This is a genomic window from Pseudomonas sp. Sample_22 (genome assembly GCF_004307635.1).
Classification (GTDB): domain Bacteria; phylum Pseudomonadota; class Gammaproteobacteria; order Pseudomonadales; family Pseudomonadaceae; genus Aquipseudomonas.
This window is the reverse complement of the sequence record NZ_RCNY01000074.1, coordinates 1-56314: the sequence shown is the minus strand read 5'-3', so window position 1 is coordinate 56314 and position 56314 is coordinate 1. Positions and strand designations below refer to the sequence as shown.

The window sequence follows — 56314 nt, the reverse complement described above, 5'->3', positions numbered from 1 at the left end:
AAATGAAAGGCGGCTTTTAATCATGATCATTGCTCCTGTGGTTACAGCGTGCCAATCAGGGCCAGCTCTGCCTTGAGCTGTTCGGCACTCAGTTGGGAAAGCGGTAAAGCCAGGAAGGCTTGGATACGGGTTTTGATCTGCTCCAAGGTGGCTTCAAAAGCCGCCTCGATCTCTTCTTGCGTCCCTTGGTATTCCGAAGGGTCGGCCAGCCCCCAGTGCGCCTTGGTAGCTGGCCCGAAAAATACCGGACAGGCCTCACCGGCAGCCTTGTCACATACCGTGATGACGAAATCAGGAGCCAGGTTCACATGGACATCGCTGGACTTACTGGACAGCCCGAACGTCGAAATACCAGCATTCCCCAATGTTTTGAGGCTCAGCGGGTGCACTTCACCTTTGGGCTGACTGCCCGCGCTGTAGGCTTTCATGCCTTCCGGTGCCAAGTGATTGAAGATCGCTTCACAGAGGATGCTGCGGCAGCTATTAGCAGTGCAGAGAAACAGGATTTTCATCGAGCGGTCTCGTAGTCGAAGGCGGAATCAGGCGATTTTGCTTTCACAGCACACGGCTGCCCGTTCAGGACGGTCACCCATTTCATCAAGGCGTTTGGCATCAGGGCTTAACCAGTGCTTGTTGCTTTCGAGCGTAGTGGTCAGCACTTGATGAACCCAATTAGGGAGATTCGGGTGCAGTCGGTAATAAACCCATTGGCCTTGCCGACGGTCCGACAGCAAACCGCAAGTGCGCAACTGCGCCAGGTGCCTGGAGATTTTTGGCTGACTCTCGTTCAACGCGCAGGTCAGCTCGCAAACACATAGCTCTCCTTCACGGGTGATGAGCAGCATCGTGCGGACACGGGTGTCGTCAGCCAGGCATTTGAATACAGTGGTCGGTGTCAGATGGTCAGCCATATCGATTCTCAGCGTTTGCTTTTCACCAAGACGAACATCTTGATGCGCTCATGAATTTCGTGAAGGGTGTGACGGAATGCATCGGGTTTAGTGCTGGTGGCCGGATCTTCAAAATTCCAGGCCAATGCCTCGCCGGCTCCAGGTAGCGACTGGCATTCCGCTGCGGCTTTATCGCACAAGGTGATGACGTAATCGAAACGCTCACCTCGGAATTCTTCGATCGACTTACTACGCAATCCTTCGGTATTCACCCCAAGGTGGGAAAGTGCGTCAAAGGTGCGCGGATCGACCTGAGTTGGGACAGTGCCGGCGCTGAACGCCTCGAAATGCTCCGAATCGGTATGCCTCAGCAGCGCTTGGGCCAACTGTGAGCGGGCAGCGTTGGCGGTACAAACGAACAGAACACGGGCTTTGCTGGTCATTGTGAAGTCTCAGCTCATATACGGTTTATCGAATATATGTTTTTACGCATTCGAGGTAAAGCCCCTGCATCGGAAAAATTCGAAAAGGACCAGCTCCTGCCGAGCAAAATCCCCTAAAAGCCCTTGCTTATAGGACGTATGGGATACTCACGCAGCAGAGCGCTTCAGAAACATTTGGAAAAGTGTATATGTGAAAATTGTAATAAGTTTGTCATCCATTCGAGGATAGCCTCTGCTCCGATCCAACCAACCAGGAGCCTGGAAGATGAAAAAACTGACGATCACCGCCGCCTTGCTGACTAGCCTGTTTGCGAGCGTTAGCTTCGCGAGCCAGTACGACAAGCCCGGATTCTTTACCAAAGTAGAAGACGGCCGCCTTTGGGTCTTTCGTGAAGGTTCTGAACAACTGAAAGACTTCAAGGCACACGGCGAACCTGCCAAGCAATACACGGAAATTGGGACCGGTCCAGACGGGATGACCGTTAAGTCTGGTGACGAGAAGGCGCTCAAGGACTATCTGAGCACGCTTAAAAAGTAAAACAGTGAGATTTGATCCGCCCCTATCGCAGGGGCGGATATCGGTTGTTGGTACTAGCCTTTGCAACAACCTGGCGAGGTACGAGGTGCAACCTCAGGGATTGCGCCGCCAGCACCGCAACAAGACGCCTGACTGGTCGAAGCCTTAAAACGGTCATCGACTTCATCGAAATCCGAGTTGCATATGCCAGTCTCCGGGAGAACCAGTTCAACCCTTTTGGCCGCATCCCAATCGCCCGCCAATGCCGCGACAACAGACCGTACCTGCTCATACCCCGTCATCAACAAGAACGTAGGCGCCCGGCCATAGCTCTTCATCCCCACAATGAACAACCCCTCCTCAGGATGGGCCAGCTCTACCGCGCCATGGGGCCTGACCGTACCGCAGCTGTGCTCGTTGGGATCAATCATAGGAGCTAGTAACACTGCGCTTTGGGTAGCGGGATCAAGCGAGATACGCAGCTCAGCGAGCAAGCTCAGGTCTGGGCGGAATCCCGTCGCCACAATGAGTTCGTCCACTGGTGGGAGTATCTGCTCTCCCGCCTTCACGATCAGCCCTTGGCCATTGTCTGCAACCTGATCGATAGCGACGTTTTTGAACAGCTCGATCACGCCGTCATTCAGCAACTGGCGAATCTTCAGGCCAAGCTTTCCGCGCTCTTCCAACTGGTCATTCGTACCACCACCCAGAATGCGCTCAAGAGAATTGCCCCGGATCGCCCAGAGCACTTTGGTTTGCGGCGCCTCCTGAATCAGTCGCACCAGATCCTGGAGGGAGTTAAACGCGGAGTGACCACCACCCACCACCAGCACTCTTTTGTTGGCATAGCGATTCCGCGCACGACCCAGCACCTCCGGAATGCCGTAAGCAATGTGCGCTGCATGTTCGATCTCGCCCAAGGCAGGGATGCCATGGGCGCCCATCCAGTTTGGTGTCAGGTAGGTGCCCGAGGCATCAATGACAGCACTGGTCAGCACATCCTGTTCACCTGTTGGCCCCGCGACACGCAGTAAAAAAGGAGCTGCCGACCTGCCTTGGGTCTTCATCACATCCTGACCGACGCGAGTGGCTGCCAGAACACGGGTATTGAGCTGCAAGTGACGCTTGATCTGATCGAGGTCCGCGAGAGGTCGAACAAACCGGTCCAGCAGTTCACGACCCGTTGGATACTCGTTCTCCGGTGGTGGAGTCCAACCATCGGCCAGCAGAAGTTTGGCCGCCTCCTTGTCCACATTGAACTGCCACGGAGAGAACATCTTCACGTGCCCCCACTCTTCAATACTGGACCCAGCTTTCGGACCAGCTTCCAGAATCAGCGGAGTAATGCCTCTGGCCAGCAGATGGGCTGCGGCGGCGAGACCCACTGGACCTGCTCCAATGATGGCGACGGGAAGGTGAGTGTTTTCCATGTTCGATTCCTTCTTCAGACTGGCTGATTGACCGGAAACAGGCGCTCGACAATCGCGCAATCGAGCCAGCGTCCTTCCAGGCAGGCGTGTTTTTCATACACTCCCACTTGGCGGAAACCGCAGGATTCGCACAATGCGAGGCTGGCGTGATTGAAAGTAAAAATGCGTGACAGGACTTTCCAGAATCCGCGAGCTTGGGCTTCTTCCATCAGTGACTGAAGTAACTGCTTACCGAGTCCCTGACCGCGAACACTGCGATCCAGGTAGATGGAAAAATCCGCAATGCCGTCGTAACAGGCACGAGCGCGATAACTACTGAGTCCTGCCCAGCCAACAACCTGATCCGCTTCATCGACCATGACCAACACTGGATAACGCTCCATTGAGTTGATGCGATCAAGCATGTCTGCCGGGCTTCGAGGAATCGTTTCAAACGTAGAGCTACGTTCCTCGATCCCCTGGTTGTAGATGGCGGCTATTGAAACGGTGTCCTTGGGTTCAGCTAAACGAACTCGCATTGTTGGAGCCCCATTACGTTGGTAGTAACAACATTATTGGCAAAAAAAGGGAAACTCTTCCCTTTCATTCCTTGCTCTTCACGGCTGGGCAGCACTCACTCACGAGCCCGCAGCGAATCTCCGTGGCCCGCGTAATCTGCCTCAGCAAACTCAGCGCTCCCTGCCTAGCTTCAACTGATAGGTTCTCAATCATCGCTCGCTCCTCTGCAATCAGATCAGCTCTGATCTTCGCGTATAGCTCACGTCCAGCATCCGTTGCCTGAATTCGCACCGCACGCCGATCTTCATCATCCTCAACGCGGGACACATACCCTTTGCGCTCAAGGGTATCGATCACTCGACTCGCCGTGCTCTTGTCCAAGAACATTTCTTCCGCCAAGACCTGTAGGCGCAATGCGCCCCTTTTGACCAGCGTTTCGACGGCATAACACTGGGTTACAGACACGTCGTAACAGCAGATCCGATCTCGATCACGGAACTGATGGACGCGAACCAGCTGGTTCAACGCCTCATACAAATCCTCGGAATCCTGAGTCAACTGATCGTTTTTACCGTTCGTCATAACCGTCACAAATTAGTTGTTAGCTGCAACAGTAGTCCTGATTTCCCGAAATCGTCAACACCGATCTCTCGGTTGACTATGGCCAAAGAAAGGCGCTAGCTTGTTGTTACTGACAACAAAAAATGAGCATGCCGGTCGTGACACTTCCAGAGCAGATTCATCCCCCGATCAATCGCTCCAGGCTCGTATGGGCGATGGGTTTTACTCAGATTCTTGCTTGGGGTTCGACTTATTACTTGCCCGCAGTGCTTGCGACTCCGATAGCCAAAGAGACGGGGTGGTCCATCACCAGTGTGGTGGGTGGCTTATCCTGGGGGCTACTGGTCGCGGGAGCTTCCTCGCCGGCAGTTGGTCGTCAGATTGATCGCCATGGCGGACGCTCTGCCCTAGCCGCCAGTTCATTGCTGCTGGCTCTTGGCATGCTACTGATGGGGCTCGCGGGTAACGTTGCCACTTACTACGTCGCCTGGACTCTGATTGGCGTTGCCATGGCGGCGGGTTTGTACGACGCAGCCTTCTCAACCCTAGGACGTCTTCTCGGCGAGGGGGCTCGAACGTCAATTACCGGACTGACCCTGTTAGGCGGGTTCGCCAGCACCATAGGCTGGCCGGTGATAGCGGGACTGGAGAGTTGGATCGGCTGGAGAAACGCCTGCTTTACCATCGCCGCAGCTCATCTGCTAATCGGATTGCCCATTCATGCGCTGTTGATACCTGGAAGCACAAAACAACCGCCCCATCCCGTAATAGTAGAATCACCCACGGCATCCGAGCTTCGCCCTAGGGCCACCAACCAGCTGTTCTTGCTGATTGCCGCCATGCTGACGGTTCTGGCGTTGGTCGTATCAGGTATCTCAGTCCACCTGCTCAATGTCCTCAAGCAATTGGGAATCGCGACTGCCGTGGCCTTGGCCATCGGCATGGTGATTGGTCCTTCGCAAGTCCTGGCACGGGTGGCTGAGTTTTCCATAGGCAGGAACCTCCATCCAACTTGGTCCGCACGAGCCGGCGTGTTGCTGTGTTTGATCGGGCTTGGACTGCTGATCTCAGGCCTGCCTTGGCTGGCCTTCGTAGCGATTGCACTTTACGGAGCCGGTAACGGCATCCTCACCATCGCTCGCGGTACTCTTCCATTGGCGCTGTTCGGGTCACAAGGATATGGCGCACGAATGGGACTGCTCGCGAGGCCCGTCCTTGTCGCCCAAGCCTGCGGCCCCATCGCCGCCGCTTATGTTTTGGACAGCTTCGGAGCATCGGTACTGCTTAGCGTGATGTGTGGGTTACTGTTGCTGTGCTTCATCGCCACTTGGCGCTTGCCAAATACGCAAAAAGGCAAGTAAGTACGATGTTCCGGTAGACGTAGTGTTGATCAGAAAAAAATCGATACCCGGCATCAAGCGAACACTGGGTGGGATACATCGTGAATGAAGCGCATCAAGCTAGGAATGATGTGAGAAGCATCTGGCCCAACGCCTCTAAGGGTTGCCGAAGCAAAGTTGCGCTGCTTCGGTAATCCCACAAAATACAAACCCGGTACGTGCTCCGCCTTCCCGTTGCGTTGGGTCAGGCTTTCATTGCCCGCCACGTGCAGACCTGCCAAAAAACCAAGGTTCGGACGAAACGCGGTCGCGAAAACCAAACTGTCCACGTCAGTGTGCTGCCCATCAGCCCAGATCACGCCCGTCGACGTTACCTCCGTGAACATCGGCTTGCGCTCAAAAAGTCCCTGCTTGATGGCACGACGATAGGTGCCATCATCCAGCACGGGGGTACTTTGGTCATTCAGCCAACGAGTCTTCTCCATCCCTGTCCACTTGAGCCAAGCATGAAAATCCACACCGAGGATCTTTTGCGGAAAAAACCGAATCGATTCCCTTGTCGCCAATACGACGCTGCTGACTTGAGCCAACTCATGAGCAATTTGTACAGCTGAGTTGGCAGCACCTATGACCACTACTCGTTGATCAATGAAGCCGTCGACGTTTCGGTAATCAGCACTGTGTAAACGCTGCCCGCGAAAACTCTCCAGCCCCTGAATGTCAGGGATGAACGGCTGATTGAATCCGCCAGTGCAAACGATCAATGCTTTTGAGCAGAAACGCTGACCATCAGATGCCTGAAGCAAAAATAGTCCATCCTCCTTACACACTTTCTGGACTCGTATGTTCTGGCGAATGGGTAGCTGGAAAGCGTCCGCGTACTGCTCCAAATAACGTACGACTTCATCGCGTAGCGGATAGTGCTTAGCTTCAGCTGGAAAGGGCATCCCAGGTAACGATGAGTAAGCAGCAGGGGAAAAAAGTCTCAGGTTGTCGTAGTAGTTGCGCCAGTTTCCACCTGGCTGGCTCTCGGCTTCCAGAATGAGAAAACTGAGATTCTGCTGCCGCAGATGCCAACCGCACGCGAGCCCAGCTTGGCCCGCGCCAATAACGATGACATCCAAGGGCTTATTAATTATGTTCATGTATGCGCACTCATGCATATATAGAAATAACAAAAAAACTACTCTGGCACACCAGGGCAGCAAAACGGGGCCAGACTCTTCATGTGTTGGAGAATGGCTTCGAGCCGTGTCACCACTGCCGGTCCATCCACCTCGTAGAACATCTGCCTGCTGACCTTGGTAGCGCGGACAATACCGGCCTCTAATAGCACTTGCAGATGACGGGACACCACTGAACGCTCTTGAGGTAGCTCTTCGGCAATCTCACCGATATCTGCTCGCCCCAGTTGCATGACTCGCTTGAGCACAGCTACCCGCGACGGCTCGCACAGAGCTTTGAAGAAGGCTCCATCGAGAGAGTCGATTGCAGCATCAATTGCACGGGAACGTGTAGAGGTTCGGTTTGTCATGCGGATGACTATATGTGCATATCCGCACACACGTCAATTGTCCGAATGAACGTCAACAACAGATATCAATAGCGCCTGATCAATGCCTGCAAGATCCAGAATGATGAATTCGACCGTCAGTTTTGGGTCGTTTACAGCCCTTCACGACAGGCTGCAATCGCCAACAGCAGTAAGTAAAAGAATATTGTCTTTATGGCTATTTTCAGCACTTAAAGGAAAATTTACTTTTCTTTACTGCTGGTATTTTTGGACAAGGGTGAGGCGCGGAACAACAATCGCTGTGCGGCCATGCGGTAGAAACCGCGCCAAAGCCCCCTGCACCTTTTGTTTTTCGTCGCCCGGAAATGCCTCTAGACAAATTATGGATTTTTGCATAATTGTGCATAAAACTAGTTTTCTAAATTTATTTAGCCAATTACTGCGCGTTAATGGACAAAAAAACTAAAAGTTCTCTCCGCCAAACAATCTGAAATTCGTCGCTTTCTCTGGTCCGCGCGTTTTGGTTGCCGAAGCGACCAGCCACTACGGCATCAGCCCTTTCGAAATATCCAGAGCGTCGATCGTGGGTCAGCCCCTGCGCCTATTGAGCCCACTGGTTCTTCGCCTTATCTGCTCTTGGCTTTCGCTGGCATAGACTTGGTCTATATCGCGCAAAAGGTTTTCCAACGCAGACAGATCAATCGCAGCGCACCATCCAAAGTTCGTCCAGCTTGGTCGTATAAGATCGGCTCATCATCTCACGGCGCATCCCCCAGTCAGGTGATGCTGGAACACTGGCAGCCCGCAGTGTGCCCCGGCCCCATCTTCCGTTGATATTGTCCATGACCTGCATCAGCCGAACGCATTCTGCAGATTGCTTGGGCGCAAACAGATCTTCGGTGAACTCACCTGGCTGCCTCAGATCCATCAAAAGCACCTCAGCTTTGCTGTAACGGAAGCCCGGACGAAAGATTTTAGCCACTGCGTCGGTAGCCATTCGCGTCATGAGCAGGGTGTCACATGTCGGGTAAGGCAGTTCTACCATCACTCCCTGGGCGTAGTGGGCCTCGTCAGGATTGAACATACCAGTGCGGATGCTCACTCGCATGCGCTTGCACATCGAACCTTGAGCTCGGAGTTTTTCCGCTGCGCGTCCAACGTAAGTGGCCACTGCCTGCTTGATCGGCTCAATCTCTGTGAGGCGTTTGCCGAATGCCCGACTGCAGCAGATCTCTTGCTTTGGCTGCTCGACCTCTTCAACGTCCAAGCATGATATGCCCGCCAGTTCACGGGCGGTCTTCTCCACCACCACGCTGAATTTTTGCCGCAGCATCTTGGGATCAGCCATTGCCAAGTCCATAGCCCTCAGGACGCCCATGGATTCCAGGTGCGCTGTCATTCGCCTACCAATTCCCCAGACTTCCCTTACCGCGGTGTTACGCAAAACCCAGTCTCGCTTGAAAGGATCACGAATATCTACAACGCCTCCAGTTTGAGCCTGCAAGCGCTTAGCGGTGTGGTTGGCCAACTTGGCAAGGGTTTTAGTGGATGCTATTCCAACACCGACCGGGATGCTCGTGCACCGTAATACGCGGGACCGAAGATCACGGCCGAATGCCTCAAGGTTACCGGGCATCCCACCCATGCTTAGCCAGATTTCATCGATTGAGTACCGCTCCCATGAGTCGACCGTAGATTCCAGAATGGTCATGATGCGTTCGGACATGTCGCCGTACAGGGCATAATTGCTGGAAAACGGCACGATTCCATGCTGCCTCAGTTTGTCTCGAATCTGGAAATATGGTTCGCCCATTTTTACGAACGGTTTCGCATCGTAAGATCTAGCTATCACACACCCGTCGTTGTTGCTGAGTACTACGATTGGGGTCTTGGCCAGATCTGGTCTAAAGACGCGCTCACAGCTCGCATAGAATGAGTTGCAATCGACCAGCGCAAACACTTTTTCACTGTGCATGATCGCGCACACTGAAGCGGACCACCCCCCAAACTAGAAAGTCGTCACCTTCGAGAATGTATTTGGCGGGATAAGCTGGGTTTTCCGACTTGAGGATTACCACCCCGTCCCGGCGATGCAACCGCTTGCATACGGGCTCATTGTTCACTGCGGCAATGATGATATCGCCATGCTCAGCGTCACGGCCTCGATCCACGATGACGACGTCACCCGAGAAAATACCGGCGCCCTGCATGCTGTCGCCTTCCACTTTGACCAAATAGACATGGGGGGCTCGCAGATCGAACAGCTCATCAAGAGAGATAATTTTCTCTAAGTGATCGGATGCCGGGGATGGAAAGCCGGCCGGCACGCGAAAGGAGTAAGAAGGAACCATTGTAGCGCCGCCAGTCGGCGTGCCTAAGAAGGTGATGGTCATAATGTAAAGCTCAGAGAAAACTGTATATAAATACAGTTAACCCTTGATTTATCGGCCGGTCAATCCCGGCCAATGGCAATTCCGTCGGGTGGAATCAAAGTTTTCTGCGGCCCCGCGGATCTATAGGTAGGACATTTGAGGCAGGCAATTGCCGCTCCAGGTCGGCAATGCCAGGCGACTAGCTGCATGCGCGCTGTTATTTCAAAGCTTTTTCGGCCCGCGCGGATCCAACGAAATTAAATTTGACGCAGGCAACTGCCGCTCAAGCTCAGCGATACGGTCATACAACTCAATGATTTTCGCATCCGCTTCGCTCAATAAGCTTGCGAGTTGGTCGCGCTGCCGGGCAACTTGCTCCATCCGATCACGCAGGGCGCGGCTTTTCTGGCGGGCGAGAAGATTTACCTTGCTCAACGAAGGAGGTCGCTCCTCCGCATGTTGTTCCACGTAGGTTTTTATCTCTGCAATGAGACTCGGGAAACGAGATTTCTTAAGCGCCGACGGGTCGCTCCCGGCCTCTTTGGCCACGTTGTTCTGAGTGACCGGTGTCCCCTTTGGTAGAAGCTGTGGCCTATTGAGTTTCAGGCGCTCAAAAGCATCACGATATTGATCAGCCGCACTGCGGCGAGCAGGGAGTTCAACGTCCATTTGCGCTCCCTACGACACGAAGGAAGCTCTCTACGCTTCGCTGTTGAGCCATCAACGAATCCATTAGCGGACTCCCATCCTGAGCAGTAGCAAGCCGCTCTTTGAGTACATGTTCAAGATCATCTACCGCGCCCAATCGTTCTGAGTCATACAGCACATCAGGGCAAGGTTTTGCATCCACTGAATCACCGCCCCCGCAATGGGCAATGTTGTCAATTCCGCCGTACGGACAAGGCTCGCGACTCGAACAAACGCCAAGAATGATCGGGCGACAGGCGACCGCGCCTTTCTTTGCCAAACCAATCATCTTCTTCGCATCCTCTGGCGAAATCAGCCGAACAATCTCAGCCTTTCGTTTGTCTCCATGGGGACTGACAAAACGCTCACTCGTAAGCTGCTGTAACTCTCTACCAAGCGTCTCGTACATCGTGCGAACGTACAGCGTGTGAGCCTTTTCCTCTAGACGCATCTGCGAGTGATTTTGTCCATAGTAAAGACTCATCGCTCGAGTGACGTGCTTGAGCTGATACTGAAGCGAAGCATCACTTACAAGCCCGGAAGCTTGCATGTTTACTGCCCCAGTTCGACGCAACTGATGCCACGCCAACGGCCATACAGCGCCCACTTGATACTCCTCCGGCAACGTAGGGGTAGCTAGTCGGGCCAATTTCAGATCCTCGGGCGTGATACGCAAACGCTCTAAATCAAAGAGCTTGTCGAACTGCCCCAAAAGGTCGGCATATGGCGGAATGCTCGGTCTCAGTGAGTGATCATCTTTTTTGCGCACTGGGCTCCACGGCTCGCTATAAGAATCGCTCAAATAACGCCCAGCAAAGCCACTCGCTTCTGAGTGAGATGCGTGTAATGAGCGAAACAGAGAGATCACCTCCATCGCCCTCACGGCGACCGCCACAGAGGGGGATGTGACCCACAGGGCGTCGCTATCAGACAGCGTTTTTGTCGTCTGCCCACGTAACAAAAAAATGTCGCCGAAACTCTTGTCGTGCTCGACGTCAAGGCACCCGGCTCGAAGATTCCATGCTTCCTCGACCCGCATGAGACTGAAGTTAAGGATGTAAGCTAATCCCGCGCGGTTGACCAGTTTCAGATAGCTAGTCAGCGCTCTTACTTGCAAGTCGCGACCTCGACCCACCCAACGTTCAAGTAGCTCAAAGATGCCGAAGCGTTTCGCGGTATCTGCAAACGCGCCGAGAAAACGAAGCCCCGTTTTAGAGCCTGATAAATGCATTTTATGGCCACAAAAAGGCGGGGCGTTTACGCACGCCGTTCTCTCTGAAACCCTCTGGTTATGTTCGTAAGCCGCGAAGCAGAACCGGTAACAAGCTTCAACCTGTTCTCGATGGGATAGGAAGTCATCAAGGCACTCTCGCAGCCTAGTAACTTGATAGCGCCAAATACGTGGAGGGATGTACGGTGTTTGAGCTGTGTGGTGAGTTGGAAAAAGCGCAGCCAGACGGGTCAGGGAGCCTGAATCCAGCAACGTAAACCCTACCGCATCCCTGGACGCGTAAAGCTCATGCATTAACGTCAGAAACTCGGTTTTTCTCGAGGTATGAAGAAAGGCAGGGATCCGTTCGCATACGCGTGGAAAGTGGCTTAATTCGCTGGCAAGTATTCCTGCCTGTTCGCAAAGAACAAACAGCCGCCGCATCTGATCGAAACGCGTTTTAAGGGATCTGTAGCCACGAGCGCCGTACGGCCCGTATAGCCACCAGCCAGTGATGATTCGAAGTAAATTTGCGTTCTTTGAGCTAATTGGCGCCGCTGATTTTTTAACTGGCCCATCACCAAAATTCAGCGTCAGTGCCTTCTTGGCCCATGGATCAAGCCTCCAAATTGGATCGCCCCAACGGCTTATTACTTTACCCTGTGCATCAATTACGACCGGCCAATCAGGTGGCGGAGGCCAGCTCTCTGGACGGTAATTCGATGCCCCAGGAACGGAGAGAGGCGACTCGATAGAAAGCCCTAACGTCCTGAGCATATTCATAGGGAAGGCCCCGCTGTAACTTCCGCAAGCCGAATAAATCCGTCCCAAGCTGGGTGATAGTCCTCCTCAGCTATGCGAGCCAGTGCCTCTTCAACCCAAAGCCGACGCACCTCGCTACTTTCTTGAAAGAACCGTAACTTCGCACTCAGACGCTCGACCGCAAGCATCGATGGATGGTCTGCATCGTCAGATCTATCCGTGCAAGCTGGGCGATATCTAACTAGCTCCAAGGTCTTGAGCACTCGCAAACTACTCAGAGACCAGACGTGATCCTCGCTTTCAATATCCCGATGATTGACGCAGAAAAGGCAACCCGCTGCGTTAATACAATCGGGATCAGGAGCATTAGTCGGAGCATCCACGACGGATTCTGGTATCGGCGCCACACAAGTACCTGGAGCAGGTGAGCAAACGACGGGATCTGCTTGCCGGTGAAATCGAGTGATTTCAATCATCGCAATTTGCGGATTGGGCTCGGCGTACACACGGATCAAAGTTTCAGCAGTGTGCTGTGCGATTTCCGCCACCAGTTCGGGGCGTTGCGACTCACGTAAGAGCCAATTAATACGCGCCCCCCGGAGCTTACGAGGTCGAACGAATCGAACACTGGAAACGGTGCAGACGCGCGCAATAGCCGTGAACTGAGGCGCTTCTAAAACGAGACGTCCCCCAGGACGGACGAGAGGAAAAAGAAGTCCCTCTAGATCGTCTGGAAACCATTTGTTTCGCCACTCAATGTAGCGTTCAAACCACTGCTTATAGCTTGAGAAAACTTCAAACAGCACTTCACCCTGACGGCGATTTTTGTAAGACCTCACTTGGTAACCATCAAGATGACTCGTGTAATGGTATTGGTCGATTCGAAGCTGATGCGCCTGCGATAAATTCATGCCGGTTTGTGCGATGAACATAAGCAACTCGGCTTCGATTCGCAGATTCACTGCCGGGTATCGAGTCTCGATTGAAACGTCAGAATTCCGAAGTTCGCGGTTTCGAAGGATGTCCGCAATCTGGAATTTGGTTTGAGGTCGAATCCGTCGTGACGCTCCCTTCTCTGTATCACGCAGGCCGCACCAGATAGGCAGCGTCGAACCCGATCGCAACTCCACGTGGATGGGAAGTGGCCCCGTCACAGCTTCATAGGTAAGGGACGTACAGACGTCGGCAATGAACTGCCCGAATGAAAAGCTCTCTTCTAAACTTTGCTTATCAGCGCCCCCATTACTGGCCTTTCCGTTGCCTCTAGGCTTGCGAATTCGGGTGCTGTACAGAAGCGTCGAGCTTCGGCCTAGAACTCGGTCGAGCATCGTCGCGGTTAAACTTGCCGCGTCGTATAACGATCCGGCAGTTAGATATCCTTCCACGCGATGACGCTGTAGAAGATGTTCAGCCCACCCCAGGTATTCCTCCGCGACCGTATCAATGCTCAACGGATGCTCGCACTGATCCACCCACTGAAAAAACTTCCTCAACGCACCAATCTTGTTATTTGCCGAAAAGCGGCTCCCCCCGCCGACAAGGTCGTCGTTCAAACAGTCATGGAGCCCCTTCACAAGCTCTACCCGCTCCAGCAAAGGATCACCTAAAGCACCTGATGTGATTTCACTGCGTACAGTCTTCACTTTTGCCTTAGCACCACCGCTGTATAAAAGTGGTGCCAGATCCCAGGGCGTCTCATTTTTCGCGTACTCAAGCATTGGAAACGTTAGGTCTGAAAACGTCAGATTATTCATTGCTTGCTCCCTGCATCGAAGCAATCCCTGTAAACGCGGCCATGAAGCTGTTCGCAATGGCCTGCTTAGCGGGTGCGGCTTGCACAAATTTGATGTATTTGAAGGTGGTGGCCTCCGAATTTCGACCGTGAAGCAATGCATTGCTGACAGTCGCAATCACTATCGCCACATCAGTGCCATTTGCTAAAGCGAGCCTAGCTAGCTCAGTTCCAAAGGTGCATCGGGATTGGTGGAAGCGAAACTTCCTGAGCGCTTTGATGCCCGACGCGATGCCTAATTTTCTAAGCGATGACATCTCAACGTTTATGGCCGAAGACTGATCACTGTTGCGACGTCCGAAAGGGTTTCCGAAACGTGTCAAGAACACTAAGTCTTGATGGTCGCCAGCAGCAGATGCCTCGCGAGTCAACCTGCGAAGACCCTTGGCGTACTCCAAGACTTCTGAACACAAAGCTTCGGGAATCCATACCTGGCCAGTTACTCCAAATTTGGTATGCACGGGCGGGGACGCACCTGGCCCTACGGATATCAGAAGCAGACCTTTAGCAGACGGATCATGTAGGGCACGCTCCAACGTATCGATACGAAGGTCACAGATCGTTCCCAGTCGCATACCCGTAAAGAAACCTAGAGCCAACATCAGGTAAAGCTCGGATGAGGCGCTCTGTTTTGCGAAATCAAGAATGGCGTCTCGATCAACCGCAGACACTGGAAGTAGCCCACCTTCCAAAGTGACCCCAATGCGTTTTCGGTTTGGAATACCCAGATCGGTGCTGGTGCCAGCTAGCGTTCGCTCGAAGCCGACCTGGTCAAAGTATTTGATGAAATAGCGCTTGTCTTTCCACAGCGGCAATAGCGGGTTTAGAAGGCCACGCCTCCTAACCCACCTGTAGAAACTGATGCAGTTACGCATGTACTCGGAAGCCGTGGCAGGACTGATATGACCAGCATCACGAGCCTTGATAAGCGCCCCACGGTACTGAACAAGACATCGATCAGCCTTTCGAGACGGAAACTCAAACCACTGAAGCCCGCGACTCTCCAAAAACTTCGCGTAGTTCAACAGCCCGTTCAGGTTGCTAGAAACGGTCTTAAGGAGTGCCTCACCATTGGTGACTCTCTCCATAGCCCAGAGATTGGCTTCTCTCCAGGGCAAGCCGTCTTCCCAGAATATTTGTGGTAGTCCTTCGATCACTACACGGGAGCTATTCAGCGAGTAGGTAATCAGGCGATCTTTGACAGAAAGGTCATGCGGACTGAAGTGAATGTGTTCGACGGTAGGCAAGTGAAATCTCTGTAAGAACAAGCGTCAATGTCCATGGGGACACCATCTAACTTTGGGCGTCCACAGTATGCAACTTATTCTTATCGATGCTGTACACCTCAACCGCTGGCACCAGCGACTCGATCAACGTCATGACCCGTTCGCTCATATCGCCATAAAGTGCGTAGTTCGATGAAAAAGCGACGATGCCGTGCTGCTTGAGTTTGTGTTTGATCTGAAAATACGGCTCGCCCATTTTCACGAATGGCTTAGCGTCATAGCTGCGGGCGATAACGCAGCCATCGTTGTTAGACAGGACGACGATGGGGACCTTGGCCAGGTCCGGTCGAAACACTCGCTCGCATGACGCGTAGAAAGAGTTGCAGTCGATCAATCCGAAAACCGGTACCGGTTTAGACATGACTGCGCACCGTGCTGGTAATCACGCCCCAGATCGATAGCTCATCCCCCTCGAGGACGTAACGCGCTGGAAACTTCGGGTTTTCCGAGAGCAGGATCACTTCGTTTCCACGTTTGCACAACCGCTTGCAGACGGGATCATTGTTGAGCAACGCCACCACAATGTGGCCGTGCACCGGCTCGATCGAGCGATCGACGACGGCCAGGTCGCCTTCGAATATCCCCGCGCCCTGCATGCTCTCTCCGACAATGGCGACCAGGTAGACATGCGGCGCTCGGATGTTCAAAACCTCGTCCAGGGAAATGTGTTGCTCAATATGGTCTGCGGCCGGAGACGGAAAGCCTGCCGGAACCCGAAATGAGCACAGAGGCAGCTTCGCTCCGCCCTCGGCAATCGGACCTAGAATGGTAAAGCTCATGATCTGGCCTTCTACAAATACTGTATTTTTGTACAGTTAACTTTGTAAAAGGCGTGCGGTCAATTTTCTTACAGATCGTTTCGACAGGTGGAGATCAGCATATGTGCGGCAGACTTTCTCAATACACCGGCATCCATGACTTTGTCGCAGCGCTGAGCATGCCCAATGCTCTGATTAACACTACCGGTGATCAACCGTTTGTTCGGGGAGTATGCCCAGCAATGGCTGAACAGCCGGGAAGTGGTCGAAGGTACGCGCAAGAATTACCGCATTTCGCTCAACCTGTATTGGATGCCGGCGCTGGCCCTGCTCCCCCTCGACAACATCACTTCGGTGATGCTGCGTAAGATTGTCGGCAGCACGCCCTGGACTTCCCCAGGCGTAAAACGCTCCGCCATTCAGCGACTGATCACGCTGTTCGGCACCGCGGTGAAAGATGGGTTGATCATCCGAAACCCGGCCGAGGCAATCGAACTGCCGGCGAAAACTAAAAAGCCCATCGACCCCTTTACGGTGGCGGAGGCCAACGCGATCATCGCCCACCTCTATAGCAGCCTGACCCATTCGATGCGCATCTACGCGGCGTATTTTGAGTTCGCCTTTTATACCGGTATGCGCCCCAGTGAAATGGCGGCGCTGCGCTGGGAAGAGATCGATAAGGAAAACCGAGTCGTCAACGTGTGTCGAATCGTCGCGGACTACAAGATCGAGGAACGCACCAAAACCCGCAACAGCCGACAGGTCATGCTCAACAGCCGCGCCTTGCATGCGATAGAGCAAGCCGAGCGTGTGGCCAAGCAGCGTGCCAAGCCAAGCCGCCGCAAGCAGGCAGAGTCGCCGTTTGTCTTCCCACCAACCAAGAACTTTGAGTTCATCCAGCAGGCCAGCGTGACCGACAAACATTTCCAGGCGGCGCTGACCGCCCTGAACGTTCGCACGCGTCGGCAATACAACTGCCGGCACACATACGCAACGATATGCCTTATGTCGGGTATGAACCCCTCCTTTATTGCCAACCAACTTGGCCATAGCGTTCAGATGTTGCTATCGACCTATGCTCGATGGATCAACTCCAGTTCAGATTGGCATGAAATCAGAAAGCTCGAAAAGAACATGGCTTGTACGAACTTACCAGTCCATAGCGACTACCACTGACCGCTTCAGAAAGCATCTCTAGGCCCGACGGAGTGAAAACCTGACAATCCCGCGCAAAAAACTGATTCACGCTTAACCCTACCTCAAATATCGCAAATATTTGATGTGCAAAAAATCAGGGAGAATTACGATTGCATGACATCCCGTCCTTAGAAATGCGGCATGACGGATTGTTGGCCGAATAAACCGCCCAGGAGGCACCGTGGCTCACTTGACAGATATGGAAGAATTGCTAGCGACTATCCCCACCGCTGACATTCGAGACTATATGCGCGAAGCGATGAGTTGCTACATGGCAGGAGCATATCGAGGATCAGTCGTTCTTAGCTACATAGCCCTATTCGACGATCTACTAGCGAAACTGAGTGAGCTAGCCAGGGTAAATGCCGGTGCAAAGGTAGTATTCGATGAGGCTTCGAAAAAGAAATCCGATCAAGATGTATTCGAAAACTTTCTGATTGATCAGTTAACTTCAAAAGCGCTTCTATCCGGCCTTGATGGAGCTTTCTTAACAACGCTCCGTATTCTACGAAATAAATCCGCACACCCATCTGGGCACAAGCCTTCCGCTGAAGAAGCAAGATTCATTTTTTACGAAACAATCAATCGCTTCCTTTCTCGTCCAATTTTGTCTACGACTCAGCTTGTAGATGAAATAATTTCAAGACTCGCAAATTCGAACTTCTTCCCCAACCAAGATATTACAGAAATAAAAAACATTGTTGCGACAGAGACCGCGAATCTTCACGCCGAGGCTCTTCCGCAATTAGTAGCCAAACTAACAACATCGGTACTTTCAGCAGACAACAACATCGCCGCCAATGCTATCCGCTTCCTTCTCGGCTTAGCAAGAGATAGTGACGTTAATACAACTAAAGCGATCGCATCTAAAGTCATAGAATCAAAAGCAGACGATCCTGCGTATGGGGATCTTGTCGTTCAATTACTCTCAGCAAACGGAAAGCTTTTTATTAATTTGACTCCGGTCTGCGTTGGACGTGTACGAGCAATTATCTCATCTCGTATTGATTCAGTTACTTCAGCGGTAAGCGAATCAAAACTCATACATCCTGCAAATGCACTGGCTTCAATAGCAAGAGAGATTTCCGGAGAGGATCTTATAAAAAATTATGGAGCAGAGCTTGAGAAGCTCATAGAAAAAAGACCTTACTCGCAACATACAATCAAACTTGTTTCCGACAACAAAGACAAACTTATTCCTATTTATTTCCCAATCTTACTTGCCAACGCAGGCTCATCAACCTACGATACAGCAAACTCATTTGCCAACATTGTTGATTCACTTGATATCGGATTAAGCAAAGCACTTTCCCCAGAACAATGCTTTCAACTTATAACTGCAACTTCAAACGCTGCAAATTGGGGAGCATGGTCTTCAGCAGCACTCGAATCTGCGAAATATTCTTCCATACCTGGAATTCGAGCAAAGGCAATAGACCACATTAATTCAAACACTTCATCCACAGAAGCTTATTTGATCGAAAAACTCAACTTTCATGAATCGGCGGAAAAATTTATCGAATCATATCTCACTAACAAATAACAACTCGCGAATGACTTTAAAATTTAGCGAGCAGCCAATAAAACTGCTCGCCCTCAATGCTCAAAGCTTGAAGCACTTTTGAAAGCGCCCTTCATTCTTGAGATCAAATTTCTTTAATTACAAAGCGAGTGGTTGGCTTCACCAAAACGACGTCAACTCAAGACATCAGTTTCCGCAAGCGCAGGTATCACCTATCGACAATTTGCCTCCCCCTTGAAAGCTGTAGAAGGCACCATACAGCAACAAACACACTGGCCGTTTAGGGCATTCGCGCCCGCCGGCATACAACTGCCGGCACACTTACGCTACCATGTGCCTCATGGCGGGTATGAACCCTGCATTTATTGCCACTCAGCTCGGTCATAGCGTTCAGATGCTGCTATCGACCTACGCCCGATGGATTAGCTCCAGCACCGACTGGGGCGAACTCGGGAAGCTCGAAAACAGCCTGATTGGTACAAAATTGGTACAGACTGAAACAGTACCCCTCTGAAACCCTTATGGAATCAGCCCCTGTGACACTGGAACAGAACTACACCGCGATTCTCGGCCAATTGGGCGAGGACGTGTCCCGCGAAGGCCTGCTCGACACGCCAAAACGTGCCGCCAAAGCCATGCAGTACCTCTGCCGCGGTTATGAACAGACGCTCGAAGAAGTCACCAATGGTGCCTTGTTCAGCTCCGACAATAGCGAAATGGTGCTGGTCAAGGACATCGAGCTGTACTCGTTGTGCGAGCACCATTTGCTGCCGTTCATCGGCAAGGCGCATGTCGCCTACATCCCGAGCGGCAAGGTGTTGGGGCTTTCGAAAGTCGCGCGCATCGTCGATATGTACGCTCGCCGCCTGCAGATCCAGGAAAACCTCAGCCGCCAGATCGCCGACGCGGTCCAGCAGGTCACCGGCGCCCTGGGCGTTGCAGTGGTGATCGAGGCCAAGCACATGTGCATGATGATGCGTGGTGTGGAAAAGCAGAACTCGACGATGATCACCTCGGTGATGCTCGGGGAGTTCCGCGAGAACGCCGCCACCCGCAGCGAATTCCTCAGCCTCATCAAGTAATTCGCAACACAAGGAAAACCGGCATTCATCGCCGGTTTTTTTTCGCCTGTGAAAAATCAGGTAAGCTGCGCGCCTTTCTTCATTTGCCCCGTGAGGCTTTCAACGTGTTCGTAAAAGCGCTTCGTGTCGGCCTTGGCCAACTGATCATCTTCATCGACTTCATCAACCGCCCAAGCAAAAAGAAGCGCCCCGCCGCTGCTCAGGCGCAGGTCGAATCCGCCGCCAAGGGCCTGACCCTGTATCAATTCCACGCCTGCCCGTTCTGCGTGAAAACCCGCCGCACCTTGCATCGCTTGAATGTACCGGTGGCGTTGCGTGATGCGAAAAACAACGAGCAAGACCGCCAGGCCCTGCTGGAGCAAGGCGGCAAGATCAAAGTGCCGTGCCTGCGGATTGAAGAAAATGGGCAGACGACCTGGATGTATGAGTCCAAGGTGATTATTGATTATCTGGACAAGCGGTTTGCGGCAGCCTGAATGATTTGGATTGTTTGAGCCGGCGCCATCGCTGGCAAGCCAGCTCCCACAGGGTCTTGTGGTGCTCACATCACTTGTGGGAGCTGGCTCGCCAGCGATGAGGCCGGCACAAATGCTACAAATCCCGGACAAAAATAAACCGGCTCATCAGCCGGTTTATTCATTTCAGGCCGCTTTATCTATCTGCGCTTGCCGCACCACTGCCGCCAGACGCTTGAGCCCTTCATCCAGCCGCGCCGGTTCGATATGGCTGAAGTTGAGTCGCAAATAGCCGTGATGCTTGTCCGGTTCTGGAAAGAACGGCTCGCCCGGCATGAACGCCACATCATTGGCCAGTGCATCGTTGAGCAAGGTACGAGTGTCCAGCGGCTGCTTGAGCCGCAACCAGAAAAACAGCCCGCCCTGCGGCTCGTTCCAATCCGCCAGATCAGCGAAGTGCGTTTGCAGCGCGGCCTGGAACGCATCCCGACGCCCTCGGTAAAATTCGCGCAGTTCACTGCGATGCTGTCGATACCGCTCGTTGCCGATCCATTGCAAGGCTTGCCATTGGCCGACCCGATTGGTGTGCAAGTCCGCCGATTGCTTGAGCTTGAGCAAATGCGGGAACAGGTCGGGGCTGGCGATCAGGTAGCCGACGCGCAGACCGGGCATCAGGGTTTTCGACACGGTACCGGTGTAGATCCAGCTGGCTGTTTTCAAACGACTGACAATCGGGGTCGCGCTGCCGCCATCGAAGGTTAATTCGCGATAGGGCTCGTCTTCAATCAAGGTCACGCCGAATTCATCGAGCAAGGCTGCCACGGCGTCACGCTTGGCTTCGCTGTAACGCACCGCGGACGGGTTCTGGAAAGTCGGGATCAGGTAGATGAAGGCAGGACGATGCTGCGCCAGGCGAGTGCGCAATTGCACCAGGTCCGGGCCATCAGCCTCCAATGGGACAGTGATGCAGTCCGCGCCGAACAACTGAAAAATCTGCAGTGCCGCCAGGTAAGTCGGCGCCTCGAGAAAAACCTCGGTGCCTTTGTCGATGTAGAGCTTGGCGGCCAGATCGAGGGTCTGCTGGGAGCCGCTCACCACCAACACCTGGCTCGCCTCACACTGTAAGCCCAACTTCCCGGCCTCTGCCGCCAGAGCTTCACGCAATGCCGGCTCGCCTTCGCTCATGCCGTATTGGCCGATGGACAGCGGCATGTCGGTCCAATCGACCTTGGGCAACATGACCTCAGCCGGCAGACCTCCAGCGAACGACATCACCTGCGGGCGCTGAGCGGCGGCAAGGATTTCACGGATCAAAGAACTTTTAAGGCGTGAGACACGTTCGGAAAAAGCCATGGAAGTCACCCGGTAGCCTGGCATGAGGAAAATGAGTCAAACTTATTGACCGAAATTACGACAGCACAAGCGGATACGTCAACATGATTGACCTTAAAAACCCGATTTCCCAGCAACAGGCCATGGAAGCGTTTTTCTTCGGTTACCAGGCTTTCACGGCCAAGGCCGATGAAATGCTTGAACGCCGCGGCTTGAGCCGGGTGCATCAGCGCATCGTGTTTTTTATCGCCCGTTACCCGAACCTCAGCGTGAAAGAATTGCTGGCATTGCTCGGCGTGAGCAAACAGGCGCTGAACATGCCGCTACGACAGTTGGTGGAAATGCATTTGGTGAACAGCGTGGCGTCGCAGACGGACAAACGGAAACGGTTGTTGGAGCTGACCGATGACGGAGCACGGTTCGAGCAGTCGCTGCGTCGCGAGCAGGTGAAATTGCTGGAGCGGGTGTTTGCAGACGCTGGTGAGACGGCGGTGGATGGGTGGTTGGCGGTGAATCTCGCGCTGGGTAAAGCCCAGGTCTTTCCAAGCTGATCGTTCCCACGCTCTACGTGGGAACGATCGTCTAGAGCCGATATATCCCGATCAACAAACTTTTCGTCGACAAAATCAAAAACATTATTTGCTTTATTTGTATACAAAAGCATAATCCACTTCGTGCGAGTTCCTGACCAACCGGTCAACAAATTCGCAAGTGCCTCAAAGGGCCGCCGCCGCCCTCATGGGTCCGGCCCTGGAAATAAAAATAAAACTCTTGAGGAGTACTCGCTGTGGAAAGCCGCAAATCCGAAGCATCGACGCTGGATCTCTCGCCGCCACTACGCAATGGCTGGCTGGAACGTCTGTTCAAACTCAGCTTGCATGGCACCACGGTGAAGACCGAGTTGATTGCCGGTCTGACTACCTTCATCACGATGGCCTACATCATCTTCGTCAACCCGAACATCATGGCCGACGCCGGGATCGATCATGGCGCGGCGTTCGTCGCTACCTGCATCGCCGCCGCCCTGGGCTGCCTGCTGATGGGCCTTTACGCTAACTGGCCGGTCGGCCTGGCACCAGGCATGGGCCTGAATGCGTTCTTTACTTACACCGTCGTCGGCACCATGGGCTACAACTGGGAAACCGCCCTCGGTGCGGTGTTTGTTTCCGGTGTGTTGTTCATGATCCTGACCTTTTCCAGGATTCGTGAATGGCTGCTCAACAGCATTCCGGTAAGCCTGCGCTACGCCATGGGCGCGGGCGTTGGTCTATTTCTGGGGCTGATCGGCTTGAAAACCGCAGGTATCGTCGTCGATAGCCCGGCTACTCTGATCAAGCTTGGTTCCTTGCGCGAGCCTGGCCCGCTGTTGGCTGCCGTGTGCTTCCTGATGATCGCCATCCTCAGCTACCACCGAGTGTTCGGCGCGATCCTCATCAGTATCATCACCGTCACCCTCGCCGGCTGGGGCCTGGGCCTGGTGCATTACGAAGGGATCATGTCCGCACCGCCGAGCCTGGCTCCGACCTGGATGGCCATGAACGTCGCGGGCGTATTCAACGTCAGCATGATCAGTGTGGTTCTGGCGTTCCTTTTCGTGCACATGTTCGACACCGCCGGCACCCTGATGGGCGTGGCACAACGTGCCAATCTGGTGGCGCCTGACGGTCGCATCGAAAACCTCTCCCGCGCGATGAAAGCCGACAGCGCATCCAGCGTATTCGGTGCCGTGGTCGGCGTGCCACCGGTTACCAGTTACGTGGAAAGTGCCGCGGGCGTAGCCGCGGGTGGTCGCACTGGTCTTACCGCTGTCACCGTAGGCGTGTTATTTATCGCAGCGATGTTTTTCGCTCCGCTGGCCGGCATGATCCCCGCCTACGCCACCGCTGGCGCACTGATTTATGTCGCGATGCTGATGATGGGCGGCATGGCCCATATCGAATGGGATGAAGCGACCGACAGCATTCCGGCGATCGTTACCGCGATCATGATGCCGCTGACCTTCTCGGTCGCCGACGGTATCGCACTGGGCTTCATCACTTACGTGGCGTTGAAGGCCGGTACCGGCAAGTACAAGGAAATTTCCGTCAGCCTGTGGGTGCTCTGCGCGATCTTCATCGCCAAGTTCATCTTCTTGTAAGCCTTAACGCGGGACACGTTTCGAAACAGCCTCACCCCGTCGGGTGAGGCTTTTGTGCAAATGGAGGAAAGTGATGAGTCTGGAAACCTGGCTGCTGTTCAGCGGCGCGGCACTGGTAGTGATCCTGATCCCGGGGCCACTGTCACTGTTGATGATCAGCAACAGCCTGAATTACGGCCTGCGCCGTTCCTACCCGGCATTTCTCGGCGGGGTGATCGCTTCGATTTGCCTGTTGAGCGCCTCGGCACTGGGCCTGGGCGCTTTGTTGCTGGCCTCGGAACAGCTGTTCAGCGCCTTGAAGATCGTCGGCGCGCTGTATTTGTTCTACCTCGCCTGGCAGAGCTGGCAGCAATCGCGTCAACCGTCCCATGGCGCTGAAGTGCCACTGGCAGCGCCCGTGCCGCGCTTTCGCGCACTGTTCGGCCGTGCATTCATGCTCGGCGCCAGCAACCCGAAAGACATCCTGTTCTTCGCCGCGTTTCTGCCGCAGTTCCTCAGTGCCGAACAGCCGTTCCTGCCGCAGTTGCTGGTGATGATTGCGACCTGGACCGTGCTGGACCTGCTGTGCAAATTGGCCTACGGCCTCGGCGCCCATGGTGCGGCGCGCTATTTGCGCAGCGGCAAGGGGCAGAGCTGGTTCAACCGGGTGAGTGCCGGGTTGTTCAGTGGCGCGGGCGCGGCATCTTTGTTGAGTCGTTAAGCGAAAGCATCGCGAGCAAGCTTTGCTCCTACGGTCATTCGACACGAAACCTGTAGGAGCAAGGCTTGCCCGCGATGGCGTCAGCCCGGTCAGCACTTTTCCACAGACGAAAAAAAGCCCGCAGTGTGAGCGGGCGAAAGACCAAAGAAGCTATATGCGCAGTCGCTTCCAGGTGGTGGCAGCTGCTTGGGGGATCAGCTGCCGCGGTACGTGGAATAGCTGTAAGGCGAGATCAGCAGCGGAACATGGTAATGATCCTGCTCGGCGTTGATGCCAAAACGCAGCACCACCACATCCAGAAACGCCGGCTCCGGCAGCTGAACGCCGCGGGCGCGGTAGTAATCGCCTGCATGGAACTGAACCTGATAAACCCCGGTACGGTAATCGTCACCCTGCAGCAGCGGCGCATCGACACGACCGTCGCTGTTGGTTATCGCGCTGGCGACCAATTCCAGGTGCGAACCTTCAACGCGGTACAACTCGACCTTGATCGAGCTGCCCGGGCAACCATGTGCAGCGTCCAAAACGTGTGTAGTCAAACGTCCCATTGATTCTGCGCGCCTGCCTGCGTGGAGCAGTCAGACTTCGCGCCTCCCGAAGTCAGGTGAAAAGGAGACCGCACCGATTCGGAGCACGAAAAGCTGCGGCGAGCGATTGATTAAGACACTTTTCAGAAAAATTGTACACAATAAAAACGACATTTTAGCGACCGATAGCGCCATGACAGAAATTTCTGTCATTTTCCTGCGAAACCTCATGCCTTCTATACGCTGCAATCATTAACTGACCAGTCGGGCAGATTTCTTGCAGGTGCTTGTCAGTAGCACGTGAAGATGACCGTTAACGAAAAATGCAAAAAATCAGGCTTACAAAGTGAATATAAAGTTGTATACAATCAACCCATCGCTGTGACGCCAGCCAGTGATCCAACCTTTAGTCGCGTCACACCAACTGTCACCACGCATACAAGAAGGAAGACTGCAGTGAGCGCTGACTACCCTCGCGACCTGATCGGTTACGGCAGTAACCCTCCGCACCCACACTGGCCGGGCAACGCCCGCATTGCCCTGTCGTTCGTACTCAATTACGAAGAAGGCGGCGAGCGCAATATCCTGCACGGCGATAAAGAGTCCGAAGCGTTTCTCTCGGAAATGGTGTCCGCCCAGCCGCTGCAAGGCGCGCGCAACATGAGCATGGAATCGCTTTACGAGTATGGCAGCCGCGCCGGTGTCTGGCGGATTCTGAAACTGTTCAAGGAATTCGACATCCCGCTGACCATCTTCGCCGTGGCCATGGCTGCCCAGCGTCACCCGGATGTGATCCGCGCCATGGTCGATGCCGGCCACGAGATCTGCAGCCACGGCTACCGCTGGATCGACTACCAGTACATGGATGAAGCCCAGGAACGCGAGCACATGCTCGAAGCGATCCGCATCCTTACCGAAATCACCGGCGAGCGTCCGCTGGGCTGGTACACCGGCCGCACCGGCCCCAACACCCGCAAACTGGTGATGGAAGAAGGCGGTTTCCTCTACGACTGCGACACCTACGACGACGACCTGCCCTACTGGGAACCGAACAACCCGACCGGCAAGCCGCACCTGGTGATCCCCTACACCCTGGACACCAACGACATGCGCTTCACCCAGGTCCAGGGTTTCAACAAGGGCGACGACTTCTTCGAATACCTCAAGGATGCGTTCGACGTGCTCTACGCCGAAGGCGCCGAAGCCCCGAAAATGCTGTCGATCGGCCTGCACTGCCGGCTGATCGGCCGTCCGGCGCGTCTGGCTTCGCTCAAGCGCTTTATCGAATACGCTAAAAGTCATGAACAGGTGTGGTTCAGCCGCCGCGTCGACATCGCGCGTCACTGGCAAGCAACCCACCCGTACCAAGGGGCCGCGAAATGAGCGCCTTTCAAACAGTGAAACCATCGACCTTGAGCCGCGACGCCTTCGTCAAAGCCTTCGCCGACATCTACGAACATTCGCCATGGGTGGCCGAGAAGGCCTTCGACCTGGGCCAGGACGCCTCGATCGACGAGATCGAAACCCTGCACCAGCGCATGAGCGACATCCTGTTGAGTGCCGATCAGCAAAGCCAACTGGCCCTGATCAACGCTCACCCGGACCTGGCCGGCAAAGCCGCCGTCCAGGGCCAACTGACCGAAGCCAGCACCAATGAACAGGCTGGCGCCGGTATTCACCAATGCACGGCCGAAGAGTTCCAGCGCTTCACCGAGCTGAACGACGCCTACAAGGCCAAGTTCAAGTTTCCCTTCATCATGGCGGTAAAAGGCAGCAACCGGCATCAGATCCTCGCGGCGTTCGAAACGCGCATTCACAACTCGGCAGACACCGAATTCAAATGCGCGCTGGCGGAGATCAACAAGATCGCCCTGTTCCGATTACTGACCCTATAGCAAGCCTGGCCCGAGTACTTTCAAACGCAAACAGTACCCAGGGCCTTGCAAGCATCCCAAGCCAACTTATTAAAGGCAGACAAGAAGAATGAAAGCTTACGCCGTACCTTTCGAGAAGTTCGTCAACCTGGCCGACGCCCGCCTGGGCACCAAAATCATCTCGGTCACCGATGACTGGTTCGCAGACGCCAACCGTCTGTTCCAACCGACCCCGGCCGTTTGGAAGGAGGGCGTGTTCGATGACAACGGCAAGTGGATGGACGGCTGGGAGTCGCGCCGCAAGCGCTTTGAAGGCTACGACAGCGCTGTGATCCGCCTGGGCGTACCGGGATCGATCAAGGGCGTCGACATCGACACTTCATTCTTCACCGGCAACTTCCCGCCGTCGGCCTCCCTGGAAGCCTGCTTCCTGGCCGAAGGCGAGCCGAACGAAAACACCCAGTGGACCGAAGTGCTGTCCGCCGTCGAACTGCAAGGCAATAGCCACCACTACCACGAAATCAGCAACGACCAGGCGTTCAGCCACCTGCGCTTCAACATCTATCCGGATGGTGGTGTTGCCCGTCTGCGCGTGTACGGCATTCCGTTCCGCGACTGGTCCGCTGTCGGCGACAACGAGCAAGTCGACCTGGCCGCCGCCCTCAATGGTGGCCGCGCCCTCGCCTGCTCCGATGAACACTTCGGCCGCATGAGCAACATCCTCAACCCGGGCCGTGGCATCAACATGGGCGATGGCTGGGAAACCGCACGTCGTCGCACCCCGGGCAATGACTGGGTGATCGTCGCGCTGGGTCACCCGGGCGAGATCGAGAAAATCATCGTCGACACCCTGCACTTCAAAGGCAACTACCCGGACAGCTGCTCGATCCAGGGCGCGTTCGTCAAGGGCGGTACCGACAGCCAGATCGAAACCCAGTCGCTGTTCTGGCGCGAACTGCTGCCAAGCCAGAAGCTGGAAATGCACGCCGAACACACCTTCGCCGAGCAGATCAAGGCACTGGGCCCGATCACCCACATCCGCCTGAACGTGTTCCCGGACGGTGGCGTCAGCCGCCTGCGTGTATTGGGCAAGGTTGCGAAGTAAGCGCTGAACCTGTGGCGAGGGAGCTTGCTCCCGCTGGGCTGCGAAGCGGCCCCAAAAAAGGGACTGCTGCGCAGTCCAGCGGGAGCAAGCTCCCTCGCCACAATAATCAACACAGAATTCAAGGTAAGAAGACCAGCATGCGCACATTGACGATTGAACCGCTGACCAAAGAAGCCTTCGCCCCTTTCGGTGACGTGATCGAAACCGACGGCAGCGATCACTTCATGATCAACAACGGTTCGACCATGCGCTTCCATAAACTGGCGACGGTGGAAACCGCTACGCCGGAGGACAAAGCGATCATCAGCATTTTCCGCGCCGACGCGCAGGACATGCCGCTGACCGTCAGCATGCTGGAGCGCCATCCGCTGGGCAGCCAGGCTTTCATTCCGCTGCTCGGCAACCCCTTTCTGATCGTGGTCGCGCCAGTTGGCGATGAACCTGTATCAGGCTTGGTCCGCGCCTTCGTCACCAACGGCAGGCAGGGCATTAATTACCATCGCGGCGTCTGGCACCACCCGGTGCTGACGATCGAAAAGCGGGATGACTTCCTGGTGGTTGATCGCAGTGGCACAGGCAATAACTGCGATGAGCATTTTTTCAAAGAGGATGAGCGTTTGATCCTCGCCCCCCACCAATAAGAGAAGGTCTGATCACTCGACAACAAGAGTGACAGGCGAGAGGTAAAGACTGTGGAAGCACATCTGTTGGAATGGCTGAACCTGAGCGTGCGCTGGGTTCATATGATTACTGGTGTGGCCTGGATCGGCGCATCGTTCTACTTCGTCTGGCTGGAAAACAACCTCAATCGGGTCAACCCGAAAAGCGGTCTGGCCGGTGATTTGTGGGCGATCCACGGCGGCGGTATCTACCACCTGGAAAAATACAAACTGGCTCCACCGACCATGCCGGACAACCTGCACTGGTTCAAATGGGAAGCCTACTTCACCTGGATGTCGGGTATCGCGCTGCTGTGCGTGGTGTTCTACTCCAACCCGACGCTCTACCTGCTGGCTCCGGGCAGCACCCTGAGCGGTCCTGAAGGCGTGGCCATCGGCATCGGCTCGCTGTTCATCGGCTGGTTCGTCTACTCCTTCCTTTGCGACTCGGCCCTGGGCAAACGCCCTGCCCTGCTCGGCTTCATCCTGTTCGTCCTGATCATCGGCGCGGCCTATGGCTTCAGCAAGGTGTTCAGCGGTCGTGGTGCGTACCTGCACGTCGGCGCGATCATCGGCACCATCATGGTCGGCAACGTGTTCCGCATCATCATGCCGGCGCAACGCGCACTGGTGGCGGCCATCGCCGAGAATCGCACGCCGGACCCGGCGCTGCCAGCCAAAGGCTTGCTGCGTTCGCGCCACAACAACTACTTCACCTTGCCCGTGCTGTTCATCATGATCAGCAACCACTTCCCGAGCACCTACGGCAGCCAGTACAACTGGCTGATTCTGGCCGGGATCGCGGTGCTGGCGGTGTTGGTGCGTCACTACTTCAACACCCGTCACGACAGCCACAAATTTGCCTGGACCCTGCCGGTGGCAGCGGTGGGCATGATTTGCCTGGCGTACGTGTCCGGTCCGAAGCCGATGTCCAGCGCCCCCGAAGTAGCCAAGGCCCCTGCTGCCATCGAATACCAGCCATTGCCGGAAACTGCAGTGGGCGGTGGCTTGAAACCGGCCGAAGCCAAACCCGCAGAAACGCCTGCCGCCGCCCCGGCGCAAGCGACCAACGCCGGTCCGAGCTTTGACAAAGTGCACAGTGTGATTCAGGAACGCTGCTCGGTCTGCCACTCGGCCAAACCGACCAGCCCACTGTTCAGCGCAGCCCCAGGCGGAGTGATGTTCGACACCCCCGAGCAGATCCGCCAGAACGCCGCGCGGATCCAGGCTCAAGCCGTCGCCACTCAGATCATGCCACTGGGCAACATCACTCAGATGACTCAGCAGGAACGTGACCTGATCGGCGCCTGGATTGTGCAGGGAGCTCCGACCAACTAAGCAACACAAAAGCCTGTGACAAGCGGGCTTTTGTGGCAAGGGATGCTCCCGCTGGGCCGCGAAGCGGCCCCCTCTCTATCTGAAAAGAAGGGGACTGCTGCGCAGTCCAGCGGGAGCAAGCTCCCTCGCCACAGGTCTGCCTTACAAAAATCACAAGAATAAAAAAGATCCGAGGTGTTGCATGTCCGAGCTCTCCAAAGCACGCATCCCCGACGCACCCGCCATTCAGCGATTGCCCCTATTGCAACTGATTCTGGTCGGTCTGCAACATGTTCTGCTGATGTACGGTGGCGCCATCGCGGTGCCGCTGATCATCGGACAGGCCGCTGGCCTGAGTCGTGAAGAAATCGCCTTCCTTATCAACGCCGACCTGCTGGTCGCCGGCATCGCCACCATCGTTCAATCTCTTGGTATCGGCCCCATGGGCATCCGCATGCCGGTGATGATGGGCGCCAGTTTTGCCGCTGTCGGCAGCATGGTCGCCATGGCCGGCATGCCTGGCATCGGCTTGCAAGGCATCTTCGGTGCGACCATCGCTGCCGGCTTCTTCGGCATGCTCATCGCCCCGTTCATGTCCAAGGTCGTGCGCTTCTTCCCGCCTCTGGTGACCGGTACGGTCATCACCTCGATCGGATTGTCGCTGTTCCCCGTGGCCGTGAACTGGGCCGGCGGCGGTGCCAGCGCCAGCCAATTCGGCTCACCGATTTACCTGATCATCGCCGCGCTGGTGCTGGGTACCATTTTGCTGGTGCACCGCTTCATGCGCGGTTTCTGGGTCAACATTTCCGTGCTGATCGGCATGTGCCTGGGCTACGTGCTCTGTGGCGTGCTCGGCATGGTCGACCTCAGCGGCATGGCCCAAGCGCCATGGCTGCAATTCGTCACCCCGCTGCACTTCGGCATGCCGAAGTTCGAACTCGCGCCGATCCTTTCGATGTGCCTTGTCGTGGTAATCATTTTCGTCGAGTCCACCGGGATGTTCCTCGCGCTGGGCAAAATTACCGGCCAGGAAGTCTGCCCGCGAATGCTGCGCCGCGGCTTGTTGTGTGATGCCGGCGCGTCGTTTTTCGCAGGCTTTTTCAACACCTTCACTCACTCGTCCTTCGCCCAGAACATCGGCCTGGTGCAGATGACCGGCGTACGCTGCCGTTCAGTGACCATCGTCGCCGGCGGCTTGTTGATCGTCTTGAGCCTGCTGCCCAAGGCCGCATTCCTGGTGGCGTCGATTCCGCCAGCGGTATTGGGTGGCGCGGCGATTGCGATGTTCGGCATGGTTGCCGCCACGGGCATCAAGATTCTTCAGGAGGCCGACATCGGTGACCGTCGCAATCAGTTGCTGGTAGCGGTGAGCATCGGCATGGGCCTGATCCCGGTGGTCCGTCCGGAATTTTTTGCCCACCTTCCGCTGTGGATGAGCCCGATCACCCACAGCGGTATCGCCATGGCCACCCTCAGCGCGCTCACGCTGAACCTGCTGTTCAACATTCTTGGCGGCGCCGAGCGCGCGGCCATCAACGACTGCCACGCCCACTAAGACAGAAACGCCGCCCCTGTAGGAGCGAGCCTGCTCCGGGCGGCGTTCCGACGATGGACCCGAGAACACCGCGTTATCCAGATAACACGCGTAATCGTTGACGACCATCGTCGGAACGCCGCCCGGAGCAGTCTCGCTCTTACAGGGTAGGGGTTTGCTGCGCCTTGAAAATAACAACAAGAGGGAGCAACAGATGATTCGGACAACAACCAACCTGCTGTTGGGTGCTGGCCTGCTGGCTGCTAGCCAGGCCATGGCCGGCGATTTGCTGCTGTGGCAGACCAACAGCCTGAGCTATCTGTACGGCAAGGACTTCGCGGTCAACCCGTCGATTCAACAAACGATAACCTTTGAGCACGCCGACCGCTGGAAGTACGGCGACAACTTCATGTTCATCGACAGCACTTACTACAACGGCGAGAAAGACCGGAACAAAGGCGTCCACGCCTATTACGGCGAGTTCAGTCCGCGGCTGTCCCTCGGCAAAATCCTCGACCGCCGTTTCGAATTCGGTCCGATCAAGGATGTGCTGCTGGCCATGACTTACGAGAACGGCGAAGACGACACCGAGGCCTACCTGATCGGCCCCGGCTTCGACCTCGCGATCCCCGGCTTCAATTTTTTCACCTTGAACTTTTATAACCGCCACACCGAAGGTTCGCGCCCCGGCGACGACGTCTGGCAGATCACCCCGGCCTGGTCCTATACCGTGCCGCTGGGCAATTCGAGCCTGTTGATTGACGGTTACATCGACTGGGTTGTGGATAACGACCAGAACTCGCGCGGCACCTATCACGCCAACGTGCACTTCAACCCGCAGATCAAGTACGACCTGGGCAAAGCCCTCGGCTGGCGGGAGAAACAGGTGTACGTCGGCGCCGAGTACAGCTACTGGAAAGACAAGTACGGCATCGAAAACACCGCGAACTTCGATACCAATGAAAACACCACCAGCCTGCTGGTGAAGGTGCATTTCTAAAATGACCCGCAACCGTGCGCCACACCTGTCGTCGGTGCGCTGTTGCGGGGCACTTGAGACCTGGCCAAGGAGTCAGTATTCTCCGCGGCCGCCTGAATCCGCTTTAAAAAAAAGCCCGGATTTAATTCCTGACCAGAAAGCCAACTTATCCCGGCTCTGGACGGTATCAAGGCATCCCCATACCCCTCTCAATCGACTGTTTTTGAGCAGCCGAGCGGGAGTTTTTTTGCTTTTCGAATGCCTTGGCGCAGCTCTTGCTAACAGCATGAAAGCTGACCGATTGGATGAATATTTACCGCAACGAAAAAAAGGCGCCACACCAGAGCGCCGACCTTAAAAAAATACGTGGAACACCTACTTTTTGGGAGCAACCGAATGAAACGTACGTGCACTAGCCTGATGCTGGCGGGATCCATGCTGGCGGGGGGTCAGGCGATGGCGGGCGATCTGCTGCAATGGCAGAACAACAGCCTGACTTATTTGTATGGCAAAGACTTCCAGGTCAATCCGCGCATCCAGCAGACGGTGACCTTCGAACACGCCGATGGCTGGAAATACGGCGATAACTTCTTCTTTATCGACAAGATTTTCTACAACGGCAAGGAAGACGGCTTCGCCGGTGAAAACACCCATTACGGCGAACTCAGCCCACGGCTGTCGTTCAACAAGATCTTCGACCAGAAAGTCGAATTCGGCCCGATCAAAGACGTGCTGCTGGCCATGACCTACGAGTTCGGCGAAGACGACACCGAGTCTTACCTGATCGGCCCTGGTTTTGACCTGGCCATTCCGGGCTTTGATTATTTCCAGCTGAACTTCTACAACCGTCACACCGAAGGCGGTCGCCCGGGGGATGACGTGTGGCAAGTCTCGCCAGTCTGGTCCTACACCGTCCCGGTCGGCGACTCGGACATCCTGATCGATGGTTTCATGGACTGGGTGGTCGACAACGACGTCAACGACAAAGGCGAATATCACGCCAACCTGCACTTCAATCCACAGATCAAGTACGACCTGGGCAAGGCGCTGAGCCTGGGAGAGAAGCAGTTGTACGTCGGTGTCGAGTATGACTACTGGAAGAACAAGTACGGGATTGAAGACAGCCAGGGCTTCAAGACCGATCAGAGCGTGACCAGTTTCCTGGTTAAGGTTCACTTCTGATCCTTCAGCGCCTGTAAGGACGTCTTCGCTTTGCTCCTACCGGTTTTGTGTCGTTCGCCAATTATCTGAACGACACAAAACCGGTAGGAGCAAAGCTTGCTCGCGATAGCCGCACCAACGATCTCAAGCCGAAACCACAGGCTCCGCCAACCCAAGAAACCGGCTCAATTCCCCGCGCTTGGCCAACGCATCGCGCCGCCCCAGATCAATCAACTCGCTGCAGTACCCCGCCTCGAACAGCAGATAACTCAACACGCCCGCGCCACTGGTCTTGGTCGCGCCCGGTCCGCGCAGAAACAGCCGCAATGCCGCCGGCAGTTCCTGGCGATGACGTGCAGCGATCTCGTCGATTGGCTGACTCGGTGAAATCACCAACACCTCGACAGGAGCCACGCCCAGAGTGCGCGTCGGCGTACCGTCAGGCATGAGGTGGCTGAACTGATTCAAGCGGCGCAACAACTCAATGTCGCTTTCCAGGCTGTCGATGAACGTACTGTTGAGCATGTGCCCACCGATTTGCGCCAGCGTCGGTTGCTGGCCGGTGTAGACACGTTGCAACGGATGCTCGGGGTCGACGCCTCGCGGGTTGCCGCTGACGCCCACCACCAGCACGCGATTGGCGCCCAGGTGCAGCGCCGGGCTGATCGGTGCTGACTGCCGCACCGCGCCATCGCCGAAATATTCCTCGCCGATTTTCACCGGGGCGAACAGCAGTGGAATGGCTGAACTGGCCAGCAGGTGATCAACGGACAATTGCGCAGGAACGCCGATCCGGCGATGACGCAACCAGGCTTCGATTGTGCCGCCGCCCTGGTAAAACGTCACGGCCTGCCCCGACTCGTAACCGAATGCCGTCACCGCCACCGCCTTCAACTGCTTTTGTGCGATGGATTCGGCGATGCCGGTCATCTGCAACTTGTCGTTGAGCAAACGGCGCAGCGGCGAGCTGTCAAGCAGCGCAACCGGCACCTGAGCACCGAGCCCCAGCAAACTGTGGCTTACAAAGCGGCTGGCCTGATGGATGACGCCTGGCCAGTCGCTGCGCAGCACCAGGCGACTGCGAAAGCCCTGCCAGAAGACCGTCAAGCGTTCGATGGCAGCGCGAAAATCCGTGGCGCCGCTGGCCAGGCTGACTGCATTGATCGCCCCGGCCGAGGTGCCGACAATCACCGGAAACGGATTGTCCGCACCCAGGGGCAAAAGCTCGGCAATTGCCGCCAGCACGCCCACCTGATAGGCCGCCCGCGCCCCGCCACCGGAAAGAATCAAACCAGTTACCGGTTCAGCAGGACTCATTGCAACACTCCATGGTGCTTATTGGGGGCGGCGGGTCAACCGCGTTTTGCGTAGAGTTTGGGCTCGCCCGGTGGACGACTCTTGAAGCGGCGGTGCGCCCACAGGTATTGCTCCGGACATTCGCGCAACACGCCTTCGATCCATTGGTTGATACGCAGGCAATCGGCCTCTTCGGTTTCACCGGGGAAGCCTTCGAGCGGCGCATGGATGACCAGACGATAACCGCTGCCATCCGCCAGACGCTCCTGGGTGAACGGCACCACCAGCGCCTTGCCCAGCCGCGCAAACTTGCTGGTGGCGGTGACGGTTGCAGCCTGGATGCCGAACAGCGGCACGAAAATGCTTTGCTTGGCGCCGTAGTCTTGATCCGGCGCGTACCAGATCGCCCGCCCCGCACGCAGCAGCTTGAGCATGCCGCGCACATCTTCACGCTCCACCGCCAGCGAATCGAGGTTGTGGCGCTCACGTCCCTGGCGCTGGACGAAGTCGAACAACGGGTTCTTGTGTTCGCGGTACATGCCGTCGATGGTGTGCTGCTGGCCCAACAGCGCCGCACCGATTTCCAGGGTGGTGAAATGCACCGCCATCAGGATCACGCCCTTGCCTTCGCGCTGAGCCTGCTGCAAATGCTCCAGCCCTTCGATATGTGCCAGCTTCGCCAACCGCTCGCGCGACCACCACCAGCTCATGGCCATTTCGAAGAACGCGATGCCGGTGGAGGCGAAGTTTTCCTTGAGCAGGCGCTTGCGCTCGGCCGCGGACTTTTCCGGGAAACACAGCTCCAGATTGCGCTTGGCGATGCGCCGTCGGTCGCCCGCCACGCGATACATCAAGGCGCCGAGCGCGCGACCGAGCCACAACAATGCCGGATACGGCAACTGGACGATCAGCCACAACAGCCCCAAGCCACACCACAGCGGCCAGAAACGTGGAGAAAGAAAGGTTTTTCGAAAACGCGGGCGGTCCATTAATGCATCCGTTAAGACAATGGCCGCGCATTCTACATCGTTCGACCCGGCTTGCGGCCTGCGGGCGTTCTCGTTATAAGTCTCGGCACTTTTAGTGACAAGTCGTTGTATGCCGACCATGAGCCAAACCGAACCGCTAGACCAAGATCCCGTGTTCCAGCTGAAGGGCAGCATGCTCGCCATTACGGTGCTGGAACTGGCCCGTAACGACCTCGAGGGCCTCGACCGGCAATTGGCCGCCAAGGTCGCCCAGGCGCCTGGTTTTTTCAGCAATGCGCCGCTGGTACTGGCCCTGGACAAACTCCCGGCCAGCGAAGGTGCGGTCGATCTGCCGGGCCTGATGCGCGTCTGCCGCCAGCATGGCCTGCGCACCCTGGCGATCCGTGCCAGCCGCATTGAAGACATCGCAGCGGCCATCGCGGTCGATCTGCCGGTGCTGCCGCCCTCCGGCGCGCGTGAGCGTGCGCTGGACCTGAACGAAGGCGCCGTTGCAAAAAAACCGGAAAAACCGCCGGAGCCGACGATCAAACCGACCAAAATCATCACTTCGCCAGTACGCGGTGGCCAGCAGATTTATGCACAAGGCAGCGACCTGGTGGTGATCTCCTCGGTCAGTCCTGGGGCGGAACTTCTCGCCGATGGCAACATCCATGTATACGGCCCCATGCGTGGCCGGGTGTTGGCCGGCGTCAAAGGCGACACCAAGGCCAGGATTTTCTGTCAGCAAATGAGCGCTGAACTGGTTTCGATCGCAGGACATTACAAGGTCTCCGAAGACCTGCGTCGCGACCCGTTATGGGGTTCGGGCGTACAGGTCAGCCTGTCGGGCGATGTGTTGAACATCATTCGGCTTTAACGGATACTGCCGCATTTTCCAAGCATCTCTAAAACGTAGCGAAAACGGCTCAAACGAAGTAGGAAACAGGCCAAAAGCAGTGTTTACCGGGGGTAAACGCCGCTCACAACCGAACTCCAGCCAAGGCTGTCCGACTGCAGTAGTTTTCAAGAGATGTTTTTCAGGGGCTAAAAGTCCTTTTTCCTTAGGGGTGAAACACCTTGGCCAAGATTCTCGTGGTTACATCCGGCAAGGGTGGTGTGGGTAAGACCACCACCAGCGCCGCTATCGGTACCGGCCTCGCTCTGCGCGGCCATAAAACAGTGATCGTCGACTTCGACGTGGGTTTGCGTAACCTCGACCTGATCATGGGTTGCGAACGTCGCGTGGTGTATGACTTCGTCAACGTGGTCAACGGCGAAGCCAACCTGCAACAGGCCCTGATCAAAGACAAGCGCCTGGAAAACCTCTACGTCCTGGCCGCCAGCCAGACCCGCGACAAAGACGCGCTGACCGTCGAAGGCGTGGAAAAAGTCCTGATGCAACTCAAGGAAGACTTTGAGTTCGTGGTCTGCGACTCCCCGGCAGGCATCGAGAAAGGTGCCCACCTGGCCATGTACTTCGCTGACGAAGCGATCGTCGTGACCAACCCGGAAGTGTCCTCGGTTCGAGATTCCGACCGCATGCTCGGCCTGCTGGCCAGCAAGTCCCGTCGCGCCGAACGCGGCGAAGACCCGATCAAGGAACACTTGCTGATTACCCGTTATCACCCGGAACGTGTGAGCAAAGGCGAAATGCTCGGCGTAGAAGACGTCAAGGAAATCCTCTCGGTAACCCTGCTCGGCGTGATCCCGGAATCCCAGGCGGTGCTCAAGGCATCCAACCAGGGCGTTCCCGTGATCCTCGACGACCAGAGCGATGCCGGCCAGGCCTACAGCGATACCGTAGATCGCCTGCTGGGCAAGACCGTGGATCATCGATTCCTCGATGTACAGAAGAAGGGATTCTTCGAGCGCCTGTTTGGAGGCAACTAAGCAATGAACCTTTTTGACTTCTTTCGTGCCAACAAAAAGCAAAGCACCGCGTCGGTAGCGAAAGAGCGTCTACAGATCATCGTGGCGCACGAACGCGGCCAACGCAGTACCCCGGACTACCTGCCAGCCTTGCAGAAGGAACTGGTCGAGGTGATTCGCAAGTACGTCAATATCGGGTCCGATGACGTGCACGTCGCACTGGAAAGCCAGGGCAGCTGCTCGATTCTGGAACTCAATATCACCCTGCCAGATCGCTGAGTCGATCCGGCTGGAGCCACGGCGGCTCGTTCATTCGAAGCGCCCGATGTAGGAGCCGGCTTGCTGGCGATGCAGGCAACGCAATGTGATTTACAACGCGTTGAAACAATCGCCAGCAAGCCGGCACCTACGCAGATCGGGGTGTGGGAATGATCGAGCCGCCGTTGGCGTTTGTTACGAGGCTGTTTTAATGCCGCTGTCCAATGTCCAAATCATTCATCAGGATGCCGCCGTTCTGGTGGTGAACAAACCCACGTTGCTGCTCTCCGTCCCGGGTCGGGCCGATGACAACAAGGATTGCCTGATTACCCGCCTGCAGGAAAACGGTTACCCGGAAGCCCGCATCGTCCATCGCCTGGACTGGGAAACCTCCGGCATCATCCTGCTGGCTCGCGATCCCGATACGCACCGTGAGCTGTCCCGCCAATTTCACGACCGCGAAACCGAAAAGGCGTACACCGCGCTGTGCTGGGGCCAGCCCGAGCTGGACAGCGGCAGCATCGATTTACCGCTGCGCTATGATCCGCCGACCAAGCCACGCCATGTGGTCGACCATGAGTTCGGTAAAAACGCCCTGACCTTCTGGCGCGTACTGGAACGCTGTGGCGACTGGTGCCGCGTCGAGCTCACGCCGATCACCGGACGCTCGCACCAGTTGCGTGTGCATATGCTGTCGATCGGTCACCCACTGCTGGGCGACGGGCTCTATGCTCACGAACAAGCCCTGGCCGCCTGGCCTCGCCTGTGCCTGCACGCGAGCATGCTCAGCTTCACTCATCCGCAAAGTGGCGAACGCCTGCGCTTTGAGTGCCCGGCACCGTTCTAGTAGCCAATGCCCTCTGTAGGGATTTGCTAGTCAGCAGTCCCCCGCCAATTCTCTGACCAATACGTTAAACTGGCGCCATTGCTGTCTGGAGCTTCTTATGCGCGAAGAGTTGAACCAAGGCCTGATCGACTTTCTCAAGGCCTCCCCTACCCCGTTCCATGCCACTGCCAGCCTTGTTCAGCGACTGGAAGCAGCAGGCTATCAACGCCTGGACGAGCGTGAGCCCTGGTCCACCGAAGCCAATGGTCGCTACTACGTCACGCGTAACGACTCTTCGATCGTTGCGATCAAAATGGGCCGCCATTCGCCGCTGCACGGCGGCATTCGCCTGGTCGGCGCCCACACCGACAGCCCGTGCCTGCGGGTCAAGCCGCAACCGGAACTGCAACGCCAAGGCTTCTGGCAACTGGGCGTCGAAGTGTATGGCGGCGCGCTGCTGGCACCGTGGTTCGATCGTGACCTGTCCCTGGCCGGCCGCGTGACCTTCCGCCGTGACGGTAAGGTCGAGAGCCAGTTGATCGACTTCAAGGCACCGATCGCAATCATTCCGAACCTGGCCATTCACCTCAATCGTGAGGCCAACATGGGCTGGGCGATCAATGCCCAGACCGAATTGCCACCGGTGCTGGCGCAATTCGCCGGTGACGAGCGCGTGGATTTCCGCGCTGTGATCACCGACCAACTCGCCCGCGAGCACGGCTTGAATGCCGATGTGGTGCTCGATTACGAGCTGAGCTTCTACGATACGCAAAGCGCCGCGGTTATCGGCCTTCACGGTGATTTCATCGCTGGCGCCCGCCTGGACAACCTGCTGTCGTGTTACGCCGGCCTGCAAGCGTTGCTGACCGCCGACACCGACGAAACTTGTGTACTGGTCTGCAATGATCACGAAGAAGTCGGTTCCTGTTCTGCTTGCGGCGCCGATGGCCCGATGCTCGAACAAACCCTGCGTCGCCTGTTGCCCGAAGGTGACGAATTCGTACGCACCATTCAGAAATCCCTGCTGGTTTCGGCCGACAATGCCCACGGCGTGCACCCCAACTACGCCGACAAGCACGACGCCAACCACGGCCCGAAACTCAACGCCGGCCCGGTGATCAAGGTCAACAGCAATCAGCGCTACGCCACCAACAGCGAAACCGCTGGTTTCTTCCGCCATTTGTGCATGGCCGAAGAAGTACCGGTGCAGAGCTTCGTGGTGCGCAGCGACATGGGCTGCGGCTCGACCATCGGCCCGATCACCGCCAGTCACCTGGGTGTGCGCACCGTGGACATCGGCCTTCCGACGTTCGCCATGCACTCGATCCGTGAACTGTGCGGCAGCCACGACCTGGCGCATCTGGTCAAAGTGCTGAGTGCTTTCTACGCCTGCCGCGAGCTGCCGTAGAACCCCGTGCAAGAGCTGCCACAGCCTGCGGCAGCTCCTGCACGGATCGCAGGAAATCCACCTAGACTTCAATTATCCCTTTCGACAAGGCAGTCGCCATGATCTCGCTATCCTCGTTCCACGCCATGCTGATTCCGATTCTTATCGGTATGTTGATGCTGGCAGTCGGCTTCAACTTTCGTGACAAAAATGCCGGCGTACTCGCCATGTGGCTCGGCATGCTGCTGATCCTTGCCACTGTGATCTTCAAGATCCTCGCCAAACTCAACGAATAAATTATCCCCCGACTCGCTTTGAATTTGACGGGCTCGTACACTCGGTCGATCCGCTCACTCTGAGGTTGACCGCCTAGTGTCCGCTCGTCTTTTCGCTCTGCCGTGTTTGCTCCTTGTCTGCCTGCTGTCGCTGCTGCCAGTGGCGCCTGCCCAGGCCGTGGGTTTGCCGAGCCTGCTCAACAGCTCCTCGAAAGCCCAGCCAGAAGCGCAGGAGCCCTTGGCTCAATCACTGGACGAAGTGATCAAGTCCCTGGAAAACGATCAGCAACGAAGCAAATTGCTGGCGGACTTGAAGACACTGCGCGATGCCACGAAAAAGGCGCAACCCGTCGCCGAAGAGGGGGTACTGGGCCTCATTGGCGGCACGCTCGCCAGCTTCGAGAAACAATTTTCCGGCGCCGACAGCCCGATTACACGCTGGTCCAACGAATTCGACCAGGCCAAGGACGAACTCACGGCGCGGATACTGCCGGCCAATGAATGGCTGCCAATCATTTTCGCCTTTGCCCTGATTCTGATGCTCTGGAGCCTGCTGGCGGCTGCGTTGATCTGGATCAGCCACCGGGTGCGCATGCGTTTCGGGTTGACCGAAGAACTGCCACAGCACCCCAGGGCCGTGGACATGTTGCGCTTCGCCTTGCGCAAGCTCGGGCCTTGGCTGATTGCCTTGGTCATCACGGTCTACATGAGCTACGCCCTGCCGTCGTCATTGGGCAAAAGCCTGGCGATGGTGCTGGCCTATGCACTGGTGGTCGGCACCTGTTTCTCCGCCATCTGTGTGATCGCTTTCTCCCTGCTCGACGGCCCGCACCGCCACCGTGCCTTGCACATCTTGCGGCATCAGGCGTTTCGACCCCTGTGGCTGATCGGCAGCTTCGCCGCTTTTGGTGAAGCCCTGAGCGATCCGCGATTGATCGAAAGCCTTGGCGTGCACTTGGCGCACACGGCAGCGACGGTGGCCAACGTGTTGGCGGCGCTGTCCACCGGCTTGTTCATCCTGCGATTCCGTCGCCCGATCGCCCACCTGATACGCAACCAGCCACTGTCCCGCCGCCTGACCCGCCGCGCCCTCAGCGATACCATCGAAATCCTCGGCACCTTCTGGTATGTCCCGGCACTGGTGCTGGTGGGCATTTCCCTGTTCGCCACGTTTGTTTCTGCCGGTGACACCAGCACTGCCCTGCGCCAGTCGCTGATCTGCACGGTATTGCTGGTGTTGTGCATGGTGATCAACGGCCTGGTACGTCGCCACTCCCTGAAACCGCAACGCGGGGTCAAACGCCACGCGCTGTATTCCGAACGCTTGAAAAGCTTCTTTTATACCCTTGCCCATTTGCTGGTATGGCTGGCGTTCATCGAACTCGGACTGCGAGTCTGGGGCATGTCGCTGATTGCGTTCACCGAAGGCGAGGGCCATGAAATCAGTGTCAAGCTGTTCAGCCTCATCGGCACGCTGATCTTCGCCTGGCTGATCTGGATCCTCAGCGACACCGCCGTGCACCACGCCCTCACCCGCTCCCGAAAAGGCCTGGCCAACGCCCGCGCGCAAACGATGATGCCGCTGATCCGCAACGTATTGTTCGTGGCGATCTTCATCATCGCGCTGATCGTCGCGCTGGCGAACATGGGCATGAACGTCACGCCACTGCTGGCCGGTGCCGGCGTTATCGGCCTGGCCATCGGCTTTGGTGCGCAATCACTGGTGGCCGACCTGATCACCGGCTTGTTTATCATCATCGAAGACTCCCTGGCCATCGACGACTACGTGGACGTCGGCGGTCACCTCGGCACGGTCGAAGGCCTGACTATCCGTACGGTGCGCCTGCGGGACATCGACGGCATCGTCCACACCATTCCGTTCAGCGAAATCAAAAGCATCAAGAACTACTCCCGGGAGTTCGGCTATGCCATCTTCCGCGTCGCGATTCCTGCCAACATGGACATCGATAGCGCAATCAAACTCATGCGTGACGTCGGGCAGAAAATGCGCACCGATCCCCTGCAACGACGCAACATCTGGTCGCCACTTGAGTTTCAGGGTGTGGAAAGCTTCGAGTCCGGCAATGCGGTCCTGCGCGCCCGGTTCAAGACTGCGCCGATCAAACAATGGGAAGTGTCCCGTGCGTTCAACCTGTCGCTGAAACGACACATGGACGAAGCCGGGATGGATTTGGCTATGCCGCGCATGAGCATTCAAGTGATGACGGCCGGTGGTGGACTGGAGAAGGGGTGATGCTGATCTTAAGTTTCAGTCCCGCCCTGATTAGCCTTCCCATGAATACGCGGCATTAGTATTCAAACGACATCAACGCCAACATGAATCGCATCATGCCGCCAAAACTCCAGATCGCAATCGATCAGCCGCTCATGCTGATCGTAATTGACCCGGGCAATCCGTAAGCCCGGGCTCCCCACCGACACCCGCAAGGCCGCTGCCGCATCCGCGGACAACGCCGTCGGCACAATCTCGAACCGCACCCGCCCGTAATGCAAGTCGTAATGTCGCGCATAAAGCTCGGTAATCGACTGGTTCAAATCAAAGTCCAGGATCCCCGGGAAAAACTGCGGGTTCAGATAATGCTCCACGTACAACACCAAGCGGCCGTCAATGCGTCGCGATCGGCAGATCTGAATCACGCTCGACAGCGCCGGCAACTGCAACCAGGCACAGACCGCCGCCGAGGCTGGCTGCAAACGCGCAGAGATCACTTCAGTGGACGGCACCCGCCCCTGCGCACCGACCATCGCGTGAAAGTGGCTGCGCTGCATCAGGTTATAGGCCAGGCGCGGTGGCGAGACGAACCAGCCCCGGCGTTCTTCGCGATAAATCTGCCCCTGAGCCTCCAGCTGCAACAACGCCTCGCGCACCGTAATGCGCGTCGTACCGAACAACTCACTGAGCTTGCGCTCGGCCGGCAGCTTGCTGCCAGGCGTCAGCAACCCATGGTCAAGTTGCTCCTGCAGCACTTGGCCGATGGCTGTCACCGCTTTTGTTGCCTCGTCGCGCATCAACGTTACCTATCTGGACTAGACCAGCACTGTTTCGGGGCAGAACCGCGCTGTAAATCGGCTCTGTCTACGTCCTGTAAGCGTAGGCAGTGCAGATGACTGAGAGATGACAAGTCTGGGGACGGGTCATCTGCAGGGCGCGTTGAAATCCGTGCAATACATCTGCCAAGTGCTTGTACTGCGGGCATTTGCCAATGGTCTACGCTTACTTGGCAGCCGTCAGTACCGGGCAAATAAAACGCCTGTCGGGCGACGAACGACATCAAAGTGTCATCCAGCCCCCCTAAATTGGCTCAGGTATTGCTGACCTAGACCAACACAAACCGCAATCGCAGCGTTGAACACGACCCAAGGAGCTTCGGAATGAAACAGTTTTTCCTGGCATCACTGTTAGGCTCGACCATTGCCATGTGCACCGCCGCCATGGCGGCTGATGATTTGAAAACCCTCGAAGCCGCTGCGAAAGCGGAAGGCGCAGTCAACAGCGTCGGCATGCCCGATGACTGGGCCAACTGGAAAGGCACCTGGGAAGACCTGGCCAAGAAATATGGCTTGAAACACATCGATACCGACATGAGCTCGGCCCAGGAAATTGCCAAGTTCGCCGCGGAAAAAGACAACGCCAGTGCCGACATCGGCGACGTCGGCGCCGCCTTCGGCCCGATTGCGGTCAAGCAAGGTGTGGTGCAACCGTACAAACCGTCCACCTGGGACCAGGTACCCGACTGGGCCAAGGACAAGGACGGCAACTGGGCGTTGGCCTACACCGGCACCATCGCCTTCATCGTCAACAAGAAATTGCTGCACGGTTCCGAAGTACCCACCAAATGGGCAGACCTCAAGTCTGGCAAATACAAAGTGTCCATCGGTGACGTGAGCACCGCGGCTCAGGCAGCCAACGGCGTACTGGCCGCAGCACTGGCCAATGGCGGCGACGAGAAAAACCTGCAGCCTGCGTTGCTGATGTTTGCCGATATCGCCAAGCAGGGTCGCCTGTCGATGGCCAACCCGACCATTGCCACCATGGAAAAAGGCGAGATCGAAGTCGGTGTGGTCTGGGACTTCAATGGCCTGAGCTACAAGGCCAAAATGGCCAACCCGGATGACTATGTCGTGCTGATCCCATCCGATGGCTCGGTGATTTCCGGCTACACCACCATCATCAACAAATACGCGAAAAACCCGAACGCCGCCAAGCTGACCCGTGAGTACATCTTCAGTGACGCCGGGCAGATCAACCTGGCCAAAGGTAATGCCCGTCCGATCCGTGCTGAACACATCACGTTGCCCGAAGACGTGAAAGCCAAGCTGCTGCCAAACGAGCAGTACAAAAAGGTCACGCCGATCAAGGACGCGGATGCCTGGGAGAAAACGTCCAAGGCCTTGCCGCAGAAGTGGAACGAAGAAGTCATCGTCGAAATGAAGTAATGCTTCATCTGTAGGAGCGAGGCTTGCCCGCGAAGCGGCACTGACATTCAACATCCCTGTTGGCTGAAAGTCCGCCTTCGCGAGCAAGCTTCGCGCCTATGGGTTTCGCTGATATTCATTGTTTTGCGGAGTCATCGCCCCTATGAATCACAACGTCATCCTTGTGGTGCTCGACGGCCTCAACTACGAAGTCGCCAGCCACGCCATGGGGCACCTGCAAGCCTATGTCGGCGCAGGACGCGCAGCGCTCTACAAGCTGGAGTGCGAATTGCCGGCCCTGTCCCGCCCTCTGTACGAATGCATCCTGACCGGCGTCACGCCGATCGACAGCGGCATCGTCCACAACAATGTCTCGCGCCTGTCGAACCAGCGCAGCATCTATCACTATGCCACTGACGCCGGGCTGAAAACCGCTGCGGCGGCATACCACTGGGTCAGTGAGTTGTACAACCGCTCGCCGTTCGTCGCGGCGCGTGATCGTCATACCGACAACCCCGACCTACCGATCCAGCACGGGCATTTTTACTGGAACGATCATTATCCCGACTCGCATCTGTTTGCCGATGCCGAAAACCTGCGTTTGCGCCATGCGCCGAATTTCCTGCTGGTGCATCCCATGAACATTGACGACGCCGGGCACAAGCACGGACTCGAAACTGCGCAATACCGAAACAGCGCGCGCTCCGCCGACATCATCATCGCCGACTATCTGCAAGGCTGGCTCGACGCGGGTTATCAAGTGCTGGTGACAGCCGATCACGGCATGAATAACGACCGGTCCCACAACGGCCTGCTGCCCGAGGAACGCGAAGTTCCGCTGTTCGTGCTCGGTGATGCCTTCAGTCTCAATGCCGATGCCGTCCCGAAACAGACGCAAATCTGCGGCACCGTCTGCGAGCTGCTGGGCGTCCCCCACGACAAACCTGTGTGCCGGGAGCTGCTCAAGTGAATGCCATCACTCGCGGCAAATGGCTGGCGGCTTTGTGCCTGGTGCCCTTCGCTCTGTTCTTTATCGTGTTCGAAATCGCCCCGCTGGTGTGGGTGATGATCAACAGCCTCGAATCGGAAGAATTCGGTTGGGGCCTCGCCAACTTCACCAAGATTTTCAATTCGAAGTTCTATTTGCAGGCAATCCGCTACAGCCTCGAGATCAGCTTCTGGTCCAGCGTATTCGGAATCATCATCGCGGTGCTCGGCGCTTATTCACTGCGTCGGGTCGATTCGAAACTGCGCAACTTCGTCAACGCCTTCGCCAACATGACCAGTAACTTCGCCGGCGTGCCCTTGGCTTTCGCGTTCATCATCCTGCTCGGCTTCAACGGCAGCTTCACCATCATGCTCAAGCAGGCCGGGATCATTCAGGACTTCAACCTGTATTCGAAAACCGGGCTGATCATCCTCTACACCTATTTTCAGATCCCGCTCGGCGTGCTGCTGCTCTACCCGGCGTTCGACGCCTTGCGCGAGGACTGGCGCGAATCCGCTGCGCTGCTGGGCGCCAATGGCTGGCAGTTCTGGCGCCACATCGGCCTGCCGGTGCTGACCCCGGCATTGCTCGGCACCTTCGTGATCCTGCTGGCCAACGCCCTCGGCGCCTACGCCACGGTGTATGCCCTGACCACCGGCAACTTCAACGTGCTGCCGATCCGGATCGCGGCAATGGTATCCGGTGACATTTCCCTCGACCCCAACCTCGCCAGCGCCCTGGCCGTAGTGCTCGTGGCGTTGATGACCCTGGTGACCATCGTGCATCAGCTGCTGTTGAAGAGGAGCTACCATGTCTCGCGCTGAATTGGGACCTATCGGGGTCTACCACAGGGTGGTGGTCTACCTGCTGTTCGCGATCCTGCTGCTGCCATTGCTCGGCACATTCATCTACTCGATCTCCAGCAGTTGGTCGGCGACCATTCTGCCCAGCGGCTTCAGTATCAAATGGTACGTGCAATTGTGGAGCGACCCGCGCTTTCTCAGTGCTTTCGGCCAGTCGCTGCTGGTCTGTGTCGGTGCACTGGTCCTGTCGGTGGTACTGATCCTGCCGCTGCTGTTCGTGGTGCATTACCACTTTCCAAAACTCGATGCGCTGATGAACATCCTGATCCTGCTGCCCTTCGCGGTGCCGCCAGTGGTGTCGTCGGTCGGTCTGTTGCAGCTCTACGGCTCGGGGCCGTTCGCCATGGTCGGCACACCGTGGATCCTGATCGGTTGCTACTTCACTGTGGCATTGCCCTTCATGTACCGGGCGATCACCAACAACCTGCAAGCGATCAACCTGCGTGACCTGATGGACGCCGCGCAACTGCTCGGCGCCAGCACCTTTCAGGCGGCATTCCTGGTGGTGCTGCCGAACCTGCGCAAGGGCTTGATGGTGGCGTTGCTGCTGTCGTTTTCGTTCCTGTTCGGTGAATTCGTGTTCGCCAACATCCTCGTCGGCACCCGTTACGAAACCCTGCAGGTCTACCTCAACAACATGCGCAACAGCAGCGGACATTTCACCAGTGCGCTGGTGATTTCCTACTTCTTCTTTGTGCTGGTCTTGACCTGGATTGCCAACATCTTGAACAGGGACAAAAGCGAATGAGCTATGTCAGCGTCCAACATCTTCAGAAAAACTACGCGGGCACCACGGTGTTCAGCGACATCAACTGCGAAATCCAGAAAGGCGAATTCGTCACCCTGCTCGGCCCGTCCGGTTGCGGCAAATCGACCCTGCTGCGCTGCATCGCCGGACTGACCTCGGTAGATGGCGGCAAGATCCTGCTTGATGGCATCGACATCGTGCCGCTGAGCCCGCAAAAACGCGGGATCGGCATGGTGTTCCAGAGTTATGCGCTGTTTCCCAACATGACCGTGGAACAGAACGTCGCCTTCGGTTTGCGCATGCAAAAGGTCAACTCGGACGACAGCCAGAAGCGCGTCGCCGAAGTTCTGAGGCTGGTGGAGCTGCAAGATTTTGCCGCCCGCTATCCGCATCAACTGTCGGGTGGCCAGTGCCAGCGCGTCGCCCTTGCCCGCTCGCTGGTGACCCGCCCTCGCCTGTTGCTGCTGGATGAACCGCTGTCGGCGCTCGATGCGCGAATTCGTAAACACCTGCGCGAACAGATCCGTCAGATCCAGCGCGAACTGGGTTTGACCACGATTTTCGTCACACATGATCAGGAAGAAGCGCTAACCATGTCTGATCGGATTTTCCTGATGAATCAGGGAAAAATCGTACAAAGCGGCGATGCCGAAACCCTCTATACAGCGCCGGTCGATGTGTTCGCCGCCGGGTTCATCGGTAACTACAATCTGCTGGATGCCGAGAGCGCGACGAAGCTGTTGCAGCGGCCGATCAATCATCGAATCGCGATTCGCCCGGAAGCCATCGAACTGAGCCTCAACGGTGAACTCGACGCGCAAATACGCAGCCACAGCCTGCTGGGCAACGTGATCCGCTACCGCATTGAAGCCCGCGGCGTAGAGCTGGTGGTCGATGTACTCAACCGCTCGGCCTCCGATTTGCATCCCGATGGTCAGCGTCTGGCGCTTTCCATCGATCCGACGGCCCTGTGTGAGGTAGCCTGATGACCTTGCTGACGTTGAAGAGAGAACTGCACTGATGGCCCTGGCAATTTTTGATCTGGACGAAACCCTGATCCACGGCGACTGCGCCTCGCTGTGGAGCGAACAAATGGTCCGCCTCGGCTGGGTCGATGGCGAATCCTTCCTGCGTCGCGACAAGGAACTGATGGACGCCTACGGCCGAGGTCACCTGGCGATGGAAGACTACATGGCCTTCAGCCTGGAGCCATTGATCGGTCGTACACCGGCTGAGGTCGAACACCTGGTCGGCCCATGGGTGGAAGACTTCATCGAACCGATCATCTTCAGCGACGCCACCAAGACCATCGCCGCGCACCGCAAGGCCGGCGACCGCATCCTGGTGATCTCGGCCTCCGGCACGCACCTGGTGGCGCCGATTGCCGAGCGCCTGGGCATCGACGAGATTCTCGGGATCGAACTGGAGGTGGCCCACGGTGCTTACACCGGCAACACCGTCGGCACCCTGACCTACCGCGAAGGCAAGATCACCCGGCTGCTGGAGTGGCTGGATGCAGAAGAGGAAAACCTTGAAGGCGCGAGTTTTTATTCCGATTCACGCAATGATTTGCCGTTGTTGCTGAAGGTGGATTTCCCACATGTGGTGAACCCGGACCCGGTGCTGCGTGAACAGGCGGAAAAAGCCGGCTGGCCAATCCATATCTGGAAGTAACCCGCTCGTGTAGGAGCAAGGCTTGCCCGCGATTCAGGCGACTCGGTATGTTTGGCAGACCGTGTCATCGATCATCGCGGGCAAGCCTCGCTCCTACGGGGGTTATCAGGTCAGGCTTTCATCAATCACCAACACCAGCTTCCCAGCCACCGTGTTGCTCGCCAACTCTGCAAACGCCGCTTCGGCATCCTTGATCGGGAAGGCCTTGGCCAGTTGCGGGCTCAACCGGCCTTCAGCAAACAGCGGCCACACGTGCTGGCGCAGATCACTGAACAGATCCGCCTTGAACTGATCATCGCGGCTGCGCAGGGTCGAGCCCAACAGTTGCACACGCTTGGCCAGCACTTGCGCCAGATCAAGCCTGGCCTCACGGCCGCCCATCAACCCGATCAGCACCCAGCGCCCATCCAGAGCCATAAGCTTAAGGTTCAGCGCCGCGTAATTGCCTCCTACCGGGTCGAGGATGACATCGAACGGCCCCAGATCGCTCAAGCTCTCGAGATTGCCGCTACGGACCACACCGCCCTGGGCGCCAAGCTTTTCGCAATAGGCCAGCCGTTCGGCAGAACCGACACTGACCCAGCACGGATTTCCGAACGCCTTGCACAGCTGAATGGCAGCTGAACCGATTCCACTTGCTCCAGCGTGCAGCAGGACTTTTTCCCCTGGCTTGAGCGCAGCGAGTTGAAACAAATTCAACCAGACCGTTGCATACACTTCGGGCAACGCCGCCGCCTCCGCAAGCGACATTTCGTCGGGTACCGGCAGCACGTGCCGTCCGTCGACAACCACTTCCTCGGCCATCCCGCCCCCGGCCAGCAAGGCGCAAACCCGATCGCCAACTTGCCAGGAAGAACCCGGCCCGACCTCGCTGATCACGCCCGAACACTCTAGACCGAGCACCTTGCTGGCCCCAGGTGGTGGCGGATACAGCCCTGCCTTCTGTAATAAGTCGGCACGATTGAGTCCCGCAGCCGACACCCGGATGCGAACTTGTCCTACATCACACGCAGGACTCGGCTCTTCAAGCCACTCCACTTGACCGTCAACGCCTTGCAATGCTTTCACAGTGCCTCCATAGTGAGTCTGGACTGAGCCCGAAGCTGTAGCGCCGGGCTTTTTGCATTATGCGACCGGCCCTTGTGGAACCGGCGACTTCAAAGACGGCCTAATATGCGTTATCAATTGTCCCCGCGTCGAATCAACATGAAGCGTTTGTTCCCCAGCACCGCCCTCGCTCTTTTCATCGGTATCGGCCTGCTGCCGATGTCCGGCAACACTTTCGCAGCCAACAGCTGGGACAAGCTTCAACCTGATCGTGACGAAGTCATCGCCAGTCTGAATGTCGTGGAACTGCTCAAGCGTCATCACTACAGCAAACCACCGCTCGATGATGCGCGCTCGGTGATCATCTACGACAGCTATCTCAAATTGCTCGACCCGTCGCGCAGCTATTTCATGGCCAGCGACATTGCCGAGTTCGACAAGTGGAAGACCCAGTTCGACGACTTCCTCAAAAGCGGCGATCTCAACGCCGGGTTCACCATCTACAAGCGCTACCTGGACCGCGTCAAAGCGCGTCTGGACTTTGCCCTTGCCGAGTTGAACAAGGGTGTCGACAAGATTGACTTCACCACCAAGGAAACCTTGCTGATCGATCGCAAGGACGCGCCTTGGCTCAAGTCCACCGCAGAACTCGACGACCTGTGGCGCAAGCGCGTCAAGGACGAAGTCCTGCGCCAGAAGATCGCCGGCAAGGATTCCAAGCAGATCCAGGAAACCCTGACCAAGCGCTACAAGAACCAGTTGGCGCGTCTGGACCAGACCCGCGCGGAAGACATCTTCCAGGCGTACATCAACACCTTCGCCATGTCCTACGACCCGCATACCAACTACCTGTCGCCGGATAATGCAGAAAACTTCGACATCAACATGAGCCTGTCCCTCGAGGGCATCGGCGCCGTGTTGCAGAGTGACAACGACCAGGTGAAAGTCGTGCGTCTGGTGCCGGCAGGTCCGGCCGACAAGACCAAGCAGGTCGCACCGGCCGACAAGATCATCGGCGTTGCCCAAGGCAACAAGGAAATGGTCGACGTGGTTGGCTGGCGTCTGGATGAAGTGGTCAAGTTGATCCGTGGCCCGAAAGGCACCGTGGTGCGTCTGGAAGTGATTCCGGCCAGCAATGCGCCGAACGACCAGACCAGCAAGATCGTGCCGATCACCCGTGAAGCGGTGAAGCTTGAAGACCAGGCGGTGAAAAAATCGGTCCTCAACCTCAAGCAGGATGGCAAGGACTACAAGCTTGGCGTCATCGAGATCCCGGCTTTCTATCTGGACTTCAAGGCGTTTCGCGCCGGTGATCCGGACTACAAGAGCACCACGCGCGACGTCAAGAAACTGCTGACCGAGTTGCAAAAGGACAAGGTCGACGGCGTGGTCATCGACCTGCGCAACAACGGCGGCGGTTCCTTGCAGGAAGCGACCGAGCTGACCAGCCTGTTCATCGACAAAGGCCCGACCGTACTGGTGCGTAACGCCGATGGCCGCGTCGATGTGCTCGAAGATGAAAATCCGGGTGCGTTCTACAAAGGCCCGATGGCGTTGCTCGTCAACCGTTTGTCCGCCTCGGCTTCGGAGATTTTTGCCGGCGCCATGCAGGACTACCACCGCGCGCTGATCATTGGCGGTCAGACCTTTGGTAAAGGCACCGTGCAGACCATTCAGCCGCTGAACCATGGCGAACTGAAGCTGACCCTGGCCAAGTTCTACCGGGTTTCCGGCCAGAGCACCCAGCATCAAGGCGTACTGCCGGACATCGACTACCCGTCGATCATCGACACCAAGGAAATCGGCGAAAGCGCCCTGCCGGAAGCCATGCCGTGGGACACCATCCGCGCGGCGATCAAGCCTGCGGTCGACCCGTTCAAGCCGTACATCACCCAGCTCAAGTCCGAGCATGATGTGCGTACCGCCAAAGACGCCGAGTTCGTGTTCATCCGCGACAAGCTGGCCCTGGCACAGAAGTTGATGAACGAAAAAACCGTCAGCCTCAACGAAGTCGAGCGTCGAGCCCAACACGCCGACATCGAAGCCAAGCAACTGACCATGGAAAACATCCGTCGCAAGGCCAAGGGCGAAGAGCCGCTCAAAGAGCTGAAGAAAGAAGACGAAGACGCCATCGCGGCCGAGCAAGACAAGACCAAGCCGGAAGACGATGCCTACCTGAGCGAAACCGGGCGCATCCTGCTGGACTACCTCAAGCTCAACACGGCGGTGGCCAAGCACTGAGTCATTATCAGCGACTGATGGCAATTTAATGCTGACGCTCCGCGGAGCGTCATCAAACAGTCATCAATCTGTCGTGAAATACAGGGCTGGGCGTGCTCTCTTTACCGAGAACACGCCCAGCCCTTTTTTTATCGCCAGAGACCGCCATGACCACAACCGAACAGCTGAGTGCGTTGAGCTCAATTCTGACTCAAGGCGGTTTGCACAGCCTGTTCCAGCCCATCATCAGCCTCTCTGAGCGACGAATTCTCGGCTACGAAGCCCTCAGCCGCGGGCCGTCGAACAGCCCGCTGCACTCCCCCATCGCGTTGTTCGCCGTCGCCCGCCAGGCCGGTCGCTTGAGCGAACTGGAAATCGCCTGCCGGCAGAGTGCCTGCCGACGGTTCAACGAACAGCAATTGCCCGGAAAACTGTTCCTCAACGTTTCACCCGAATCCCTGCTCGAGGCCGCGCATCAACCGGGTCGTACCCTGCAATTGCTGCAGGATTTCGGCATCCCGCCGAGCCAGGTGGTGATCGAACTCACCGAACAGGCGCCCATCGACGATTTCCAGTTGCTGCAAACCGCCCTGCATCACTACCGGGCGATGGGTTTTTCGATTGCCCTGGACGACTTGGGTGCAGGCTATTCAAGTTTGCGCCTGTGGTCGGAGTTGCGACCCGATTACGTGAAAATCGACCGACATTTCATCGACGGTATCCATCAGGACGCGCTCAAACGCGAGTTCGTCGGTTCAATCCTGCAAATCGCCAAGGCCTCACGGGCGCAGGTGATCGCTGAAGGTATCGAATTGTCGGAGGAACTGGCGGTACTGACCGAGATGGGCGTCGATCTGGTTCAGGGCTATCTGCTGTGCCGACCGCAGGAGCATCCACCCAAGGATGCCCGGCCCCTGATGCCAAGACAGGACAATGCCACCGTGGCGCTGAACGATGAAGCCAGCGACCTCAGTGCCCTGCTCAACGACCAGCCGGCAGTGGGCCGCGACACACCGACCGCCACGGTCCTGGAGGCCTTCCGTCGCCAGGCCAATCTCAACTCGCTGGCGGTGCTGGACGAACAAGGCCAACCCTGCGGCATCGTCCATCGACATTCGCTCTCCGACGCGCTGCTCAAGCCGTTCGCCACTGACCTGTTCGCCCGCAAACCGATCAGCCGCTTGATGAACGATGACTTCCTGGCCGTCGAGATGAGCCAGTCGCTGCAACAGGTCAGCCGCCTGATCACCAGCCGCGCTCGGCAACGTATCGAAGAAGACTTCATCATCACCCTCAACGGCAGCTACCTGGGCCTGGGGCGGGTGATCGACGTGCTCAAGCTGATTACCGAACTGAAAATCCAGCAGGCTCGCTACGCCAATCCGTTGACCCTGTTACCGGGTAACGTGCCGATCCAGCAATGCCTCACACGGCTGTTACAACAGCAACGCGAATCGGTGATCTGCTACGTCGACATCGACAGCTTCAAACCCTTCAACGATATCTATGGCTACGGCCGTGGCGATGAAGTCCTGCTGTGCCTGGCGCAATGCCTTAACGACCGGGTCGATCCGTCACGCGATTTCGTCGGGCATATCGGGGGAGATGACTTTCTACTGGTCCTTGGCCCGGAAGATTGGGGCCGACGGCTGAACCAGCTTCTGGACGACTTCCAGAGCCAGTGCCGCCGCTTCTACCGCGCCGAACACCTCGAAGCCGGCTGCTTCATCGCCCCCAACCGCCAGGGCGTGCGCCAGGAATTCCCGTTGCTTTCACTGTCCATCGGCGTGGTGCACCTACATCCAGAGGCCTGCGGAGAAATCGATGCCAGCCAATTGGCAGAAATGGCCTCCCAAGCCAAACACCACGCGAAGAACGTGCCGGGGTATAGCGTGCATGTGATTGATAGCCTGGCGGTGCCTACACCGGAAAGAGCACTTCTAATGGGACAGAGCTGACTGCTCCGACGCTATCGCGGGCAAGCCTAGCTCCTACAGGGTCCTGTGGCGCCTGCAGTTTTCGCAAACGCCCCCCCCCTGTAGGAGCGAGGCTTGCCCGCGATGGCGTCCGACCTAACAACCCCAAACTTTATGATGCCCTGGCCCGCAACCGGCGCCCCATCACATCCAACACATCACACCCATCCCGTAACGGAATGGCGCAGAGCAAGGCAAAGTCGCTGAGGATGAACGACTCACACTCGATCGAACCTCGCATGGATAGGTTCTCCATTACTTGGGTGACCGCTTGGATGCGGTAGCTGGCCGCGTCATACAGTACGTCGAGCGGCGCCTGGGTATCGACGAACAGAGTGGGCATGTCGTCGCTGTTGCTGGTGAGGGCCATGAAGCGACTTTCGGGGTGGGGAGTTGGTTTTTCGTAGGGTGGATCGGGTGTCAGTTTTTTCATCATTCTATTCCTAACGTATGGATGAGAGCCGCATACCTTCACTTCCACGCAATAGGTGGCGGCTGTACGCAGGTGTGGAAGACCGGTACGTTAGGCACCCGGCGCACTCGAAAGCGCCCCGCGCACAGCCACCATGAAAACGCAGACGAAAAACGCCGAACTGGTGGCGCTTGTTGCGCCTAACGATAGAAGGGCTTCCACGCCCTGCCACTGAATTTGCAGTGGCAGAGGAAAGACTATCGATGAGCACGGCTGCGCACCAGTTCATGAAAATCGACACGATTTGAAGGAAATCTCCTAGGACTATGAACGGAGATTTCGTAGGACCAAAAATTCTCACTACCAAGTTGATTGATCTTCCAGATTTGCCTTGTACAGATCATCTTTCCACTCTTCCAACGCTATTCTGTATATATCTTCAAAAAAAACCCGTGGATTGTCTATTTCCGTTTCATCCCACGCCATGGATATATTTTCGTCGTAATCGCTTTCAAATTGTTGTGAAAAATCAAAGTCCGGCATCGCCAACGTCGCTTCCAAAATTTGGAACAACAAGAAGCGATGCCTGTAGGTTAGATGATCAAACCTAGTTAAAATGAATTTCCTTATGATTTGTTCTCTATCATTTTTATCGTTCGGGTTGTACACCCACAGAGATGCTCCTAACGTTTCCTCGCGATCAAAAATAGATATTCCGCCCAACCAATAAAAAATAGTAGGTTCAAAAACAACATCAAATTTTGGCCACTTTAACAATTCAGCCTCCTATTTAGGGAATGCGGTATACGGCCGCAAAGTATTTTGATCAAATCTCACTTCAGAATAATTGAGATTTTCTATGTACTTTGGATTATTTATATCTTTCTTATTAGGCTTATACCCTCTACCTCCTCCTGGCATTTCCTTTTTAATTACAGGGTCCCCCTCTGGTGTATACCCAGTTGGAGATGTTCCCCTCTTGCTCATCCTATAGACAGCATCATTTAGAGCATTTAACTGTAAACGCCAATTTTTGAATTGAGAGCTGGATTGTATAGGCCCCCTCTGTCGCTTTATTGTTGGATGACTACCGTCAATTGATCGTTGCTTAAGCGCTCTATCAGGAATTTCAGGGTTGTGTTTTGCGACAGTATGCATTTTGTATTTTTTCTCGTATTCAAGTACCCGCCGCTTAGCATTTTTCTCAGCTAGCTCATCAATCCTTTCACGCCGCTGCTCGGTCGACATTTTCGGCAGCTGCGGCTCACCCTCATCAACTTTAACGCCACCAACACCATCCGGCACCGAACAATCCGGCCTATTCGCCCCCGGGCAATTCCCGCTCAACCCCAACGGATCCACCCACCCCGTCGGGTTCGGCGTATACCGATACGGGTTCAACCCGCCGGCCAGCTTCACCGGGTCCGGTG

56 protein-coding genes and 5 pseudogenes (1 of these 61 cut by a window edge) are annotated in these 56314 nt (G+C 56.4%); 35 read left to right on the top strand and 26 right to left on the bottom strand.

Going from position 1 to position 56314, the window contains the following annotated elements; translation table 11 throughout:
• The 4 genes in view from arsB to D8U73_RS18940 are tightly spaced (at most 27 nt apart) and all read right to left on the bottom strand, a layout consistent with a single transcriptional unit that may run on beyond the window.
• Nucleotides 1–24: the beginning of an ACR3 family arsenite efflux transporter gene (gene arsB, locus D8U73_RS18955; protein WP_130905413.1), read on the bottom strand. Its footprint begins 1050 nt before the window's first position; the window shows 24 of its 1074 coding nt (coding positions 1–24); its start codon is at nt 22–24; the stop codon falls past the left edge of the window.
• Nucleotides 25–41: 17 nt separating this feature from the next.
• Nucleotides 42–512, bottom strand: a complete 471-nt coding sequence (locus D8U73_RS18950; RefSeq protein WP_130905412.1) for an arsenate reductase ArsC — start codon at nt 510–512, stop codon at nt 42–44.
• A 27-nt stretch (nt 513–539) separates the two neighbouring features.
• The gene (locus D8U73_RS18945) at nt 540–911 is read right to left on the bottom strand and encodes a metalloregulator ArsR/SmtB family transcription factor (protein ID WP_102599775.1); all 372 of its coding nucleotides are present in this window, start codon (nt 909–911) and stop codon (nt 540–542) included.
• A gap of 8 nt (nt 912–919) precedes the next feature.
• A complete protein-coding gene (locus D8U73_RS18940) occupies nt 920–1333 on the bottom strand; it encodes an arsenate reductase ArsC (protein WP_102599774.1) in 414 nt (137 codons plus the stop codon).
• 265 nt (nt 1334–1598) lie between these two features.
• On the opposite strand from D8U73_RS18940, the gene D8U73_RS18935 reads away from it, so the two are divergent.
• The gene (locus D8U73_RS18935; protein WP_130905411.1) at nt 1599–1871 is read left to right on the top strand and encodes a hypothetical protein; all 273 of its coding nucleotides are present in this window, start codon (nt 1599–1601) and stop codon (nt 1869–1871) included.
• A 53-nt stretch (nt 1872–1924) separates the two neighbouring features.
• On the opposite strand, the gene D8U73_RS18930 is transcribed toward D8U73_RS18935, so the two are convergent.
• From D8U73_RS18930 to D8U73_RS18920, 3 genes are all read right to left on the bottom strand, one after another.
• Complete coding sequence (locus D8U73_RS18930) at nt 1925–3280, bottom strand: FAD-dependent oxidoreductase (protein WP_130905410.1); 1356 nt, start codon at nt 3278–3280, stop codon at nt 1925–1927.
• Nucleotides 3281–3294: 14 nt separating this feature from the next.
• Nucleotides 3295–3798 (bottom strand): arsinothricin resistance N-acetyltransferase ArsN1 family A, encoded by a 504-nt coding sequence (locus D8U73_RS18925; RefSeq protein WP_130905409.1) that lies wholly within the window; start codon nt 3796–3798, stop codon nt 3295–3297.
• Between the two features lie 64 nt (nt 3799–3862).
• On the bottom strand, nt 3863–4360 hold the full coding sequence (locus D8U73_RS18920) for a MarR family transcriptional regulator (protein WP_130905408.1): 498 nt from the start codon (nt 4358–4360) through the stop codon (nt 3863–3865).
• A gap of 122 nt (nt 4361–4482) precedes the next feature.
• Between D8U73_RS18920 and D8U73_RS18915 the strand changes: the two genes are divergently transcribed.
• A complete protein-coding gene (locus D8U73_RS18915; protein WP_241668536.1) occupies nt 4483–5700 on the top strand; it encodes an MFS transporter in 1218 nt (405 codons plus the stop codon).
• A 53-nt stretch (nt 5701–5753) separates the two neighbouring features.
• On the opposite strand, the gene D8U73_RS18910 is transcribed toward D8U73_RS18915, so the two are convergent.
• The gene (locus D8U73_RS18910; protein ID WP_130905407.1) at nt 5754–6824 is read right to left on the bottom strand and encodes an NAD(P)/FAD-dependent oxidoreductase; all 1071 of its coding nucleotides are present in this window, start codon (nt 6822–6824) and stop codon (nt 5754–5756) included.
• Between the two features lie 38 nt (nt 6825–6862).
• The gene (locus D8U73_RS18905) at nt 6863–7213 is read right to left on the bottom strand and encodes a metalloregulator ArsR/SmtB family transcription factor (RefSeq protein WP_130905406.1); all 351 of its coding nucleotides are present in this window, start codon (nt 7211–7213) and stop codon (nt 6863–6865) included.
• 499 nt (nt 7214–7712) lie between these two features.
• Between D8U73_RS18905 and D8U73_RS29565 the strand changes: the two are divergent.
• Nucleotides 7713–7849 (top strand): annotated as a pseudogene (locus D8U73_RS29565) (citrate transporter); the annotation flags it as partial.
• Nucleotides 7850–7889: 40 nt separating this feature from the next.
• Here the strand turns inward: D8U73_RS29565 and D8U73_RS18900 are convergent.
• The 8 genes and pseudogenes from D8U73_RS18900 to D8U73_RS18865 all read right to left on the bottom strand — a co-directional run bounded on the left by D8U73_RS18900 (nt 7890) and on the right by D8U73_RS18865 (nt 16080).
• A complete protein-coding gene (locus D8U73_RS18900; protein ID WP_130905405.1) occupies nt 7890–9167 on the bottom strand; it encodes a Y-family DNA polymerase in 1278 nt (425 codons plus the stop codon).
• Nucleotides 9157–9585 (bottom strand): S24 family peptidase, encoded by a 429-nt coding sequence (locus D8U73_RS18895; protein WP_130905404.1) that lies wholly within the window; start codon nt 9583–9585, stop codon nt 9157–9159. The genes D8U73_RS18900 and D8U73_RS18895 overlap by 11 nt, the downstream gene beginning before the upstream one ends.
• A 201-nt stretch (nt 9586–9786) precedes the next feature.
• Nucleotides 9787–10233, bottom strand: coding sequence for a hypothetical protein (locus D8U73_RS18890; RefSeq protein WP_130905403.1), 447 nt, complete (start codon nt 10231–10233; stop codon nt 9787–9789).
• Nucleotides 10223–12244: a hypothetical protein gene (locus D8U73_RS29560; protein ID WP_241668535.1), complete on the bottom strand. Its 2022-nt coding sequence runs from the start codon at nt 12242–12244 to the stop codon at nt 10223–10225. Before D8U73_RS29560 ends, D8U73_RS18890 begins: the two co-directional genes overlap by 11 nt.
• Nucleotides 12241–13977 (bottom strand): site-specific integrase, encoded by a 1737-nt coding sequence (locus D8U73_RS18880; protein WP_130905402.1) that lies wholly within the window; start codon nt 13975–13977, stop codon nt 12241–12243. Before D8U73_RS18880 ends, D8U73_RS29560 begins: the two co-directional genes overlap by 4 nt.
• Nucleotides 13970–15283, bottom strand: coding sequence for a site-specific integrase (locus tag D8U73_RS18875; protein ID WP_130905401.1), 1314 nt, complete (start codon nt 15281–15283; stop codon nt 13970–13972). The genes D8U73_RS18880 and D8U73_RS18875 overlap by 8 nt, the downstream gene beginning before the upstream one ends.
• Nucleotides 15284–15341: 58 nt before the next feature.
• Nucleotides 15342–15662 (bottom strand): annotated as a pseudogene (locus tag D8U73_RS18870) (DNA polymerase V subunit UmuC); the annotation flags it as partial.
• Entirely contained in the window at nt 15655–16080 is a 426-nt protein-coding gene (locus tag D8U73_RS18865; RefSeq protein ID WP_130905399.1) for a S24 family peptidase, read from the bottom strand. The gene D8U73_RS18865 and the pseudogene D8U73_RS18870, both read right to left, overlap by 8 nt.
• 101 nt (nt 16081–16181) lie before the next feature.
• Here D8U73_RS18865 and D8U73_RS29555 point away from each other — a divergent pair.
• From D8U73_RS29555 to D8U73_RS18835, 6 genes and pseudogenes are all read left to right on the top strand, one after another.
• Nucleotides 16182–16280, top strand: a pseudogene (locus D8U73_RS29555) (DUF159 family protein); the annotation flags it as partial.
• Entirely contained in the window at nt 16267–17235 is a 969-nt protein-coding gene (locus D8U73_RS18855; protein ID WP_130905398.1) for a tyrosine-type recombinase/integrase, read from the top strand. The pseudogene D8U73_RS29555 and the gene D8U73_RS18855, both read left to right, overlap by 14 nt.
• A 202-nt stretch (nt 17236–17437) precedes the next feature.
• Nucleotides 17438–18799, top strand: coding sequence for a hypothetical protein (locus tag D8U73_RS18850; protein ID WP_130905397.1), 1362 nt, complete (start codon nt 17438–17440; stop codon nt 18797–18799).
• Between the two features lie 283 nt (nt 18800–19082).
• Nucleotides 19083–19292, top strand: a pseudogene (locus D8U73_RS29550) (site-specific integrase); the annotation flags it as partial.
• Between the two features lie 22 nt (nt 19293–19314).
• The gene (gene folE, locus D8U73_RS18840) at nt 19315–19860 is read left to right on the top strand and encodes a GTP cyclohydrolase I FolE (RefSeq protein ID WP_032832746.1); all 546 of its coding nucleotides are present in this window, start codon (nt 19315–19317) and stop codon (nt 19858–19860) included.
• A gap of 104 nt (nt 19861–19964) precedes the next feature.
• Nucleotides 19965–20336, top strand: coding sequence for a glutathione S-transferase N-terminal domain-containing protein (locus D8U73_RS18835; protein WP_130905439.1), 372 nt, complete (start codon nt 19965–19967; stop codon nt 20334–20336).
• Nucleotides 20337–20501: 165 nt separating this feature from the next.
• Here the strand turns inward: D8U73_RS18835 and D8U73_RS18830 are convergent, their stop codons facing one another.
• Nucleotides 20502–21668 (bottom strand): PLP-dependent aminotransferase family protein, encoded by a 1167-nt coding sequence (locus tag D8U73_RS18830; protein WP_130905396.1) that lies wholly within the window; start codon nt 21666–21668, stop codon nt 20502–20504.
• A gap of 83 nt (nt 21669–21751) precedes the next feature.
• Here D8U73_RS18830 and D8U73_RS18825 point away from each other — a divergent pair, with 83 nt between their 5' ends.
• The 3 genes from D8U73_RS18825 (at nt 21752) to D8U73_RS18815 (ending at nt 24484) form a co-directional block, all read left to right on the top strand.
• The gene (locus D8U73_RS18825) at nt 21752–22198 is read left to right on the top strand and encodes a MarR family transcriptional regulator (protein ID WP_130905395.1); all 447 of its coding nucleotides are present in this window, start codon (nt 21752–21754) and stop codon (nt 22196–22198) included.
• Nucleotides 22199–22464: 266 nt separating this feature from the next.
• Nucleotides 22465–23784, top strand: coding sequence for an NCS2 family permease (locus D8U73_RS18820; RefSeq protein WP_236708441.1), 1320 nt, complete (start codon nt 22465–22467; stop codon nt 23782–23784).
• Nucleotides 23785–23857: 73 nt separating this feature from the next.
• Entirely contained in the window at nt 23858–24484 is a 627-nt protein-coding gene (locus D8U73_RS18815) for a LysE family translocator (protein WP_056853838.1), read from the top strand.
• A 194-nt stretch (nt 24485–24678) separates the two neighbouring features.
• On the opposite strand, the gene uraH is transcribed toward D8U73_RS18815, so the two are convergent.
• The gene (uraH, locus tag D8U73_RS18810) at nt 24679–25032 is read right to left on the bottom strand and encodes a hydroxyisourate hydrolase (RefSeq protein WP_056853839.1); all 354 of its coding nucleotides are present in this window, start codon (nt 25030–25032) and stop codon (nt 24679–24681) included.
• 435 nt (nt 25033–25467) lie between these two features.
• Here uraH and puuE point away from each other — a divergent pair, with 435 nt between their 5' ends.
• The 8 genes from puuE to D8U73_RS18760 all read left to right on the top strand — a co-directional run bounded on the left by puuE (nt 25468) and on the right by D8U73_RS18760 (nt 33661).
• Nucleotides 25468–26394 (top strand): allantoinase PuuE, encoded by a 927-nt coding sequence (gene puuE, locus D8U73_RS18805; protein ID WP_130905394.1) that lies wholly within the window; start codon nt 25468–25470, stop codon nt 26392–26394.
• Nucleotides 26391–26906, top strand: coding sequence for a 2-oxo-4-hydroxy-4-carboxy-5-ureidoimidazoline decarboxylase (uraD, locus tag D8U73_RS18800; RefSeq protein ID WP_056853841.1), 516 nt, complete (start codon nt 26391–26393; stop codon nt 26904–26906). Before puuE ends, uraD begins: the two co-directional genes overlap by 4 nt.
• 88 nt (nt 26907–26994) lie before the next feature.
• The gene (alc, locus tag D8U73_RS18795; protein ID WP_056853842.1) at nt 26995–27990 is read left to right on the top strand and encodes an allantoicase; all 996 of its coding nucleotides are present in this window, start codon (nt 26995–26997) and stop codon (nt 27988–27990) included.
• A gap of 137 nt (nt 27991–28127) precedes the next feature.
• Nucleotides 28128–28631: an ureidoglycolate lyase gene (locus D8U73_RS18785; protein ID WP_056853843.1), complete on the top strand. Its 504-nt coding sequence runs from the start codon at nt 28128–28130 to the stop codon at nt 28629–28631.
• A 51-nt stretch (nt 28632–28682) separates the two neighbouring features.
• Nucleotides 28683–29987 (top strand): urate hydroxylase PuuD, encoded by a 1305-nt coding sequence (locus D8U73_RS18780; protein WP_130905393.1) that lies wholly within the window; start codon nt 28683–28685, stop codon nt 29985–29987.
• A 181-nt stretch (nt 29988–30168) separates the two neighbouring features.
• A complete protein-coding gene (locus D8U73_RS18770) occupies nt 30169–31521 on the top strand; it encodes a nucleobase:cation symporter-2 family protein (RefSeq protein WP_056853845.1) in 1353 nt (450 codons plus the stop codon).
• 193 nt (nt 31522–31714) lie between these two features.
• Nucleotides 31715–32500, top strand: a complete 786-nt coding sequence (locus D8U73_RS18765) for an outer membrane protein OmpK (RefSeq protein WP_056853846.1) — start codon at nt 31715–31717, stop codon at nt 32498–32500.
• A gap of 375 nt (nt 32501–32875) precedes the next feature.
• On the top strand, nt 32876–33661 hold the full coding sequence (locus D8U73_RS18760; protein ID WP_130905392.1) for an outer membrane protein OmpK: 786 nt from the start codon (nt 32876–32878) through the stop codon (nt 33659–33661).
• A 123-nt stretch (nt 33662–33784) separates the two neighbouring features.
• Here D8U73_RS18760 and D8U73_RS18755 read toward each other — a convergent pair whose 3' ends face one another.
• Together D8U73_RS18755 and D8U73_RS18750 are read right to left on the bottom strand one after the other, a co-directional pair.
• Complete coding sequence (locus D8U73_RS18755; protein ID WP_130905391.1) at nt 33785–34957, bottom strand: patatin-like phospholipase family protein; 1173 nt, start codon at nt 34955–34957, stop codon at nt 33785–33787.
• A gap of 35 nt (nt 34958–34992) precedes the next feature.
• A complete protein-coding gene (locus tag D8U73_RS18750; protein WP_056853850.1) occupies nt 34993–35925 on the bottom strand; it encodes a lipid A biosynthesis lauroyl acyltransferase in 933 nt (310 codons plus the stop codon).
• Nucleotides 35926–36043: 118 nt separating this feature from the next.
• Here D8U73_RS18750 and minC point away from each other — a divergent pair, with 118 nt between their 5' ends.
• The 7 genes from minC to D8U73_RS18720 all read left to right on the top strand — a co-directional run bounded on the left by minC (nt 36044) and on the right by D8U73_RS18720 (nt 42773).
• Nucleotides 36044–36781 carry a septum site-determining protein MinC gene (gene minC, locus D8U73_RS18745; RefSeq protein ID WP_056853867.1) on the top strand — a complete coding sequence of 246 codons (738 nt, stop codon included), beginning with the start codon at nt 36044–36046 and terminating at the stop codon, nt 36779–36781.
• Between the two features lie 200 nt (nt 36782–36981).
• Nucleotides 36982–37794: a septum site-determining protein MinD gene (gene minD, locus D8U73_RS18740; protein ID WP_007974946.1), complete on the top strand. Its 813-nt coding sequence runs from the start codon at nt 36982–36984 to the stop codon at nt 37792–37794.
• A 3-nt stretch (nt 37795–37797) separates the two neighbouring features.
• Nucleotides 37798–38052 (top strand): cell division topological specificity factor MinE, encoded by a 255-nt coding sequence (gene minE, locus D8U73_RS18735; RefSeq protein WP_007974947.1) that lies wholly within the window; start codon nt 37798–37800, stop codon nt 38050–38052.
• 190 nt (nt 38053–38242) lie between these two features.
• A complete protein-coding gene (locus tag D8U73_RS18730; protein WP_056853851.1) occupies nt 38243–38878 on the top strand; it encodes an RluA family pseudouridine synthase in 636 nt (211 codons plus the stop codon).
• Between the two features lie 97 nt (nt 38879–38975).
• Nucleotides 38976–40265, top strand: coding sequence for a M18 family aminopeptidase (locus tag D8U73_RS18725; protein WP_056853852.1), 1290 nt, complete (start codon nt 38976–38978; stop codon nt 40263–40265).
• 98 nt (nt 40266–40363) lie between these two features.
• On the top strand, nt 40364–40540 hold the full coding sequence (locus D8U73_RS29230; protein ID WP_177336566.1) for a hypothetical protein: 177 nt from the start codon (nt 40364–40366) through the stop codon (nt 40538–40540).
• 76 nt (nt 40541–40616) lie between these two features.
• Nucleotides 40617–42773, top strand: coding sequence for a mechanosensitive ion channel domain-containing protein (locus tag D8U73_RS18720; RefSeq protein ID WP_130905390.1), 2157 nt, complete (start codon nt 40617–40619; stop codon nt 42771–42773).
• A 62-nt stretch (nt 42774–42835) separates the two neighbouring features.
• Here D8U73_RS18720 and D8U73_RS18715 read toward each other — a convergent pair whose 3' ends face one another.
• Complete coding sequence (locus D8U73_RS18715; protein ID WP_056853854.1) at nt 42836–43549, bottom strand: UTRA domain-containing protein; 714 nt, start codon at nt 43547–43549, stop codon at nt 42836–42838.
• Between the two features lie 363 nt (nt 43550–43912).
• Here D8U73_RS18715 and D8U73_RS18710 point away from each other — a divergent pair, with 363 nt between their 5' ends.
• From D8U73_RS18710 to D8U73_RS18685, 6 genes are all read left to right on the top strand, one after another.
• Nucleotides 43913–44977 carry an ABC transporter substrate-binding protein gene (locus D8U73_RS18710; protein WP_056853855.1) on the top strand — a complete coding sequence of 355 codons (1065 nt, stop codon included), beginning with the start codon at nt 43913–43915 and terminating at the stop codon, nt 44975–44977.
• A gap of 142 nt (nt 44978–45119) precedes the next feature.
• Nucleotides 45120–45926, top strand: coding sequence for an alkaline phosphatase family protein (locus D8U73_RS18705; protein WP_130905389.1), 807 nt, complete (start codon nt 45120–45122; stop codon nt 45924–45926).
• Entirely contained in the window at nt 45923–46768 is an 846-nt protein-coding gene (locus D8U73_RS18700) for an ABC transporter permease subunit (RefSeq protein ID WP_056853857.1), read from the top strand. Before D8U73_RS18705 ends, D8U73_RS18700 begins: the two co-directional genes overlap by 4 nt.
• Nucleotides 46755–47555, top strand: a complete 801-nt coding sequence (locus D8U73_RS18695; RefSeq protein ID WP_130905388.1) for an ABC transporter permease — start codon at nt 46755–46757, stop codon at nt 47553–47555. The genes D8U73_RS18700 and D8U73_RS18695 overlap by 14 nt, the downstream gene beginning before the upstream one ends.
• On the top strand, nt 47552–48541 hold the full coding sequence (locus D8U73_RS18690) for an ABC transporter ATP-binding protein (RefSeq protein WP_130905387.1): 990 nt from the start codon (nt 47552–47554) through the stop codon (nt 48539–48541). Before D8U73_RS18695 ends, D8U73_RS18690 begins: the two co-directional genes overlap by 4 nt.
• 34 nt (nt 48542–48575) lie before the next feature.
• On the top strand, nt 48576–49229 hold the full coding sequence (locus D8U73_RS18685; protein ID WP_056853860.1) for an HAD family hydrolase: 654 nt from the start codon (nt 48576–48578) through the stop codon (nt 49227–49229).
• Nucleotides 49230–49334: 105 nt separating this feature from the next.
• Here the strand turns inward: D8U73_RS18685 and D8U73_RS18680 are convergent, their stop codons facing one another.
• A complete protein-coding gene (locus D8U73_RS18680; RefSeq protein ID WP_056853861.1) occupies nt 49335–50297 on the bottom strand; it encodes a zinc-binding dehydrogenase in 963 nt (320 codons plus the stop codon).
• 138 nt (nt 50298–50435) lie between these two features.
• On the opposite strand from D8U73_RS18680, the gene D8U73_RS18675 reads away from it, so the two are divergent.
• Entirely contained in the window at nt 50436–52517 is a 2082-nt protein-coding gene (locus D8U73_RS18675) for a carboxy terminal-processing peptidase (RefSeq protein WP_162250573.1), read from the top strand.
• Nucleotides 52518–52663: 146 nt separating this feature from the next.
• The gene (locus D8U73_RS18670; RefSeq protein ID WP_130905386.1) at nt 52664–54454 is read left to right on the top strand and encodes a bifunctional diguanylate cyclase/phosphodiesterase; all 1791 of its coding nucleotides are present in this window, start codon (nt 52664–52666) and stop codon (nt 54452–54454) included.
• Nucleotides 54455–54584: 130 nt separating this feature from the next.
• Here D8U73_RS18670 and D8U73_RS18665 read toward each other — a convergent pair whose 3' ends face one another.
• From D8U73_RS18665 to D8U73_RS18655, 3 genes and pseudogenes are all read right to left on the bottom strand, one after another.
• Nucleotides 54585–54905: a hypothetical protein gene (locus tag D8U73_RS18665; protein ID WP_130905385.1), complete on the bottom strand. Its 321-nt coding sequence runs from the start codon at nt 54903–54905 to the stop codon at nt 54585–54587.
• A gap of 339 nt (nt 54906–55244) precedes the next feature.
• Nucleotides 55245–55661: a hypothetical protein gene (locus D8U73_RS18660; RefSeq protein WP_130905384.1), complete on the bottom strand. Its 417-nt coding sequence runs from the start codon at nt 55659–55661 to the stop codon at nt 55245–55247.
• A 9-nt stretch (nt 55662–55670) separates the two neighbouring features.
• Nucleotides 55671–56314 (bottom strand): annotated as a pseudogene (locus tag D8U73_RS18655) (type IV secretion protein Rhs); the annotation flags it as partial.

What these genes read in the sequence shown, in the direction of transcription:
- D8U73_RS18905 (WP_130905406.1), bottom strand. Translation starts at nt 7,213, where the DNA reads ATGACAAACCGAACCTCTACACGTTCCCGTGCAATTGATGCTGCAATC.
- D8U73_RS18865 (WP_130905399.1), bottom strand. Translation starts at nt 16,080, where the DNA reads ATGAGCTTTACCATTCTAGGTCCGATTGCCGAGGGCGGAGCGAAGCTG.
- D8U73_RS18925 (WP_130905409.1), bottom strand. Translation starts at nt 3,798, where the DNA reads ATGCGAGTTCGTTTAGCTGAACCCAAGGACACCGTTTCAATAGCCGCC.
- D8U73_RS18685 (WP_056853860.1), top strand. Translation starts at nt 48,576, where the DNA reads ATGGCCCTGGCAATTTTTGATCTGGACGAAACCCTGATCCACGGCGAC.
- D8U73_RS18760 (WP_130905392.1), top strand. Translation starts at nt 32,876, where the DNA reads ATGAAACGTACGTGCACTAGCCTGATGCTGGCGGGATCCATGCTGGCG.
- D8U73_RS18935 (WP_130905411.1), top strand. Translation starts at nt 1,599, where the DNA reads ATGAAAAAACTGACGATCACCGCCGCCTTGCTGACTAGCCTGTTTGCG.
- D8U73_RS18695 (WP_130905388.1), top strand. Translation starts at nt 46,755, where the DNA reads ATGTCTCGCGCTGAATTGGGACCTATCGGGGTCTACCACAGGGTGGTG.
- D8U73_RS18665 (WP_130905385.1), bottom strand. Translation starts at nt 54,905, where the DNA reads ATGAAAAAACTGACACCCGATCCACCCTACGAAAAACCAACTCCCCAC.
- D8U73_RS18725 (WP_056853852.1), top strand. Translation starts at nt 38,976, where the DNA reads ATGCGCGAAGAGTTGAACCAAGGCCTGATCGACTTTCTCAAGGCCTCC.
- D8U73_RS18705 (WP_130905389.1), top strand. Translation starts at nt 45,120, where the DNA reads ATGAATCACAACGTCATCCTTGTGGTGCTCGACGGCCTCAACTACGAA.
- alc (WP_056853842.1), top strand. Translation starts at nt 26,995, where the DNA reads ATGAAAGCTTACGCCGTACCTTTCGAGAAGTTCGTCAACCTGGCCGAC.
- D8U73_RS18910 (WP_130905407.1), bottom strand. Translation starts at nt 6,824, where the DNA reads ATGAACATAATTAATAAGCCCTTGGATGTCATCGTTATTGGCGCGGGC.
- minE (WP_007974947.1), top strand. Translation starts at nt 37,798, where the DNA reads ATGAACCTTTTTGACTTCTTTCGTGCCAACAAAAAGCAAAGCACCGCG.
- D8U73_RS18785 (WP_056853843.1), top strand. Translation starts at nt 28,128, where the DNA reads ATGCGCACATTGACGATTGAACCGCTGACCAAAGAAGCCTTCGCCCCT.
- uraH (WP_056853839.1), bottom strand. Translation starts at nt 25,032, where the DNA reads ATGGGACGTTTGACTACACACGTTTTGGACGCTGCACATGGTTGCCCG.
- D8U73_RS18675 (WP_162250573.1), top strand. Translation starts at nt 50,436, where the DNA reads ATGAAGCGTTTGTTCCCCAGCACCGCCCTCGCTCTTTTCATCGGTATC.
- D8U73_RS18830 (WP_130905396.1), bottom strand. Translation starts at nt 21,668, where the DNA reads ATGGCTTTTTCCGAACGTGTCTCACGCCTTAAAAGTTCTTTGATCCGT.
- D8U73_RS18755 (WP_130905391.1), bottom strand. Translation starts at nt 34,957, where the DNA reads ATGAGTCCTGCTGAACCGGTAACTGGTTTGATTCTTTCCGGTGGCGGG.
- D8U73_RS18930 (WP_130905410.1), bottom strand. Translation starts at nt 3,280, where the DNA reads ATGGAAAACACTCACCTTCCCGTCGCCATCATTGGAGCAGGTCCAGTG.
- minC (WP_056853867.1), top strand. Translation starts at nt 36,044, where the DNA reads ATGAGCCAAACCGAACCGCTAGACCAAGATCCCGTGTTCCAGCTGAAG.
- D8U73_RS18950 (WP_130905412.1), bottom strand. Translation starts at nt 512, where the DNA reads ATGAAAATCCTGTTTCTCTGCACTGCTAATAGCTGCCGCAGCATCCTC.
- uraD (WP_056853841.1), top strand. Translation starts at nt 26,391, where the DNA reads ATGAGCGCCTTTCAAACAGTGAAACCATCGACCTTGAGCCGCGACGCC.
- D8U73_RS18945 (WP_102599775.1), bottom strand. Translation starts at nt 911, where the DNA reads ATGGCTGACCATCTGACACCGACCACTGTATTCAAATGCCTGGCTGAC.
- D8U73_RS18670 (WP_130905386.1), top strand. Translation starts at nt 52,664, where the DNA reads ATGACCACAACCGAACAGCTGAGTGCGTTGAGCTCAATTCTGACTCAA.
- D8U73_RS29230 (WP_177336566.1), top strand. Translation starts at nt 40,364, where the DNA reads ATGATCTCGCTATCCTCGTTCCACGCCATGCTGATTCCGATTCTTATC.
- D8U73_RS18825 (WP_130905395.1), top strand. Translation starts at nt 21,752, where the DNA reads ATGATTGACCTTAAAAACCCGATTTCCCAGCAACAGGCCATGGAAGCG.
- D8U73_RS18900 (WP_130905405.1), bottom strand. Translation starts at nt 9,167, where the DNA reads ATGCACAGTGAAAAAGTGTTTGCGCTGGTCGATTGCAACTCATTCTAT.
- D8U73_RS18765 (WP_056853846.1), top strand. Translation starts at nt 31,715, where the DNA reads ATGATTCGGACAACAACCAACCTGCTGTTGGGTGCTGGCCTGCTGGCT.
- D8U73_RS18895 (WP_130905404.1), bottom strand. Translation starts at nt 9,585, where the DNA reads ATGACCATCACCTTCTTAGGCACGCCGACTGGCGGCGCTACAATGGTT.
- D8U73_RS18715 (WP_056853854.1), bottom strand. Translation starts at nt 43,549, where the DNA reads ATGCGCGACGAGGCAACAAAAGCGGTGACAGCCATCGGCCAAGTGCTG.
- D8U73_RS18690 (WP_130905387.1), top strand. Translation starts at nt 47,552, where the DNA reads ATGAGCTATGTCAGCGTCCAACATCTTCAGAAAAACTACGCGGGCACC.
- D8U73_RS18920 (WP_130905408.1), bottom strand. Translation starts at nt 4,360, where the DNA reads ATGACGAACGGTAAAAACGATCAGTTGACTCAGGATTCCGAGGATTTG.
- D8U73_RS18770 (WP_056853845.1), top strand. Translation starts at nt 30,169, where the DNA reads ATGTCCGAGCTCTCCAAAGCACGCATCCCCGACGCACCCGCCATTCAG.
- D8U73_RS18915 (WP_241668536.1), top strand. Translation starts at nt 4,483, where the DNA reads ATGAGCATGCCGGTCGTGACACTTCCAGAGCAGATTCATCCCCCGATC.
- D8U73_RS18710 (WP_056853855.1), top strand. Translation starts at nt 43,913, where the DNA reads ATGAAACAGTTTTTCCTGGCATCACTGTTAGGCTCGACCATTGCCATG.
- D8U73_RS18890 (WP_130905403.1), bottom strand. Translation starts at nt 10,233, where the DNA reads ATGGACGTTGAACTCCCTGCTCGCCGCAGTGCGGCTGATCAATATCGT.
- D8U73_RS18815 (WP_056853838.1), top strand. Translation starts at nt 23,858, where the DNA reads ATGAGTCTGGAAACCTGGCTGCTGTTCAGCGGCGCGGCACTGGTAGTG.
- D8U73_RS29560 (WP_241668535.1), bottom strand. Translation starts at nt 12,244, where the DNA reads ATGAATATGCTCAGGACGTTAGGGCTTTCTATCGAGTCGCCTCTCTCC.
- D8U73_RS18730 (WP_056853851.1), top strand. Translation starts at nt 38,243, where the DNA reads ATGCCGCTGTCCAATGTCCAAATCATTCATCAGGATGCCGCCGTTCTG.
- D8U73_RS18940 (WP_102599774.1), bottom strand. Translation starts at nt 1,333, where the DNA reads ATGACCAGCAAAGCCCGTGTTCTGTTCGTTTGTACCGCCAACGCTGCC.
- D8U73_RS18880 (WP_130905402.1), bottom strand. Translation starts at nt 13,977, where the DNA reads ATGAATAATCTGACGTTTTCAGACCTAACGTTTCCAATGCTTGAGTAC.
- D8U73_RS18750 (WP_056853850.1), bottom strand. Translation starts at nt 35,925, where the DNA reads ATGGACCGCCCGCGTTTTCGAAAAACCTTTCTTTCTCCACGTTTCTGG.